The organism is Streptomyces sp. N35 (genome assembly GCF_016464295.1).
In the GTDB taxonomy this organism is placed as follows: domain Bacteria; phylum Actinomycetota; class Actinomycetes; order Streptomycetales; family Streptomycetaceae; genus Streptomyces.
The window spans coordinates 19,793-68,646 of record NZ_JAEIMH010000051.1; the positions used below are offsets into that span (position 1 = coordinate 19,793).

A 48,854-nucleotide genomic window follows, 5' to 3' on the forward strand; every position below is an offset into this window, starting at 1 on the left:
GCGGGCCTGGCCAGGCGAGCCGGCCTCCGCCGGGGTGACCGCAGAACGGCCCGCCCGCAGTGCGTGCGGTCCGTTGGCGGGACGGTTACTTCTTCACCCACAGGGACTGAGCGTCGATCCAGTTCGGGTCGCCGTTGCCCTGGTAGGACTGCACGCACTCGTACACCGAACCGTTGTGGGTCACGCGGTCACCCTTGCTGTAGGCGGCCTTCGCGTCCCAGTTCGGGTGCTCCGGCGCCTCCTCGGCGGGCTTGGTGGTCACGCCGAGGGGCTTCTGGCCGATGGAGTGGTTGCCGGCGGCGTCGTACGCGAGGACCGTGAAGCTGTAGAACGTCTCGGGCTTGAGGCCGGTGACGGTCGTGGACGTTGTGTCGCCCCCGACGGTGGCCATCTCCTTGTCACCGTCGAAGATCTTGTACTCGGTGACGCCCACGTTGTCGGAGGACCTGTTCCACATGAGGCGGACCGTCGTGTCGGTGATGCCCATCTCGTGGAGGCCCGACGGCGCTGTCGGCGCCTCGGTGTCCGGCTCGGTCGAATCGGCGGGCTTGGTGGTCACGCCGAGGGGCTTCTGGCCGATGGAGTGGTTGCCGGCGGCGTCGTAAGCGAGGACCGTGAAGCTGTAGAACGTCTCGGGCTTGAGGCCGGTGACGCTCGCGGATGTCTTGCTGCCGTCGACGGTGGCCATCTCCTTGTCTCCGTCGAAGATCTTGTACTGGGTGACGCCCACGTTGTCGGTGGCCTTGCTCCACGACAGGTCCACGCGATTGTCGGTCACATCAGTCTTGGCCAGGTCGCCGGGCGCGGTGGGGGCTTCGGTGTCCTCGGCGCCTCCGTTGCCGGTGACGTTGACGTCGATCACGTTGTAGAACGCGTTGGCGGTGTCGTCGACCGTCCACACGGCGTAGATGACGTGGTAGCCGGCGCGGTTGTCGGGGATGACGACCTTGTGGTTCGGATTGGTGTCCGCGGCCGAACCGTCGTGCTCGACGGTCTGAATGTGCTCGAAGTCGCCGCGGTCGAGCTTGTCGTTGGGATCCCAGCCCGGCTTCGTCATGAAGTAGTCCCACTTGGTGGTCTTGTGGGGCGCTGTGTACGTCCAGTTGACGGACTGGGGCCCAGTCGTCACGTCCTGCTTGACCCAGCGAGTCGCGGACTGCTCGTCGAGGTTCGTGGCCATGGCCTGGCCGGCGGAAGCCAGCTTGCCGTCGGCCGGGCCGGCCGCAGGGAAGCCCTTGGGGCCCTCGAGCGACTGGGGCTCGTACTGGATGGGACCGAGGTTGGTGTTGGCCTTGAGGGCTGCGCGGGCCTTCAGACCCTCGCCGCCATCGCCCACGTAACCGTGCCCGTGCGCGGCGGTCACGCTCAGGACTGAGGCAGCGACAGAAGCGGCGACAGCCGTCGCGATCGAGATCTGCTTGCGGTTCATGATGAGCCCTTTCCGAGCCGTTGGTGCCAGGAGCGACTGAGCGCCTGGGGCCGGCTCATCCGTCACGTGATGCGGCGGCCGGTGGATTCCTGTACAAGGACCGTAGAAATTCCCTGGAAGGTAAAGGAATGGCCAAGAGGAGATATTGGGGAGGCAATGGGTGAACGTTCGCAGCCGATCGTTGTCGCCCATCAGGGACCACGGGCGTGCGGATGGCCGGCTGCATCGAGCGGGCAAGTTGCTCGTCAGCCGGCAGCGAAGGTGGGTGGACGCCGACGGGCACGCCGTGTGCGGAGACTCCAGCGCGAAGATCGGCCTCTCCGTCGGAAGCCGTTTGCCGGAAGGAATCCGCAGAGAACATGGAGGCTCATGATGCTCAGGCGACGCCCGGCCCTGCGTCGGCCCGGGCCGCCAGCCGCTCCCTCGTCGCCCTGCGTGCGGTGCAGTTGATCAGTAGGGGCCGTTGACGTTATCGATTGAGCCATACCTCGCGGCCGCGTAATTGGCGGCTGCGGTGATGTTGGAGACGGGATGGTAGATGTCATGCGGCGTACCGGGCACGTGATACGCGTCGAACGTCGGCTGGATAACCTGCAGCAGACCGATCGACGGGGTGCCTCGCTGTGCGTTGATGTCCCAATTGTTGATGGCTCGAGGGTCGCCGGACGACTCGCGCTGTATGTTGCGGAGCAGGCCTTCGTAGCTGCCGGGGATGTTCTTTGACGCCATGATGTCGAGCGCCTCCGAGATCCAGCCGTGCAGGTCGTTGCTGTAGCTCTCCGTGACGGAAGCATCTCCAGCGGCGATGGCGGCTGCGGCGGCGGCCGAGCCTGCGGCAGCCATCTTGGCATCGGCCTCGGCCGCGGCGTCCTTGGCCTGCTTCGCCTCCTTGGCCTTTCGTGCATTGCTGTCGGCTTGCTTCTTGGCGTCGGCGTGTCGTTCGGCGTCGGCTTGCTTCTTGGCGTCCGCCATCTTCTTGGCGTCGGCCTGCTCCCTGGCTGCCTTCTCGGCCTTCTGCGCCTGCTCTGCCTGCTCTGCCTTGCGGGAGGCTGCGGCTACCTGCTTGGCGACGGCGTCCTGCTGGTGGGCGATGCCGGCCATGAGGGTCAAGGTGCTCTGCGTGGAGGGGCTCGAGGCGACTGAGGGGCCTGACTGGGACGCTTCGCCACGCTCGGCAACCGAAAGGTAACCAATGGTGGCGGCAGCCAGTGGCCCGATGCTCGCCATGGAAACCTTCTGCGCGCGGGTGAGTCGGCGCTGTCGGGGAATTCCGTGCTTGCCCATGCCTGAGAGACCTCTTCGTGTGGTGTGGGGAAGCGGCCTCACGTTGTAGCTGGGAGGGGGTGCCCATCGGGCCGCTTATTGAATTTCGCATAACGGACCTTTTTGGGCAGTTGCCACTCGATGACCATCTGTGGCCGATAGTCGACAGGGGTTGCGGCACCCGCAGACCTGGTTTGTGGGGCGGGCGGCTCGGTATGTGTGGGCGCGTGTTGCTGAACGCGAGCGATGGAGGGCCGGGGATCGAGGTGCGGGGCGCGCCACGAGACGGGGCCGACGGGCGTTTCTGGCCGTGGGGCCTCGATGTGCGGTGGGAGTAGGCCTTCCCCTGCCGAGAAGAGCGCCTTGTCGAGCGGGGACTCTGATTGTCCGTCGATGACGTTCACGCTCGGCCCGTCGTTGCTGCCCCGTCTACGTGCAGGGCAACACGTACGACTTGGTCGACGGCGTCGGCACTCCGGCTGTGAGGCCTTCGGTGAGCGACTGGGGCGGCGGTACATGCGGCTGGGTCTGCATGGCGGCAGGCTTGTCATATTGCATGGAGCGGGCGATCAACATGCTGTGCCCTGCCCGTACGCCGCGGGACACGAAGGGGACCTTGCCAGTGCTCGTGAGGGAAGTTGACGTCTTGCCACAGGGCGGCACGCGCTGGCGGACTGCGCGATCCGGGGCTTGGCGCGCTCTGTTGGAACCGTCTGGCCCGTAATCGGCGCCGGGGGTCATTTGCGTGTGTGCCCCTTGTTCGAGACGTGCGTGGACCAGGGTTACGCAAAGGAGAAACCTCGCCTTAGAGGTAGAGGATGCATCGCAGTGGTCATGACGAGGTTGCATTGAAAGGAAGTTCACGGCCGTCAGTCAGCTGTGCGCCGACAAAGGGACCAAAGTCCCAAAATTCAAGGACTTTCGGCCGCCAGTTCTGACTCTTGCCTCCTGAGACGATCAAGAATCGATGCGCAAGATCATCGTTTGGATCGTCAATTCCCATCTAGGTGGGCGAGTTGGGCCCTCGGGAATGCGACGGGTCTCTGGGCGATGGAATCGCTCGTGAAGGGATTGGCATGTCATTGCCGGTATTTGAGGAGTTCACTCCTGCCCGCGACTGCTCCTGCCAAGGGTGTGTGCGTCGGCGACGCAGCGTGCTGCGCGGACTGGTCGGCGGTGAGTCGAACCCCATCGCCGCCCGGTGCAACACGCGCGCTGCGCTGATTCTCGTCACCGCAGTGGGCGCCGTCCTGTCGGGCGCCGGAGCAGGGACCGCTACGGCCGCCGTCGAGCAGAACGGGCACCTCGCTCCATCCCGGACGGATGCGCCGTCTCCGACTCCGCAGGGCGCACCCGGATCACTCGAGGGTGCCGCAGGGCGGGGGCGGGCCGGCGTAAAGGCAGTCAGCCGCAACGAGATCATCGACCGGGCCAAGCGATGGGTGACAGCGGGCGTCCCTTACAGCATGTCGAGCTATTGGTCGGACGGATACCGGCAGGACTGCTCCGGATTCATCTCCATGGCCTGGAACCTCGGGAGCAACCAGTGGACGGGCAGTCTCTCCCAGTACGGAACTCGTATATCCAAGAGTGAACTTCAGCCCGGAGACATGCTCTTGTTCCACAACCCGTCGAACCCGTCCAGAGGCTCCCATGTCACCCTCTTCGGTGGCTGGGCGAATGCCTCAAAGACTCAGTACATCGCGTACGAGCAGACCCGCCCGAAGACCATCAAGCGGACCACTCCGTATGCCTACTGGAGCAACTCCAGTCGCTATGTCGCCTATCGGGCCAACAACCTGACGTCCAGTGGTTCCAACAGCCCTGGCGACACTCCGTCGCACGCCGCCTTTCCTGGCGCGAAATCCTTCGGCCCTGGATCCGAAAACCGCTACGTCACTCAGCTTGGCCAGATGCTGATCAGCCGCGGTGCCAAGAACTACTACTCGGTTGGACCCAGTTCTCGCTGGGGTGACGCGGATCGCCGGGCCACGCAAGCGTTTCAGCGGGCGCAGGGCTGGACCGGTCGTATGGCCGACGGCATTCCGGGGGCCGCTACCTGGGACTACCTGGTCAACGGGAAAGGCAGAAACATTGGCGCGGGAACTTCCGGCGGCGGACCGCACGCCGTGACGTTTCCAGGCGCTGCGACGTTCCGGCCGGGAAGGTCGAGCGCGTATGTCGAGCAACTCGGCAAGCAGCTGGTGAAGCGCGGATTCGGCAAGTACTACACCCAGGGCCCCGGGCCGAGATGGTCGGAGTCCGACCGGCGCAATGTGGAGGCGTTCCAGCGCGCCCAGGGCTGGCGAGGTGTTGACGCAGATGGCTATCCCGGCCCCGAGACCTGGCGGCGGTTGTTCGCATGACGGATCCTCAGAACACCGATGAAGAACCTGACATCAGCCGCGCTGACCATCTTGGGAGTCGTCCGCAAGCGCGGATCATCGTGCAAGAGGACGGCATTCCGGTAGACATGCTGTTCCGGGAAGAGGTAACTCCTGAGGACGTTGACTCTGCGGATCAATCTCGTACCGAGAACCGGATATCGGACTTGAAGCTCGCCAACCCTGCCGGCATCCCCATCGTCACGAGCCCTGAGCTCTCCACGCAGCGGAGCGCCGTGGAGACCCCGGTGACAGCCAAGTCCAGTTGGAATGTAACGCCGCCCTCCACGGGAGCCGTTCGTGCTCCCCGCAGGCGTACTGCATCCCGTCCGCCCGTCCGGCATGCCATTCGCGCTGATCCGGCACTCGTCGAGCGGAAGGGCGCGGCCGTATCCGGGTGGCTCGCACTCTTCATCGGTGCGCTCTCCCTCGCCTGTGGTGCATGGCTCCTCTGGCTCACCGGGACCATCCCGGGGGACTGGCTGACCAGGATCGGGCTCTCGCCTCACCAACGCGCCCACACCATGCGGCCCTGGGAGTGGGTCATCGTAGGAGCCTGGGGAGCGATCGCCATCATCGCCTTCGGTGGCCTGACCCGAGGGCGCGCCGGAAGTGCATGGGTCCTGTCCGTATTCGGTCGCTATCGCGGAACCGTGCGGCGCACGGGACTGGTGTGGATCAACCCGTTTCTGCTGCGGCGACGCGCCGACGTAAGACTGCGTCACTGGCGGAGCGAGCCCATGCAGGCCGTCGATGCGCAGGGTGCGTCGCTCCGCGTCATCGTGCTCGTCGTGTGGCAGATCAAGGACACGGCCCGGGCGACCTTCGCTGTCGAGGACCACCTTGCGTATCTGCGCGAGCAAGTCGAGGCCGCGATGGCACGCGTCCTGTCCCAGCTGCCGACGGATGCTTTCCAAGGGGACTCCCCGACCCTGCGCAACGCTGAGGCGGTCGGCGGCTCGTTGACCGCCATGCTGTCCGCCGACTGCCTGCCTGTCGGGATCGAGATCTTCTCCGCACAGCCGACTCGCATCGAGTACGCGCCGGAAGTGGCGGCTGCCATGCAGCGGCGCCAGGTCGCTGCGCTGGACGCGAAATACCGCGACAGCGTGCTGACTTCGGTAGTCGATGCGGTCGACGACACGGTCACTCGTCTGACCACACGTGGGCTCGTCGAGCTTGACGACTACGAACGCAAAGCTCTCATCAAGGACCTGACGGTGGCCTTCTACACAGGGCGCAGCACCGCGACGGAACGACTTTGACAGCAGGAAGGCATCAGATACGTATGCAAACTCCCGTGTTCTTCGACGAGATACCCAGTGACTGCTCCTGCGCGGGATGCACGTCCCCGGCGCGTGACGGACGCATCACCCATGGCGCCTCCTCGCACCGGCGCATCGCGGGCAGTGCTGTGGCCGCAGCCGTCGGGGTTGCTGCCCTGATGGGTGCGGGCGCGGGAACCGCGGCCGCCGAGCCGGCGCCGAATCACGCAGGGTGGGACGGCAGCAAGTACTGGTTCAAGGATTCCAGCGGTGGGTGGCGCTGGACCCGTCACTACGACAAGTATCAACAGCACCTGGCAAGTTCATCGTCCAAGCCGCGCTCCACCAGTTCTTCCTCAGCTCGGCAAAGTGAGCCCGTCTTCCGTGGCAAGCGGGGCTGGGATGCCAAGGACCGCGTCTACTGGTTCACGTCCGGTGGGCACTGGTACTGGACCAGCCACAAGTCCAAGTACCTGAAGCGCACTTCCACCGGCAGCTCTTCCAGTCGCGCAGGAACGTCGGGACAAGGTGGGGGTCAGAACTCCCAAGGCCAGACGGCTTCTCGCGGATGGACCGTCCCTGTGCAGGGCTATGTCCTGACCGGGTACTACGGCCAGCGCGGCGGGTGGGCGAAGGGTTACCACACGGGCACCGATTTTGCTGTCCCCACAGGTACAGCGGTGCGCGCTGTGGGTTCGGGCCGCGTGGTCTCCGCCGGCTACAACGGGGCTTATGGGTACGAGATCGTCATCAGGCACTCCGACGGCCGTTACACCCAGTACGCCCATCTCTCCCGCATCCAGACGTCGGTCGGCCAATTCGTCTCGGCCGGTCAGCAGATTGCTCGCTCGGGTGCTACGGGCAACGTCACGGGACCCCATCTCCATTTCGAGGTGCGGAACACCCCATACTTCGGCTCCGACATGAACCCGCTGTCGTATTTGCGCTCCCACGGAGTACGTATCTAGAGGGGCGATGCCGACAGCGGGTGTCCTCCTCGCGCTGTGCAGGCCCGAACCCAGCACGTGGGAGCTGGGCCTGCACCGACGTTGAGTCCCGCGCTGTTGCGGCGGGAGGTCGCGAGGAGTTCAAGCGTGACGGGTGGTGGGGAGCGCCAGTCGGGCCCATACAGACTTGCCGCCTCTGTCGTGGACGGTCACTCCCCATCGTGTGGCGAGCGCGGAGGCAAGGGCGAGCCCGCGCCCACTCTCGGTCTCGGTCTCGGTCTCGTGTAAGTCGGACCTCTGCACTCGGCTGTGAGGCAGAGTGGAGCTGCCATCACGGACCTCGATCGTCAGGTCGGCAGCCAGCGTGATACGGACGCTGATCGAGGTCGATGCGGTCGCGTGGACCACGGCGTTGGTCGCCAGTTCACTCAGCACGACTGCGGCGGTGTCGCGCGTCTCGTCGTCGACGTGCCAGCAGACGAGCAACTCCCGGACAGCGCGACGTACTTCACCGACCCGCCGCGGCTCCGGCAGGAGGGCGAAGACTGCGATGCGGCTGTTGTGTTCCCAGACGGGCGGAGTGAGGAGAGTCGCTTCGTGACAGCGCGGGTGCGGGGGATCGGTCGCGGCATGGTCGTTGACGTGTACGGACATCGTGCCCACCTCGCAGGCCGGCGTCAGGGCGCCGGATGGTCGATACGTGAACTGCGTCGGACCCGACAGAATCCGAGGGACTTGCCCGATCTCCCACACCTGCACGTCACCGGTGAACCCTGGCGCGTGAGTACTTCACGGTTTCTTCGCCGATTCCGCGACCTGGGCGTCTGACCTGGTCCGCTCTTCGTGTGGCATTCCTACCGTGGTCCGTCGTCACCTGTGTTCATCGCGAGAAGGGAGCGCGGGGTGAACGCGAAGAACCACGGACCGTCTTGCGCGGCGCGACTGCGCAGCCGCGCCGCCGACGCGAGTTGGCCGCGTGCCCGGCTGGTCGATGAGATCGCGAAGTGCTGCACGGTCAGCCGACTCCGGGCCTATCGACTGGCAACGGGCCGAACGCTCGCTGAGACCATCCAGGCTCTGCTGGAGGTGTGCGAGCGCCAGCAACTCGCCTGCCCAAGAGTGGATGTCGACCAGCTACGGGTGTGGGAGACCGGCAGGCGCCGTCCTGTGGCCGCCACGATCGATCTGCTGTGCCGCCTCTACGAGACCAACGCCCGCGACCTCGGACTCGAGCCAGGCACCGACTACACACCCCGCCCCGAACGCGCAGGCGCGCCGGGGGAGGGTGCACTGGACGACGTGCGCCGCCAAGTTGATCGCACTCTGGCCACCGCGACTGTCACCAGCGCCCAGCTCGACCTGTTCGAGGAGCGGCTGCTGCAGCACCGACGCCGCTACGTCATCAGGCCGCCACGGGCGATGCTCCCCGACCTCGTCGACGACCTCCATGAAGTGCGGCTGCTGGCGGAGCAGCGACAACCTGCCTTCGTGCAGCGCAGGTTGTCCCGCATGACAGCGCAGTTGGCCACCCTCATCGCCGACGCGCTGATGCGGCTCGGTCAACTCCGTGCGGCCGCCGCCTGGTACGCCACCGCCCGCACCGCCGCAGACGACTGCGCCGAGCGCGCCGTTCAGGCCAGAGTCCGCGTACAGGCCGCGATACTGCCGTACTACTACGGGCCCCTGGGGTCCGCGATCGATCTGGCCGGCGATGCGCGGCGCCTCCTGCCGGCGCAGCCGACTGACCTGAGCGCCTTCGCCGCCGCTGCCCACGCCCGCGCGCTCGCCCGCTGCGGAGACGTGCGAGGAGCAGACTTCGCGCTCCGGACCGCTCACCAGCACTTCGAAGAAGCCGACCACGCCACGTCGCTCGACGCCCTGACCTTTCCCGCGCGACGCCTCTTGCTCTACAGCAGCGGCACCTTCACCTACCTCGGGCGCGTACATCAGGCCCGCCACGCCCAACGCCAAGCACACGACCTGTACCCGCCGGACTGCGGCGGCATCGACCCAGCCCTGCTCCGGCTGGAAGAGGCGATCTGCCTGATCCACGAGCACTCGCTCACCGAGGCTTGCCAACTCGCCGCAGCCACCGTCCTTGCTCTGCCGTCTGAGCAGCGCACCTCGATCGTCACCATCCGCGCGCGCCACATCATCGACGCCTTGCCCCTCCGCATGCGCCGAAGCCGTCCCGCTCGCGAACTTGGCGAAATCCTGGCCCTCCCCGGACCGCGCAGGTGACATCATCCGTGTACGTCGGTCAGCCTGGTGTCATGACGGTGACGCATCCCGGCGGCTATCCGCCTGCCGAGTTGTGCACCCTTCTCGACCGCTGTTGTGCTACCGCCGGACTCGACGCACGCGGAGCGGTCCTGCTCCGGGGGCAGACCAACGCGGTCTTCCGGCTCGCCTCGGCACCCGTCCTGGTAAAGATCGCGAGCAGCGGAACCCCTGTCGAACGCGTGCGACACACGGTGGACTTCACGACCTGGCTGATGAACCAAGGGTTCCCGACGGCGCCGCTGCACGCGGGCCCTGAACAGCCGGTGGTTCTCGACGGACGAGCCGCGACCCTCTGGACCTATCTGCCCCAGCCTGCCGGGCCGGTTGGCGCACAGGAATTGGCGCTTCCTCTGCGGCGGCTGCATCAACTGCAACCGCTTGCGCCAGAGCTGGCCGCCCTCGATGGGATCACAGCGATCCGTCGCTCCTTGTCGCGCACTCGGCTGCTTCCGTCCGCTGTGGTCGCGGAGCTGCACGCGCAGGCGAGCCGCATCGAGGCGGAACTCGCGGACCTGAGCTACGAGTTGCCCCGAGCCGCAGTGCATGGCGATCCACAGCACGCCAACGCGCTGTACACACCGACAGGTGTCGTTCTCTGCGATTGGGACAGCGCTGCCATCGGCCCGCCGGAATGGGACCTGGTCACGGTCGAAGTGCACTGCCGGCGTTTCGGATACGCCCCCGCCCACTACCGCAGCTTCGCCGAGGCCTACGGCTGGGACGTACGGGACTGGGATGGATATCCCGTGCTGCGTGACCTCCGCGAGCTACGCATGATCACCACCAACGCGCGCAAGGCGAGCCATGCGCCCAGCACGCTGAGTGAAGTGAGGCGGCGCATCGAGGGGCTGCGACAGGGTGATCTGCACGGGCGGTGGAGCATTCTCTAGTCGACTCTCGTCGCCGCTCCATGCCCGCCCCCTGGAGGCGCAACACCGGTGCTCACCACACGTTTGGGTGAAGTGCCGTAACTTCCCTTGGTTGGTTACGCGTGTATCTGCACCGTAAAGAGTGAAAGGGATTTGCTGCTTCCGGATGTGGTTTGTGCACTCGGGGGCGAGGGGCATGTCCGCAGCAGTGAGTGACGGTCTGTAGTCGACTGTGACGCTTGGCTGGTGAGGGCGGGTGGGATGTGTGCGGCGACGCAAGTGGAGATCAAAGGGCTTTCCCCTTCTGATTGTTGTGCTGTCAGGGCTTGGCGTCGGTGGTTGTGACGGCGCCGTGGGTGACTCGGTCGCTACGCCGACGCAGTCGTCGAGAGGGGCAGATGCGGAGCCAGGAGAGGGAGCCGAGGGCTCGGTTCGCTCGCAGGCCGTCGCTGCGTATCGAGCCATGTGGCAGGACTACGCGGTGGCCTCCCATACGGCCGACTTCAAGCACGAGCGTCTGGATGATCACGCGAAGGGCGATGCTCTGGCGCTGATCAAGTACGGCCTGCAAAGGACTCAGGAACAGGGCCTCGTCGCGACGGGTGAGCCGAAACTGGACCCGCGGATCACGGGTGCGGACCCGGTGGACCAACCCACTTCGATCGAGGTCGTCGACTGCGTTGATGACACGGAGTGGTTGAGGCACAAACGCGGCAGTGCGCCCGGCCGTGACACGGTGGGTGGCCACTCGAGGGCGGAGGCCACGGTCGTCCTGATCAAGGGATTCTGGAAGGTCTCGGAGCTCTACACCCACCCGGCGGGGACATGCTGACCGCGGGTGCCTTGGCGGGTTTGGTAGCCGCAGGCGTCACCGCTGTGGCGGGAGCGTCGCCGGCGGGCGGCGACGGTGGTCAGGTGAGCGGTGCGACCGCCGGGGTGACCTGCACCAACGGGCAATGCGGCGTGCATGCCGGCAAGGGGGCACGGGAGCGCCAGGGGCATGCGGGCCGCCCGGGCCGAACTGGCAGCGCCCGGTGGGCTGATGGCGGAGGAGACCGAGGGCCCTCAGGCCCGCCGACCGTCGTTGCGGACGGGTGGGAGTACGACCTCGGTGGCGGCATGGGCGTACTTCCGCGCTTCGAAGGTGAGGTGCCCCAGGACGCTGAGCCGGGGCAGGCGCCGCAGATTCCAGTCGCGGAATTGGCTCAGCAGGCGGTCGAACAATTGGAGTTGCCCAATCCCGTGATCCGTACGAATCCGGATGAGGACTTCGTGCAGGTCGTTCACGTGCCGACGTGGATGTGGGTGGACGGCGACACGTGGGGACCCGTGTCGGAAACGGCGGAGGTGCCGGGAGTGAGTGTCACGGCGACGGCGTACCCGCGTAAGGCCATGTGGTCCATGGGGGACGGAAGGACGGTCACCTGCGAGGGACCCGGGACGCCGTACTCCTCGAGGTTCGCGGCGAGAAGTTCATCTCCGGACTGCGGCTATACGTACGCGACTTCGTCGCTTGCCAGGCCGGGGCGAGCGTTCACGGTGTCGGTCACCGTCACGTGGGATGTGGAGTGGGAAGGCGGTGGGGAGAGCGGCGCGGTACCGGGACTCACCGTCAGCGCGGAGCGGCAGTTGGTGGTGGATGAGGTGCAGGCGATCGCCGTGCGGTGATGGCGCGGCATAGCACAGGTGTGAGCACGCGGCCCGCCCAGGGCGCGGAAATTCTTCTCTTCTTCGTGGGGAGTCAGTTGTGGGTACCTCCTTGTCTTCTTCCGTACGAGGCCGAATTCCCGGCGCACGGCGTGCAGGTCCCGACGGTGCGCCGCTCACGCCCACGGGCGCGGCCAGACGCAGACCGAGATGGATGTGGGCCGGACTGCTGATCGTGGTCCTGTCGGCGGCTGGATTCGCGATGGCGGTCGCGGCGTCGGGCCAACGGGAGCCGGTGCTGGTGGTGGCTCGTGATGTGGCGGCGGGGCATGTGTTCACGGCCGATGACCTGCGCAGTGTGAAGGTGGCGGCCGACGGGATCGACTCGGTTCCGTCGGGGGAAGCGGCGCGCGTGGTCGGGCGACGGGCTGTGCTGCCGCTCCTGGCCGGGGTGTTGCTGACGCGGGATGCGCTGGGGGCCGAGGCGGTGTATCCGCCGAAGGGATTCTCCGAGGCGTCGTTCCCGTTGGCTGCCGGTGCTGCTCCGGGGACGCTCGCGGCGGGCGAGCGTGTGGCGGTGCTGGACAGCGCGCCGCGGTCGGAGAGCGGAGATGCGGGCAAGGGCGGTTCGGAGCGGGACATGGTCTCGGTCGTCGGGACGGTGACCGGGGTGAAGGAGCCTGATACCGCGGGCGGGGTGCGGGTGGTGTCCGTGCTCGTCGAGACGGTGGCAGGGCGTCGGGCTGCGGCCATCGAGGAGCCTCGCGTACTGATCCTGCCCGCGCAGGGACGGGAGGCCCCCTGATGCGGAGGCTGATTGTTCTGGGCTCGGCAAAGGGCGCGCCGGGCGTGACGACGACCGCACTGGCCCTGGCGGCGTCCTGGCCGTCCGGAGTGGACGGAGGGGTCCGGCCAGTGATGGTCGAGGCGGATGCCCAGGGCGGGGCGCTGGCCGTGAGATTCGGCCGCTCCTATACGCCGGGGTTGCTCGATGTCGCTGCGGCTGCACGGCGCCCGCAGCCAGGGTCGCTGCTCGGGGCGGTACAGGAGCTGCCCTTCGGCGTAAGGGTGGTGGTCGCCCCGGTGGGGCCGGTGGCGTGCGCCGAGGCGGTACGGATGCTGGGCAAGGGGACGGCGGCCCTTGTGGGGTGCGGCTCCGACGGGGCGCGCGGCACGGTGCTCGTCGATGTGGGGGACTTCGGTGAGGACACTGAGGACCTGGTGGCGGAAGCCGAGCGGCTGGTGCTGGTGACGCGCGGCGGTGCGGACGAACTGGCCCATGTCTTCGCGCGGTGCGAGCTCTTGGGAGCCGCGGCCTCCAAAGCGCTGCTGGTGGTGGTGGGGCCGTGCTCGTACTCCGAGCAGGACATCGTTGCGGCGGTCGGAGTGGGCGAGGTCTGCTTCTTGCCGTGGGACGTGAGAACGGCCGAGGTCCTGGCCGGCCGCGCGCAAGCGCAGAACCCGTTGCGTACGCACGGACGTTTGGCCCCGAGACTTCTGCGTGCTGCGGGAGGTGCGAGCCGGCGCCTGCTCGGTGAAGGGCAAGTCGACTCACCCCCTGCGGGGCTTGAGCGGGACCTCGCGTCCTCGCGCGCCGCCGTGTTGCCTTCGCTGACACGCGGCGCGCTCGATGTGGGGGAGGGCGGGCGATGAGTACGAGCACTGTGAACGGCGGCGGTGCGGTCGGTGACCCGGAGCGTGCCGTTTCCGACCGCGTGCGGGAGCGGGTCGCGGAGCGGCTCGCGACGGTCACAGCTGAACGCGAACGCGCCGGCCTTCCACCGGAGAGCGATCAGGAACGGCGGACCGTCGTGGACCGTCTGCTCGCCGAGGAGCTTGCGTCCCAGACTCGCAGCGCGCTCGAACGCGGTGGGGCCGCCCTGGACATCGGCGCCGAGATCAGGATCAGCAAAGCCGTCGTCGATGCCCTCTTCGGAGCCGGCCGCCTTGAGGACCTTCTCACCGATTCCCAGGTGGAGAACATCGCGATCAACGGTTGCGATCGTGTCTGGCTCAGATACGCGGACGGTACCAAGCAGCGCGGCAGTCCGGTCGCTTCCTCGGACGCCGAGCTCATCGAGCTGATCCGCACGCTTGCCGCCCGGGCCGGCGAGGAGGAGCGGCGCTTTGACCGTGGGCGGCCGAGCCTGAACCTTCAAATGCCGGACGGATCCCGGCTCTTCGCCGTCATGGCCGTCTGTGGACGCGTATCGCTGAACATCCGCAAGCACCGCTATCCGACGGTGTCCATGAAGCAGCTCGTACGCATGGGCGTCATGGACGAGCCGCTGGCGGGCGTCCTCGCGGCGATGGTCCGCGGCCGCAAGAACATCATCGTCGGCGGCGGTACCAACGTCGGCAAGACAACTCTGCTGCGTGGGCTCGCGGATGAGATCCCACCCCACGAGCGGCTCGTCACGGTCGAGGACACCTTCGAGCTCGGGCTCGATGCCGATGCGAACGCGCATCCCGACGTCGTCGCGATGCAGGCACGCGAGGCGAACGTAGAAGGGGAAGGAGCCATCGAGCAGGCGGAGCTGGTGCGTTGGGGGCTGCGGATGTCTCCGGACCGGGTGATCGTGGGGGAGATCCGCGGGCCCGAGGTCGTACCGATGTGCAACGCGATGAGCCAGGGCAACGACGGCTCGCTGTCCACCATCCACGCCTCCACCTCGCGCGGAGTGTTCACCAAGCTCGCCGCGTATGCCGCCCAGTCCCCGGAGCGCTTGTCCCTGGAGGCCACGAATCTGCTGGTCGCCTCGGCCGTGCACTTCGTGGTCCACCTCGGATGGAGCCGGGACAAGGCGCGTGTGGTCAGTTCGGTGCGCGAGATCGTCGACGCCGACGGGGCACAGATCGTCTCCAACGAGATCTACCGGCCCGGCCCCGACGGACGCGCGGCGCCAGCGACCCCGTTGCGCGCGGAGGTCCTGGACGAGCTGGTGGAGGCGGGACTCGACGCGGATCTCGTACGTGAGCACTGGTGGAGGGCCTCGTGATCGCTGACCTCTCAGGCAACCTCCGCGTCGTCCTCGCGGCACTGTGCGGCGCGGTCTTCGGGCTCGGCCTGTGGCTGATCGCGGCCGGAGCGCAGCGCCGACCCGTTGTCCCCGTGAGCGGCCCTGGAAGGTGGCAGAGGCTCAAACTTCGGCTCCCGGAGCAGTGGAAGGGGACTCGGCTCGCGGCCGCGGTCACGGCGGGTGTGCTTGTCGGTGCGTTGACCGGTTGGCCCGTCGCGGGTGTGCTCACGGTCGTCGCAGTGCTGACGCTGCCGGGGCTGCTCGGCCGCGACAAGGCGACCGCGCGGCGTACCGAACGTATGGAAGCACTTGCGTTGTTCACCGAACTGCTCCGCGACACCCTCTCCGCGGCAGCGGGCCTCGAACAGGCCATCCTCGCCACCGCGGACGTCGCGCCGAAGGCACTCGGCGCCGAGAGCGCGGACCTGGCCGCGGCCATCCGTGCGGGAAGGCCACTGCCGGAAGCACTGCGCACCTTCGCGCGCGAGGTGGACGATCCGCTCGGCGACATGGTCGTCGCCGCACTCGTCATGGCGGCCGAGCGGCAGGCGCGTCAGCTCGCCACGCTGCTGGGCGAGTTGGCGGAGACCGTGCGGGAACAGGTCGCGATGCGGCAGCGCATCGACGCGGGCCGCGCGAGCGTGCGCACCGGAGTGCGGGTCACGGTCAGCGTCATGCTGGGCATGGCGCTCGGCCTGATCACATTCAACCGGCCATTCCTCGAGCCGTACGACACCGCGGCAGGACAGCTCGTACTTGCCATCGTCGGGGCACTCTTCGCTGTCGCGTTCGCGTGGCTTCGGACCATCGCGCACATCAAGGAGCCGGCCCGGCTGCTGCAGGCTGCGGCAGCTGACGACACCCAGGGCGAAGGTCAGGAAGTGAAGACCCCATGACGATCGTCGTTGTACTGCTGGGTGCACTGTTTGGTGCCGGACTCGTCGCCTTCGTATACGGGGTTCGTCCGCCCCAGCCGACGTTGGCGGAAGCGCTGGCCGCGCCTGGTAGGCCGGCGATGCAACCAGACCCGGGCAGCCGGGGGAGCAGCGAGGAGGAGTGGGCGACGCGCCTTGGCCGCCGTGCTGTTCCCCTCGTACGAGCCCTGGGATTTCCGACGAGTTCGTTGCGTGCTGACCTCGCCGTCGTGGAGGCCGACGTAGAGCGGCACCTGGCGGGCAAGGCCACCTGTGCTGTCGCCGGGGCCTTGACGCCCTGGGGAGTGAGCGCGCTCGCCACCTTCGGCGCGGGTGTGCCGACCGGCTGGTGGATGCCGACGCTCGCCTCGCTGGTGCTCGGGGCGGCTCTGTTCTTTGCTCCTGACCTCGCCGTACGCCACCAGGCGGCCGAACGACGCGGTGAGATGCGGCAGGCGTTGGCCCTCGTGCTCGATCTGACAGTGATCGCCTTGGCCGGTGGCGCCGGTATTCAGCAGGCCCTCGCCGACGCGGCAGCAGGGCCCTTCGGATGGGCAGCCTCACGGATCCGGTCCGCACTGACCATCGCCAAGATCACCCGCACAAGTCCGTGGCCGCATCTGGGCGACCTTGGCCGCGAACTCGACGTGCCGGACCTCGCCGAGCTCGCCGCCACCCTGACCCTCGCCGGCACCGAAGGCGCCAAGGTGCGCGCCTCGCTCGCGGCCAAGGCCCGTGCGATGCGCCGCCGGGGCCTTTCGGAAGCCGATGGCGCAGCTCAGGCGGCGACCGAGCAGATGGCCGTGCCGGTGGTGGTGCTGTTCGCCGCGTTTCTGACCTTCATTGGGTATCCCGCGCTGGCCCAGGTGCTCAATGCGACGTAGATCCCTCATGAGTTCGCCGGAACCCCAGCCCAGATAGTGCTTCAACTAGCGGAGGTAGACCTGATGTTCCGTCCCCTGCGACCCCGACTCGATGAAGCGCTACGTGCGCATTGGGCCCGAGTGCGCGAAGGCGTACGCAACGACGCGGGCTACAGCACCGAAGCCATCATCGTCACCGCTTTGCTCGCCATCCTCGGCCTGACCGCTGTCGGCATCATCGCGGCGAAGGTCATCGGTCGGGCCAATGGCATCGATCTGGGCGGCTGAAGTGTCTCCGGACTCCCGGGGACTGCGCGCCGCCTGGCGCGACGATGATCGAGGTGCGGTCACCACCCAGCTCGTCCTCGTGGTGCCGGTGCTCATGCTGATGGTGCTGTTGATCGTGCAGTTCGCCGTCGCCTGGCACGCACAGCACATCGCGCAGAGCGCTGCCGCGCGGGCGCTCGCCGCCGCCCGGGTCGAGAAGGGCGGGGCGGGCGCCGGGCAGGAACGCGCTCGGCAGACGATCGCCGCGCTCGGCGGGCGGATTCTGCTGTCGCCACAGGTGCAGGTACGGCGTACCGCGACCGAGGCGAGTGTGCGGGTCGAGGGCAGGGTCATGGCGGTGGTACCGGGCCTCAATCTGCGGGTGTCGGGGACGGCCCATGGGCCGGTTGAGCGCTTCGTCCTGCCCGGGCAGGCTCGATGAGCGCGGCGGGACTTGGAGTTCGTCGATCGCACCGCCGGGACGAGGGGTCGGCAGCGGTGGAACTGGTCCTGGTCACACCGCTGTTGGTGCTTCTCCTGCTCATCTCCGTGGGCCTGGGCCGCCTTGCCGACGCGCGCCTGCGGGTGGACGACGCGGCACACCAGGCGGCACGGGCCGCCTCGTTGGCGCGGACGGACGCAGCCGCTCAGACGGACGCACGTACGGCGGCGGGTGCCGCTCTGGCAGCCGACGGTGCCTCGTGCACGAGCGCAGAGGTCGACGTGGCGACCGCCGGCCTGCGGCTGGGCGCCGTAGCTCGCGCGCGTGTGATCTGCACGGTCTCGCTGGCCGACCTTGTGGGGCTTCCTGGGCAGGTGCAGGTCACATCCGAGGCGCGCTCTCCCATTGACGTCTACCGGGGTGATGCCGGATGAAACTGCCAGGGGTCCTCACTGCTCGTCTGCGGGCTGCCCGTGACGACGACCGGGGTCAGGTCCTCGCGTTCGTCGTGATCGTCCTGGCGGGGCTGTGGCTCTTCGTCGGCATTGTTGTGGACGGAGGTCTCGCACTGAGTGCAAAGGTGCGGGCGATGGACGTGGCCCAGGAAGCGGCACGTACCGGAGCCCAACAGATCGACCTGGAGGAGCTGCGCCGGCATGAACGCGTCCAACTCGTGGCCGGGCGAGCGAAGTCCGAGGCCGGGGCCTACGTTGCCGCTGCCGGGAGCACAGGGACCGTGGCGGTAAAGAGCAATGAGATCACTGTCCATGTCACTCACCGTCAGCGTACCCAGGTGCTGCAGCTCATCGGCATCCGGAACCTGACGGTCACTGCCGAGGCGACGGCGCAGGCCCAGCAGGCCGAACCCGCCACATGAGGAGTGTGAAGTGCCGTGTGGATCCTTCATACAGGTCGACGACTTGCCGCGCTCCTACGGTTCCTCGCCAGCGCACTCGCGATGGGCGCGCTGCTCGTCGGGATTCCGTACGTGCTGTGGCGGGCCGTGGGCGTCCCTTGGCCGGACCAGGTCCACTCGTGGCAGGACCTTGTCGATCGCCTCATGGTGCCCGTCGGGGACCCCTTGGCGGTCCAGATCATGGCGCTGCTCGGCTGGTTCTGCTGGTTCATGTTCGCCTGCAGTGTGCTGAGTGAGGGTGCTTGGTACGTCCGGCACCTACCTCAGCTTTGCCGGGAGCGGGACGTTCACGCGGAGCATCTGCAGGGACTGTCCGCCGGACGGTCGGTGGCGGCGCTTTGCGTCGGCACGCTTGTTGTTGCGTTGCTGGGCATGTGGCGGCCGGGGGATGTGGTAGGTGTCTCGCACTCTGTGGAGGCTCTTCGGGCTGCGACGATCGCGGCTGCTCCGCTGCGGATCGATCAGCCACCCTCGTCTGATACCCGCCAGAGAGCCGACCGTGAACACCCCGTGCGCGTCGTCGAGTACACCGTGGTGGAGGGCGACACGCTGTGGGACATCGCAGCCGTGCACATGGACGATGCGCTGAAGTGGCCGCGTATCTACGCACTCAGCAAGGACCGCATCCAGGACGACGGGGGTCGGTTGACCGATCCTGACCTGATCAGGCCGGGGTGGCAGCTGACGATCCCGGTCCCGGCACAGGCGGGCACCGAGCGGGTTCGGCCTCCCCTGACCGGCGAAGAGGGAGGAGAATCTGCTGAGATGCCTGCTCCGGAGCATTCCACGCCACCGGACTCATCAACGCGCGAGGATGGCGGGCCTGAATCTCAACGGCCTCGACCCGGATGGTCCCGAGGAGAAGACTCACCGGCCGCGATCGGCATCGCAGGCGCGAGCGTCATCGGGGTGACCACCGCGGCGGGGATCGCGGCCGCGGTCCTGTTCCGCCGGGGCCGCGTTCGACGTCGCGAAACGGAGCGAGTATCCGGGGAGCCGTCTGGGCCCCCTCCGGCTCGGGTGGTGGGTGCGGCCGAGGAGCTGACGTCGAACATCCGCACAGCGCTGTTCACCGCGCAGTCCCCCAGCATGCCCCCGCAGCGGGCAGAGGCGACGTTCGCCGAGCCCGCCGCGCTGAAGGGCCGCATTCACCCCCAGCCTCCACAGCCCAAGGGGCAGGTGACTATCGGCACTTCAGGCGGACGCGAGGTTGGACTGGCCCTGTTGAGCACGAGGGGAGGTTGGGTACTCACCGGACCGGGGAAGGACGCCGCAGCTCGAGCGTTGATCGTCGGGGTACTGACCGCGGCGGAACGGCTGCGGCCCGGGGCGCCGCAGGTACGACTCCTGCTGGAACGGTCCGTGGCGTACGAACTCCTTGGTGTGGCGCCCGAAGGGCTGCCAGCACTGCAACTGGCGGCTGACGGCGGTGAACTGATCCATGTGGCGGAGGCGGGCATGGTCGCTCTTCTGCGGCACGAAGCCGAACTGGAGGACGCCCGGAGCGGGAGCCTCGACAAGGAACTCGGGCACGTGAACGAACCGGACGGTCAACACCTAGTTGTCCTCGCACGCCCTGAACCTGCTACCGCACCGCGCCTGGAAGCGCTCGCCGTCGGCGCAGCACCCGACGCCCTGACCGTCGTGGCCCTGGGAGAGCTGGCCGGGGCCGGCATCGTGCGAGTCGGGGACGACGGATCGGTCACCCTGCGAGGCGGTCACAGTCAACTTCCTGATGATCTGGTGCTGTTCAGCCTCGCGCAGCAGGACGCCGCAGACGTACTCGCGGTCGTGCGCGGAGCGCATGAGCACTCTGCCGTCGAACGGGAGGCGCGCACCTCGAACGCGCCGCGTTCAGCGGACGGACAAGTGAACCACAACGCGGATGACGATGATCGCGACAAGCGCAGCAGGGACGGGGAGTTCGGGAATGCCGACCGACGCCGAGTGCGCATCCAACTCCTCGGCCCGGTCACCGTCTGGATCTCCGGAAACGACGCGCCGCTCGGAATCGGCATGGCGGATGAGACCCGCGAGTTCATTGCCCTCCTCGCCGCCCACCCTGCCGGAATCCGCTCCGAAGAGATCGCCTTGGAACTTCGCCTCAGCGAGGATGCGAAGCAGGTGGTCACCGAGCTGAAGAACCTGCGGCGAGCGGTGCGGCGCATTCTCCGCGCGGGCACTGGACTCGAGGACGAGTTCATCGAAGTCAACGGCGATCGCTACCGCTTGAACCCGGAACTCACCGAGACCGACGTCGCCGAATTCACCCAACTGCTCCGCCAGGCCGCCGCAACCACGGACACCGAACAGCGCATGCACCACATTCGCGCGGCTCTCAGGCACTACGTCGGCCCCTTCGCCGAAGGCTGCAACTATCCGTGGAGCGAGGGGATCCGCCAGGCACTGCGGCGCAAGGCGGGCGACGCAACTGTCCGCCTCGCGGAATACACCGCCGAGCACGGCGACATCGACGGCGCCCTCACCCTCCTCGACGAGGCCATCACCGCGGACCCCACGGACGAATCGATCTACCAGCGAACCATCCGGCTGCAGCGGGCTGCAGGCCGTGACGACGCTGCTCGCCGTACGTACGACCTCTTGGTGCACCAGCTCAGATCTCTCGACTTGGCGCCCACGCCCGAGACACGTGCCCTGCTCAACATGCCGACCACGGGTGGTCGTCGAGCTCGACACCCGGTGCGCTGAGGCCGGAGGCGCGCTCGCGGCCTCTTGCCCTGGGTGTCACCAGAGCAGGGTTCTCCATGTTCTGGGGGACCTATTCGGCGTTTGCTCGGGGGTGTCGTTTCCGGGCACGCAGACCCTGTCGTCTTGGACGTCGTCCTTGGATACGACACCCGGACACACCCCGTTCCGGCAGGCTGGGGGCCTGCATTGGGGGAGCCAGTGAGGGCGACTGTATATCGGTGCGGCAAAGCATCCCGATCTACGTGGAGTCGGCGGCCCGCCGGGCCAAGTCCTTCCCCTCTGCATGGACATCGCCTGCAACGTCAGCAACCTTCAACTGCCTCAATCTTCTTCACTGCCGGCATTCTCGGGTTAGAGGCGGCACACGGCGAAGCCGTAGGTGCCGCGGTGCCGGGCCGCGGTGCCGGGCCGCGGTGCCGGGCCGCGGTGCCGGGCCGGTCATTTCGTGCGGATTATCGAATGGCGTGCGGGTTATCGAATTGGGTACCGGCCCTGGGTGCATCGGTGCTTGGAATCGGTCGGGCTCGTGTGACGGAATCTCGGAAACGGTCGCCAGCGCGGGATTCGGCCGGATAAGACGTCGTGAATTTCGAGATATTCCAGCATTATCAAGCCGGAGAATTGCTTCACCGTGCCCCGTTCGCGAGCTATATTTAAATTGTTCCCGAAAGCGGGGGCGGAAATTCGGAAAGGCTGCCTGTCCGGTGAATTCCGGGGCGGGTCAGAGGCTAGGAACAGGGTGGTTGCCGTGTGGGGTGTGGACGGGCAAGTGAAGAACGCTATCGAGCTCAGGCAGTCTGACGCGCTGAACTGGATCGAGTTCGACACGGTGTGCCTGAGTGAGTGGGAAGAGCTCGGTTTCGGTGAACTCGGCACCCCGGTCAAGATCGCCGGAATGCTGATGACGGTCGAGAGCGGCCACACCATGGGCCGGGCCTACTCTCGCGTGCACGTCAGCGTGACCGCCCCCACTACCGGCAAGACGGTGGAGATCGTCTCGATGCTCGGTTCGCACCGCACGGTCACCCTGACCGACGTCGCCAGCTGACTCAGCCCCAACTCCCCGGCGCCGCCCGGCCCGTGACACCTGTTTGCCGGGTGGCAGCGCCTCCAACATTTCGCCGCCGTGTGTGAGTACCTCCGCCGGCACCCCCATGCCTGATCGCTGGCCGCTTCCGGCTGGGCGGGATGGCACGGCACACCCCCGGATTTCTCCATTGCATACGAGAGGAGGGCGGAGCCATGTCCGCACCCACCCACATCCCCACTCAGGTCACCCGTCGAAAGGCCCGCTCGGGCGAGCTGCGCATCATGATCGCGGGAGTGCTCGCCGCCGAGCCGGAGGAGAGCTTCACGGTGACCGAACTGGCGAAGCGGTTGCGGCACTCGGGTGGGGCGGTCGGGAACGCCTGCGAAACCCTCGTCAGCCGGGGTGAGGCGGACCGAGTCTGCGACAAACCCCGTACCTACCAGGCAACTTCCGCGACCACTGGCGCCGCACCACGCACCGCCGCACAGCCCGGACCACCCCGCAGCGCACCCGGGCCGGGACAGGCCAGCGCTGCGCCATCGATGCCGAGTGTCCCGCAGCCCCCTTCGATCCCGGGTCCGGTACTGCGGCCGAACGGCCAGGCCTACCATCCCCGCGCGTTGGCGAACCTCCCCGATGTCGAGGCGCTGCGCCGACTACGGACGGCCGGTGTTCCGGTGCTGTTGTACGGACCACCGGGCACCGGGAAGACATCGCTGATCGAGGCCGCCTTCGATGACCTGATCACGGTCGCCGGGGACGGGGACACCACGGTCGGAGACCTGATCGGGGAGTACACCCAAGACGAGAACGGCGGTTACGAGTTCATCTACGGCCCGCTCGTCACCGCCATGCAGGAAGGCCGCGCCCTCCTCCTCGACGACGCCACGCTGATCTCCCCGAAGGTCCTGGCCGCGCTGTATCCGGCGATGGACGGCCGCCGTCAGATCCAGGTCAAGGCGCACAGGGGCGAGACGATCACCGCAGCCGACGGGTTCTACGTGATCGCCGGACACAACCCGGGTGTTCATGGCGCCGTACTGACCGAAGCTCTGGCCTCACGCTTCAGCGTGCAGATTCAAGTCGGCTCCGACTACGACCTCGCCACCGCCTTGAAGATCAACCAGGTCGCGGTACGAGTAGCCCGGAACCTCGCCACGCTGCAGCTGGCCGGGGACGTGGGCTGGGCACCACAACTCCGCGAACTGATCGCCTTCCAGAAGATCAGCGACGTCCTCGGGAGCCCGGCCGCCTTCGCGAACCTCGTCGGCGTCGCTCCGCTCGAAGACCGGGAAACCGTCGCCGAGATCGTCACCAAAGCCCTCGGCCGCCCTGTCGCCGCCCTCGCCCTCGGCCGCCAGCTCTGAACCCCGTACCAACACGCTGCGAAGGAACCTGCCATGCCGAAGCTGTCCCACATTCAGTACGCACCCCCACCCCTGACCGAGGACGAGCTGGCGACGGCCCGTTGGGACGACGACGGCGGACCGCCGTACACGCCGACCCCGGCCGCCCACGCGGCGCAGTGGCTGAGGATCTCCGCCGAACTGTCCGACCGCTTGCCGGACCTCGCCGGACGTGACGATGTCATCGTCACGTGCCAGAGAGGCACCCGCTCCGGTGCTCCGGCCGCCTTTTACCCGAACACCGCGTCCATCGAGATCGACGCCGAGATCTTCGCGCCCCACTCGGCTCCCTCGATCCGACCGGCCGCGCTCGGCGACGAGGAACGCTACCCGGCCGCCTGGGGCGCCTTCGTTCACGAGGCCGCGCACGCCGCCCATTCAAAATGGTCCGTTCCACCGCCGTTGCGGGGAACGGCAGTTGACCAGGCAGCCCAGCTCCTTGAGGAATCTCGCGCCGAGCACGCCCACCTCAGCCGCCGCCCTGGCGACCGGGACTTTCTGAGGGCCTGCGTGAACGGCCTGATCATGGAGAACATCACCGCCGACACCCCGGCCGACGCCTGGCATGCCGCGTACGCAGCTGGGCTGATCCTGGCCCGCCGGGACGCTGGGGTCCTTGACGTGGACGAGGTCGAACCGGTGGAGAGGACGGTCACCCACATCCTCGGCGAGGACCTGCTGACCACGCTCACCCAGATCTGGACTGCCGCCCATGCCACCGGTGATGACGATGAGCAGGCGATGCTCACCCATGCCGAGGCCTGGTGCACCGCCCTCGGCGTCAGGAGCAGCAGCCCGCCGCCCATCGGCAGCGGCCAGGGAGCCGGGAAACTGGCCGAGGCGATCGGTGAGACGGTCGGGCAGGTTGCAGCCAACACCAGGGTGCAACAGCAGGCCACCCAGGCTCGCAGGAAGCGTACGCAGGGCAAAGCCGCTCGCGCGGCCCAGGCCCGCACGGCAGCGGCCACCGCGAAGCAGGTGTTCGGACCAGCCGGTCTTCCCAACCCCCGGGCTCGGCAGCGCACTTCGCCGATCACCGGCAGTCGCATGCCCACCGGTGCAGAAAAGACGGCGGCCGGACTCCTCGCTCGTGCGCTGCGCCAGGCCGCCTACCGCGAGCGCGTCACGACGATCACAACGTCGGCGGCACCTCCAGGACGTTTGAACATGCGACAGGCGCTGGCACGCGACGCGCAACGCGCGGCCGGATCCACCCCCACCGCGCTGCCCTGGACCACCGCCCGCCATCAGCAGAACCCCAGTCCACCGCTGCGCGTCGGCATCGCGGTCGACGTGTCTGGCTCCATGCAAGCGGCCACCGCACCGATCGCCTCAGCCGCATGGATCCTCGCCAAGGCCACCGCACTGACCGACCCCCGATCGGCAGCCGCCACCATCGCCTTTGACCAGCAACTGACCGCGATCACCCGCCCCGGCCACACTCCAACCCGCGTCACCACCTTCCGAGCCACCGGCCTGGGGCACCGCCTCGACGCCACCCTTGACGCACTGAGCGCAGGCCTCGATCTCACCCGCCCCGGAGCCGGGCGCCTGCTGGTGATCGCCTCCGACGGCTACTTCGCCCGCGAAGAAGCGCTTAGCGCGGCCGGGCGGATCAAGGACCTGGCGCAGGCCGGATGCGCGGTGCTGTGGCTCGCCTTCGAACCCGACCCGTACCCCCTGCCCCACGCCACTGTCCTCGAACTCACCGACCCCGCCCAGGCGATCAGCGCCGTCGCAACCGCCGCAACCCAAGCCCTGCGAGACCACTGACCTGTCCCAGGCGCCCGTACGAGGAACGAGGAGCACACCGTGAACACCACGACACCCGAGCCGACCGTTTACGTACCGGTGCACTGGCTCGGTACTCGCATGGCCCAGCAGGCCCTCAACGTCAGCGATCCCATCGCCCACCTGACCGACCAGCACCGCAAGGGCACCCCGCTGGCCCCGTACGTCCAGATCACGGCCAGCGCCATCCACGACCTCGACCGCCTGGACGCCGACGCTGAGTCCTTCCTGAACAGGCTCAGCACCACCGCTCACTCCGGCAGGCGGTACACCGACGGGCCGTACTCGGACGCCGACGCCGCCCTGGACACGGCACACCGCCTGGCCCAGGCCACCCACACGCGCGACCAGGCCGCCACCCACCTCAACCGGCTCCTGCACGCATACCGCACGGCCACGGCGCCCCGCCCCACCGACACCCCGGAGGAGACGTTATGACCACTGACGCCAGGCTCTCGTCGCTGACCGAACGTGCCCACCAGGCCGCTGTGTTCATCGCGCGGCAGACCGACATGAGCGCGTACGGTCCCTATCGGGGTGAGGAACAGGCCCGCACCGCGATCCGTCTCGCGTCCACCCTCGGCATCGACCCGGACGAAGTCACCACCTCACCGGACTGGCTGCGCCGCCACCGAGGTCCTGGCGAGCCCGTCCTGGCCACCGTCAGGTGCCCGGTGAGCGGAGAGGACTTCACGTTCCTCAACCGCCAGCCCGTTTACACCGACGAGCCACTCCACCTGCTGCAGCCGTGCCCGGAGTGCGGCAAGCTGGTCCCCGTCGCCGAGATCCGCGACCTCGCCGACCTGGGCACCTTCCTGGCTACCGACCAGACCCCCGACGACGACCTTTTCGACGAGGACCCCGCCCACTCGCCTGAATGCCAGTGGCGCGAGGGGGCCTGAGCATCGACTAGCCCTCCGCCGGCACCTGCGGAATCCGCCTCGGACGTGCGCCTCCCGCACAGCCCCTGCCCGACGGGGGGGGCCCCACCGGGCGGTGGACTCCCCCCCCCCACGCCCCCCGCAAAGGATGAAATGATGGAACGTCGCCCGGTTGTGCACGACCCGCTTCCGGCAGCGCGGCAAGTCCACGTATCGGGGCCTGGAACACGGCTGCTCGTCGAGCACCTTGGCTGGAACGCCCCGCATGCGGAACTGGCTGCTCGGCACCTGCCCGGCGATCGCGCTTACCGTCTTGCCCGGGCTCTGTCGCGCACCGCCGCTGAGCTCGACGACGCCTACTGTCTTGCCCAGCGTGCCGGAGGGCGGCTGCGCGAGGACCGTGCCGTCATCGATGACGCAGCAGGACGATCCGCCGGGGTCGCAATCCAGGAGGCGGCGCACGAGTTGGAGCAGGCTTTGCAGTGCTGCGAGTTGGTCGACACCGCTCTGGTGCGGCTGCTCGCCGCCTATCTCGACCTGGTTTCCGAGTCAGGACAGGGGCACGCAGCCGACGGCGACATCGGTGGCACGTGCGTCTGAGTGAGCTCGGTCGCCGACCGGGGCCACGGGCGCGCACATAGCGAGCATTTCCCACAGTGGCTCACCCGAAGTGCTGAACTCGGTTCACGCGTAGATCATTTTGTGTCAACGCGGGGTAGCTCCAGAACGTCAACGGGCCGACTTCCGTTGGCCCGTCACGCTGCTGGAGAGGGGGCGGGCGCCGTGCCCCGTCGCTCAATTGTCCTGCTGACCACCGCTGCCTGCCTGGCCCTGGCCTCCGTTCCCGTAGCCGCCGAGCCGCAGCATGCTCCCGCTCTCGGCGTGGCCGTACGCGGGGTCACCTGCACCGTCGTTGTGGACTCCGCCGTCGTTCGGAACAAGCCGCGCCAGCGCGCCACAGCCCTGGGAGTTGTCCACCTGGGTGAGACCTGCCGAGTCCACGGAACGGGCACCGGTCGCTGGATCAAGGGCACCTTCTCCGGTCGTGGACTCACCGGCTACATCCGCGCCGACCTGGTTTCCCTCGGCGCGGAGAACCTCACGCCCATCTGATGTCGCCATGAACGACACCACGGTCCACCGGCCTTACCGCGAGGCAGTTCACCGAATCCTGTGTGACACCCATGCGCAGCTGCAGACCGCCGCCGAGACCAGTGAGCACGTTCCGCGTCTGGAGGCGCTGCTGGTCCAGGCGGCTGGACTCGCCGGCGCCTCCTTCCTCAACGCCGAGCCACGGCCGGGGATATGGGCGGTCAAGGAGGCTGCTCGGGCGCTGCTGGCCCGGGCGGACCTGGAGCATCCGCCGCGCCTGACCGACTCTCGGTTGCTCAGTCGGCTACGCGTTCTCGACGAACTCCCACTCGACGAACGGATCGTGCTGGTTGCCGACAGCGCTGCGTGGACCAGGGTGCGCCCGGTGACGACACTTGAACTGCCGCCTCTGCCGCAGCAGCCAGCCGCCTCGCCAGGGGATGTGCGATGCATCGACCCGCACCTGTGATCGATCTCCAAGCCGGGGCGCGAGGAGGGTGACTCACCAATCAGTGAGATCCACCAGATACCGGCAATGGGGATCGTCCGACCAATCGGACCTCCGGTACTCCTCCTCGAGCATGGAGGGCAACACAGCCTAGAGGGCCGTCAGTGCCCACCCGGTCGTACGTCGGCGGCGACCACGCCGGAGAGCTCATCGCTGCCCATGTAGAGGCGCAGCAGGCCCTCTCCGCGGAAGAGGACTCCGCGCAGTTCCGATCCGATCTCGTCGGCGAATGGGCGCGCCAGGCATCGCAGCAGCGTGGCGGACCAGTCGTCGCTGGTGAATGGTGGCGGTTTCACCTGGTGCGGGTTGACCAGGTAAAGATCCATGCCGAGCACGGAACTGACCCTCCTGGGCAGGTAGATGTGTGTTCCCGTGTGCACAACCCGGAGCAGGGCGACAACGTCGTGAGAGATGCGCAGGTCCTCTCCGTCCCTCAGCGGGATCTCGTAGGCGGTCAGCAGGCTTGGTGTGCATTCGCCCCTGCAGTACGCCGTGGTCACGCCGACGACATTTCCAGCCCTGCAGGCGCCACGCGGTGTGCCTGCCGGCAGCGCCACAGGTCGGGGCGCGCGAAGTGCGGCCCAGACCTCTGGCCTGACAGTGGACTACCGCGGCCCGCAGGGCTTGGCGGCCAGCCGATAAGTGCGCGGTCGTTCCGTCCGCTGTTCAGCGACCCCATCCGCAGTGATCTTGACGAGCACGTTGGCAATGGCACCTGAGGATTTGCCGATTGCACGGCTGATCTTCGTTGCGGTGAAGGCCTCGTCGGGGTGCGCGGTCAGATGGTCGATCACCAGTTGCCGCAAGGCGCCGGGAGCAAGGCGGTTCTTCTGGCCAATCAGGGCAGTTGTGCTGGGTGTGGGGGCAGCAGAATGCCCGCTCTCCACGGCCGGTGCGGGTGCGCTGTCTTGGTCGCCGTCCTGGGTGACCGGGGTGCTGGTGCCGCTGTCCGCGATCGGCGCGGCACGCCAGCGGTCGGGGACGCGCCGCGCGCCTTCATGGCCACCGCGAGTGCGTAGGGCCAGGCCGTGCTCCTCCAGCGTCACCAGTGCCTTGCCGGTCGCGGAGCGGCTGACGCCTGCGGCCAGGGCGAGTTCGGCGACGGTGGCCTCGCCGGGCATGGCGGTGAGTTCGGTGTAGATCGCGGCGGGAATTCCGGTGAGTCCGGTCAGGGGCTGCGGGGCGGGTACTGCGCGTAGTGCGCCGACGGGACTGTCCGTGTTGTTGGTGCTGGACATGGGGAACCTCGGTCTCTGGTGGTGGAGCGGGATGTTGAGGTCCCCGGCCGGGGAGCGGCTCTCGCGAGGAGTGCCACTGAGTGTTCGGTCGGGCGCGTGCGCAGCGCGGAGATCCCGGCCGAGCGCGGTCTGCCGGGATGGGTGTTCGCCCGAAGCGTTCCCGTTCCGATCGATCGCTCGTCGACCATGGACCCTCGATCGGCCCGCTCTGTCAAGCGGTGCTCGCAGACCGAACCGATCGGTGACGGGAGCACGATCGAAGCTGGTCAGGAGCTCGTGGACCGATCCGCGCCGTCGTGGGCGGCCAGCTGCGCGTACAGCTGGCGGGCACGGGCCGGGCCAATCCGCAGATCGCGGCGCAGCCGCCAGACACTGGCGGGCCGACCGGTCGCCACACGAACCTGCTCATCCAGGGCCACGGCCCGCTTCCATACTTCGCCGACTGGCGGGCGTTCCGGGTCAGCATCGGCCCCGCGGGCCAGCGGACCCGTGCCGGGCGCGCTGTGGGCGAGTGTGGGGCTGTGGTGGCGCAGGTCCTCCCTGGCAGAGGGCGGCGTGGGGGCGGGGTCGTCGTTTCGACGCGGCAGGTCCCGGAGTGGCGTGCGATCGATCGCGGGAAGCTCGGCGGTGAGTGGATCGGCTTGCGGCGCGCCGCATCCGACGGTCTGTTGACCCAGGCTGGTCAACGAATCGTCGCGATCTGGTTCAGCGATCGGATTCAGAAGCGGGGCGGCCGAGCGCCGATACGAAGCGACGGTCTCCGTCACCAGCACCAACAACACGGTCGGCGCGGCGTGCAGCAAGATCGAGGCCGGATCCGCGCCGGTCGGCCACCCGATACGGCCGTCGGGCCAGACGGACTCCCAGACGTTCATCAGTGTGGCCATGAGCCCGGTGAACCAGCGCAGCAGAGCTGACCAGCCAGATGCCCGAACTCCCCATGCAGCCAGCCGCGCCTCCGCATACAGGACGATGACCAGGCCGAGGGCCAGCATCGGATCCAGCAGGACCGCTATGGGCCACGGCACGCCTCGACGGACCGCGAACAGTGTGACGTTGACAGCCGTGAACACCAGGGCGATGAAGGCCACCACACCCAGCGCCGTCGTCAGCACCCTCAGGAACTGCCGCGCTTCTCCCGGAGTGGGGCCGCTCACCGGGCACTGCCTCGGGGCGCTGCGGGCCGGACGGAACCCTGGAAGTTCATGCGGCCCAGATCGACGGGCCGCTCACGTACGACAGCTCCCGGCCGTGGGGCGTCGATCATCTTCCCGCCCCCGGAGTAGATACCGACGTGCGTGATGTTCCGTGGGCCATTGCCGAAGAACAGCAAGTCGCCCGGGATGAGCGGAGCGTTGCGCGGGTGGCGCGGTCCTGCGTCGTACTGGGCCTGGGCGACTCGAGGGATGCGGATGCCGGCGGCGCGGTAGGCGGCCTGGGTGAGGCCGCTGCAGTCGAAGCCTCCCTCGGACGGACCGTCACCGCCCCACACGTACGGAGTGCCGAGCTGAGCTCGAGCGAAGGCCACTGCCTTACCTGCTGCCCTGGTCGGTGCAGGAGCGATGGCTGCATACCTGTCGGCGACCTTGAGGACCTTGTCGACGTACCAGTCCGCGTGGTTATACGCGAAGATTGCACGGCGTAGATTCTTGCCGTTCTTCGCACCGTTGGCGCACAGCAGCCGTGCTGCCGCGTACACGGCGTCGACCGGGTCCCATGGAGTTGGAGGGCGCTTTCCTCCAGGTGGGACAGGGTGTGCGTACGCTTTGAATGTAGAGGGCAAGAATTGCATCGGCCCTACAGCACCTGCCGAAGACACCATCGTCGGATGCCGTGCATGGTCGGTCTCGACCTTCCCGATTGCCGCCAGGATCGTCCAGGACAGGCCCGGGCACTCGGGTGCGGCGCGCTGATAGAGAGCCAGGTAGTAGCGGGGGATGTCGGCGAGCGCGTGCTTGCTGGGCGAAGCCGAACCGCCGCTGTTTCCGGTGGGGATGAGGGAGCCGAGCAGCGCGGCCACGATCAGTGCGGCAAGCAGTGGGAGCGCGAGGACCGTGCAACCGGCCACGCCGGCGGTCTTGGTGAGCGTGCTCATGGCCCGGGTTCCGGCTGAGGAGGGAGCGGCGGGACGGGCAGGGTCAGGGCGGTGTCGGCGTCGGTCGGCTCCAGGCCTGCTGCCTTGGTGGTGCCGGGCCACAGGACGACGAGGCCGGTCAAGGTGGTGCGGCGGGTTGCCGCGGTCAAGGGAGTCCACCACCCGCCCCACGGCATTTCGGTTGTGAAATCGACGGAACTCGTGGCCACCTGCAGGCCCAAGTCGCGGGCCGGGGCCACGAGTCGGCGGCGCAGCGCGAGGTCGCGGGACTGGGTGCGGGTGAGCAGGAGGAGGACGGGGCGTGTGCCCGTAGTGGTGGTGAAGGCGGAGTAGCCGGCGAGCTTGGCCTCGACTCGAGCGAGGGGCTGGCTGCCGGTGTCGAATTCGAGGAAGAACGGCAGTATGCGGTCGCCGTCGTGCCAGTGCGCGTAGGCGTCGGGGCGGACGATGTCGCCCCAGCGGCGGGCGCAGGAGCGTTCCGACAACCAGAGTTCGAGGCCGGTGCCCGGGGTGGTGCGGCCATGCGCGGCGAGGTGGATGAGGGTGTCGTTGACGCCTAGGTCGTGGCCGAGTGAAGGGGAGTAGGCGATGCGGCCGGTGGAGGTGGGACGCCAGCCGGTGGCCGCGGTGTCCAGGCCGGCGTGGGCTGCGAGGAGGGAGGCGCCGGCGGGGCCGAGGGTGTAGTGCTCGGGCGCGGACCCGGTCTGGAACAACGGGCGGAAAGAGTCGACTACTCCGTACTGATGCAGGGTGCGCAGGCGGCGTTGAGCGGAGCGCAGGCCGGTGAAGGCCAGGCGGGCGATGTGGGTGGCAGTGAGGACGCGGTGCTCGTGGAGCATCGCGGCGAGCCACAGGTCGCGTGCGGTGAGGCGGCGGGTGAGGGCCACGATGTCGAGGCGGTGTCCGGGGCGGGCGCGGGTGGTGGCGGCGCGGGCGGTGTAGCGGGAGCCGGGGCCGTGGTCGGGGCGGGGGAGTGCGGTCATGGCGATCACCACCGAAGGGCGGGCTGTGGTCAGGGGGTCGCGCGGCGGGGGTGGTGGCCGAAGCGGGCGGCGGCTGAGGCGCGCAGGTCGGCGGCGCGGCCGGGTACGGGCGGTGGCAGAGGCCGGGTGGTGAACGTGAACGCGGCCGACTCGGCGCCTGCGGTCAGCAGATGCGCTCCGGCCTGGAACGGCCCGAGGTGCGCGAGGTCGTGCGCTGTGAGGGTGGGGAGCGTGTGGCGCTCCAGCGCATTCGCGTCCTCGGGGGAAGCGTTGAAGAAGACCTTGTTGCGGGCGTTCGCGGAGATGCCTTCGCGCAGGTCGCGGGGGAGCTGGGCGAGGTGTTGGTGGGCCAGGCCCATGGACAGGCGGTAGCCGCGGGCTTCGGCGAGCATGTCCTCCAAGGGGTAGGGCAGCGTGAGGAAGTTGTGGCACTCGTCGATGTAGAGGGAGGCGTCGATGCGGTCGCCTTCGGGGGTGCGGGCGCGGGCTGCAGCTGACTGCCAGGTCTTGGCGACGATGAACGAGCCGAGCAGGCGCGCGGTCTCCTCGCCGAGGGCGCCTTTGGGGAGGCGGGCGAGGAGGATGCCGCCGTCGAGGACCTGGGCGAGGTCGAAGGTGGAGGGGCCGGCGGAGATGGCTCGGCGGGCGAAGTCGCGGAGCAGGAAGGCCCGCAGTTTGTTCATGACCGGGCCGACGACCGCGGCGCGCGAGGGCTCGGACATCGACTCGTACCAGGCCCAAAAGCCGCGCAACACTGGGTCCTTGAGCGCGGGGACGATACGGAGCCGGTAGGCGGGCTCGCCGAGGAGGCGGGGGACGTCGGCCAGCGTGACCAGTTGGTGTGAGAGCGCGGCGTGTTTGAGGAGGGACAGGCAGGCGGCGCGCATCACGTCGTCGGTGCGCGGCCCCCAGAACGCGGAGAAGATCCGACGGAAGATGCCGGTGATGTTGTCCACGACGACGTCGATGTCGTCGCCGTCCAGGACATTCAGGCAGGGCGGGGCGTGGGTGTCGTCGGGGTCGATGAGGACGAGCCGGTCGGCGCAGGTGTCCGGGAGGCGGTCCAGGAGGTCGGTGACGAGGTCGCCCTTCGGGTCGATGACGATGACGCCGCGGTGGTGGCGTACGTCGTCGAGGGCGAGGTTCGCGATCAGAGTGGACTTGCCGCAGCCGGTCGCGCCCATGACGTGCAGATGGTGTCGGCCGTCGGGGACGGAGAAGCCGATCGGGCGGCGAGCGCCGATGTCGGAGCGGCCCAGTGGCTTGACGCCGTTGCCAGGCGCGGGTTCGGGGATCTGTGGAGGTGGTAGGACGGAGCGCGCGCCGGCCCGCCGTACTCCCGGAGCATCGGGATCGATGGGGAGGTGGGCCAGGGCAGCGAGCTCGGGGACGGACAAGACGCTGGCGCGGCGCGGGAAGCGGCGCTGGGTGAGCGGCTCGTGGGGGTGGGGCAGACGAGTGCGGGCGAGCCAGTTGCGGTCGGCGAAGAGACCGAACGCCGAGGCCAGGCCGTGGGCTCGGCCGCGGACAAGTTGTCCGGCACCCTCGTGCTCGGGGCTGCAGGAGGCGGCGTACGTGATCGTCGTCTGCCACTGCGGTCCGGCGAGCTTGCTTGCGGACTGCCGTACGGAGGCGGCGTGTTCGGGATCCTGCTTGCCCGTCGACCCCGGCTGCGGACGATGGGCGAGCAGTGCGGTCAGGCCGGGCAGTCGCCGGGCGGATTGACCGGCTTTGAGGCAGCGGGCGTGGCGGCGTACGCGACGCAGCACATGTCCGGTGGCGGGCCGTGCGAGCACCTGGACGCAGGCGCTCTCGTCCTCGCGCATGCCGGTCGCCGCCTGGAGTAGCGGGCGGATCGGGTCGGTGGGGTGATCGGTGCGCAAAGGGAGCGCGTCAGGACGGGCTGTGCGTACCCGGCCGGCGCTGACTGCGTGGCCGGGCGGGAGTAGGGCGTCGGCTGCGGTGACTCGAGTGTGCGCACCGGGCCAGGCGGCCTCTACAGCCCGCCGTACCAGGGACAGCGGGATCGCTTGGGGGACCCAGAGTTGGATACGCAGGCCGGTATGCGACCAGACATACTCGAGCCCCAGGTGCGGCTGACCGGCGAGCGCGCGCCGCCACCACGGGCGCAGGACCCCCGACAGCTGCGCCCACAGGACCTCCCCTCCCTTGGGGGCGACGACCGGCGGGGACAGCACCTCGATACAGCGGGCCCCGATGCTGAAGCGCTGAGCCCGTCGCGCCTGCAGATGCCGGCGCAAGGCGTACCCGCCGATCGCGACGGAGGCAGACGCGGGGGCGAGAACGTGAGCCTGCCGCGCGCACCAACGTGCGGCCGCTCCAGGGACGTTGGCCCACAGCGACGACGGGTTGGTCAGGAACTCCACCAGCGGACCCGCAGGCTCAGCGGCCGCCAGGAGAAGGGTGGCCGTCACAATTCCCACCCCTCGTCGTCATCGATAGCAGGCTCGATGTATGAGGCATCGAGCTCGGAACCGTGGCCGTCGTCGAGGGGTGCACCGTCGTCGGGGAAGTCGTCGATCACCTGGCGATGCGCGGCAAGCTCGCCTGGATCAGTCGTAATGACGGCATGTTCGCCAGACGACGCGACGTTGATCAACGCGACCTTCCGGCGACGGCTGTCGCCGGTCAGCAGCAGTGCCTCGCCGCGCGCTGCCGACAGCAGGAACTCTCGTTCCCCGTAGGAGAGATGGAAGGTGTCCGCGATCTGGTCGATGGCCTGAGGTGCCTGACGCAGCAGTACCTGGGTGGCGGCGTTGGAGACGATCGCACGGCCGAGTGGGGAGGCGAGGACGTCGTCCGCGTCCTGGGTGATGACCGCGAGCCCGGTCCAGCGTTTGCGTGCGGCTTTGGCCATTCGGAACAAGAATCGGGCTCCTGCTCCTTCGCGCATCAGCCGCCATGCCTCGTCGACGACGACCAGGTGCCGTCCCTCGGTTGCCCGTTGGGCGACCTGGCGCCAGATGGCGTCCAGGGCGAGCAGCATCGCCGGCGCCTGGACCTCGTCCGGGAGTTGGCGCAAGGCGAAGACCACGAGGTGTCCGGACGCATGGGCGGTGCTGGGCCCGTTGAACAGCTGAGCGTGTGAACCGGTCACGTACGGGGCGAGGCGGTCAGCGAGTTCGCGGGCGGCGCCCTTGTCCTCCGCGGCGAGTACATCCGCCAGGTCCGAGAGCTGCGGCGGGGTGCGCCGCCAAGTCCGCGCGTCGCTGGTGATGCCCGCATGGGCGTACGTGGCCAGGATCGCGCGGTCCAGAATCGCCTTGTGAGCCGGCTCGAGCTCGCCGTCGAGCAGCACGGCGAGAAAGGTGTGCAGGAACAGAACCCGGCGGGTCAGCACGTCCCCGCCGCGCTCCGCTGCACGTGGCAGGTCAAAGGGGTTGAGACGCACTCCTTCCGCGCCGAGCGCAACGACCCGCCCGCCGACGGTCTCCGCCAGGCGTACGTATTCGTCCTCGGGGTCGATCACCGAGGCGGTGACGCCGGTGAACAGCAGCCGCAGCAACTCGAGTTTGGCGCCATAGGACTTGCCGGCGCCGGAGCGGGCCAGGGTGATCGAGTTGTAGTTGTCCTGGGCGAAGCGGTCCCACAACACCGGAGCGCCTGAGGCTGCGTTCAGCCCGTACAGCACGCCGGTCGGCTGACCGTCGCTGTCCAGCGGCGGCGGCAAGTCGGGGCTGGTGAACGGGAAACACGACGCGAGCGCGGCGGTGTCGAAGGTGCGGCGGATCTTCAGCGTGTCGATACCGAAGGGCAGGGTCGCCAGCCAGCCGGGCAGCGCGCGGTAGGTCGTCGGTGCCACTGTGAGCAGCAGCGACTCGGCCACCGCCCGGACCGCTGCGACCTGCTCGGCCAACGTGTCCTCGTCCGCGGCGTGCACGGTCAGGTAGAGCGCGACGTGGAACAGCTTTCCTTCGCCGCGGGCGATGCGGTACGCGAGATCGGCGGCGTCCTGCGCGGCCGCTTCAACCTCCGGCTCGTCGAGGCGCCCTTTGTCGTAGCCGGCGCGCCTTCCGGACTCCAGCCGGGCCCGCTGCTTCTTCAACCCGGATGCCGCTACGGGGTTGGGGATCGGGTCGATGTGCAGTGCGATGTCGAGATGGCCGGGGAAGTTGAGCAGCGGGGCGAGCCAGCCGGGCGTGACCTCGGCGGGGTAGCCCGTCACCACCAGAGTGGAGGCGAGATGTGCGCCGACGGCCAGAGCTCGCGCATGGACCTCGATCGCCTCAGGGCCGACGACCGGCATCGCGGAGGTGGAATCAAGCAAGTCCACGGCCAAGTCCGGATGTTGAGCGGCGGCTCGGAAGATTCGTTTCACGGCAGGTCACCGCCCTGCGGCGTGGGGGAGTCGGGGTTGCAGGCGTCGGAGACCAGGGCCGCGCCACCGGCGGCGTCGAGCGGGGAGACGGTGACTTCGGCCGGGGCCAGCGCCCGTACGGCCTCATGCACGCGCTGCACCGCCCGACCGCCTCCGGTGAGGGGGCGCCCTCGACTGAGCGATCGTTCCTCGCGCGCGATGAGAACAGCCTGGCGCCCGAGCAGATCGCCTCCGGCGGCGAGCTCGGACAGGAAGGCGGCATGCGCGCGGGCCGCCTCCTCCAGGGCGGGGTGGGGCAGGGCAGGTGCGTCGTGCTGTAGCCGTTCTGCGAGTGGGGCCAGCTCGATGCGGTGGCACCGTACGAGCAACTGGGTGGGGCCCGTGAGCGAGTTGAGCCACCTGCCAAACGCGGCGATCAGCCCCTGCTGCTCCGCCCCGGACCGCAGATCGAAGTTCACCATCGAGCAGGTCGCCAAGGCCGCATGCCCATCCCCGCGCAGATCCATAACGCCGGGCTCGGCGATCGCCTCGCCAGGGATGCGCATGGCCGTCGGGCTCGGGCCCGCTGCGTGCACGAGACCCTGACCGATCAGTTCCGGGAGCGGCGGTACGCCCTCGGGCGCGTACACGCGTCGCTTCGGTGTACGGGCATGGGCGAGTGCGGCGAACAGGAAACGGTCGAGCCCGATCCCCTCACGCCGCCCCACTGCCAGCGCGGTCACCGCACCCGCAACCGGGATGATCATGACCAGATAGGCGAGCGGCGCCATGAAAGGCCGGGCGGCCCAATAGCCGCCGTAGAGCAACGCCGCGCATACGGAGAGGATCGCGGTCTGCCGCGCGGTCAAGGGCCCCAGCAGTCGATCTTCGCGGCTGATGTCGGACGGAACTCTCACGGCAGTGATCGCGTCGCTGTCGTCGTACCTGCTGGGATTGCTGGTCACCGGGAACCTCCAAGGACCGGGTTTTGCGCGGGCGGCTCGGGAGTCAGGAGCGCGGCGGTTCCATCGGGAGCCGGAGCTGCATCGGCCGCGCGGGGCGCAGGCGGACGCGCGTGGCGGGGATCGGGAGCGCCAGCTGGCGGGCCCGCACCGCCGGGGCAAGGCGAGTGGCCGAGATGCGTGTCGGGGCCGGCGGGGTAGGCGACGCGGCCCCAGACGCGGGTGCCGGCTGCGCGGCACGTGGGCGACGGTCGGCAGGGATTGGCAACCGGGTCTGCACGGCGCGCGGCCGGGCGGCGGGGACGCGGGCCACCTTGATGGGTAGGGCGAGTTGGCGCGCACGACGTGCCGCGGCGGGGTGAGGGACTGAGCGCGGACCGGCGGTCAGGGCCTTCGGCACGGCGGACTTCGTGCCGGAGCCGGGACGGCCTCGGCGTGGAGTCGGGCGTGGCGTGGTCGCCGTCGTACGGGAGGACTTCGTCGCTCGCGTACCGGACGCTGTCGAGGCACCACCTCCCTGCGCCCCTGTGGCCCCACCGGGTCGTGGCGCCTGCGCACTTGAGGCCCCATGCGACCGCCCGCCCCGACCAGTTGCGACCTGCGCTGCCGCTCCAGCAGTGGCACGTCCAGCACGTCCGCCCACCATCCCGGCCAGTAGCCCACCCCACGGGCGGCCACCACCAGGACGCCCGCCGCCCCCTGGGCCGCCTCGCGACGAAGGGCCGCCTGCACCGCCGCTACCACCCGTGCCACCGCCGCGCCCGAGCCCGGGAACGCTGGACACGGCCCGGCTCATCAGCCGCCACTGCACCGCCGACCGCACCATGCCCAGCGGCCCGAACACGCTCGAGCCCGTATGGAAGACATGCCGCAGACACCAGCCAGGAATCTTGAACAGGATCCAGAACAGGGCGAGACCGGCCAGCATCGTGCCGAGCTGACTCGGCTTCGGGAAGCCGAGCAGCGTCGCCCCTGGGGCGTAGAACATCTTCAACGCGACCACGAACGTCATCGACTGGGCGACCTGAATCGTCAGGCACCCGGCCAGCGCCCTCCACCACATCCGCGCGACGCCATCGGTCACAGGATGGGCGTGACAGGCGAGCGCGAGCGGAGCCGCGACGGCAAGCAGCGCGATCACCGCGACCCGGATGATGTAGCCGATCAACACCGCCAGGATCAGCACCACCGTGACCACCGCGAGCAGCAGCAGATACAGCTTCAACCCGGGCGCACCGAACAACGCGAACGGGATGACCCGCTCGACCAACCCCTTTCCCGCATCCGTCATGTCGGTGCCCATCACTGCGTGCGAGAGGGCGTTGGCCAGCTCGATCGCCTTGCCGATCACTGTCAGCGACAGGGCGGCGGCCACCATCCCGATCAACAACCGCGGCAGAATCTGCTTGAGCGCGTACCGCGACTGGACCGTCTCGTATCCCATGACGGTGATCCCGCCGGCGGTCACGAACAGCACGTAGATCCCGGCGGCGATGGCCATGGACCCGGTCCACATCGCCTTGATCGGACCCTGTTCGGTCACGTCAGGGGTGGACAGCAAGGTGTCCGCGAGCAACTCCCGAATCGGCTTCATGAGCTGCTCAAGGAGCATCCCGAGGAACGCCGTGACCGCATTTACGATCATGCCGGGGACATCAAGGAGCGGGCCGAAGTTGAAGCCCCCGCTGTGGTCGCAGTCGCTCGGATCGCCGTCCGCCTCACACGCGTGCGGCGTGGGGCCGGGCGTCGGCTCGCGCTCGCCGGACCCGCCGGCGTCCTCGTCATCGTCTCCCGGATCGGCGGGACGCGGGGTGGGGCCGGGTGTCGGCTTGGGCTCCGGATCGTCGTCCGGTGTGGGTGCAGCGGGGCCGGGCTGCGGATTGGGAGGCTCGGGATCCGCGGGTACGGCAGTCGCGGCCGCAGCGTACGGAGCCTGCAGGAGTGTCACTGTGACAGTCGCTCCGGTCAGCACGAGCAGGATGCTGGCCAGCAGGCGAGCGGCACACCTGAACCGGGCCATCACTCGCCACCGCCCTCACCGACGATGCCCTGGAGCACGGTGACGAGTACCGGCGCCAGGATGGCGAGGCCGTAGCCGATCGCCGCGGCCTTCAACGCCCGTTTGGACGACTCGACTTCGCCTGGATCACCGCCGGCCATCAGATAGCGCAGCCCGCCGAAGGTCAGAAAGAGGGTGGCGAGTCCGGCGAGGATGCCGACGATCCAGTTCCGCAGATTGTTGATCACGGTTGGGATGTCTGCCGCCGCCCATGAGACGGGCGACTCGGCCAGCAACACGAAAACGGTGAGGCCTGCGACCAACACCAGGCGGCCACCCCACCGCAGCGGACGGGGCAGACGCCGACGACGCTGCGGCGTCCGGTCAGGCCGGTGGAGCATGACTGGCATGGCACACACACCTCCATCGGGCTCACGTCGACGGGCGAAACGGGAGATAGAAATAGGAGGAGGCGGGTGCGGGTGGGCGGGCCCTCCCAGGCGCCGTCCTCCTTCACGAGGCGGGCAAGGGTTTCCGGGGTGTCAGCACCAGACGGCAAACCCACCCGCACCAGCCGGCCCGGGATCGGGCCCGCACACTCGCGGGCCCCGTCCCGGTCCGGTCCGGCCCGCGCTGCCGTTGGCCACGGGAGCGCGGAGCCGTTCCTGCCTCGTATGGAGAAACCCGGCGCCGGTTTTCTCGCCTACTCGCTGGCGCTACTGCGTATCGCCCTGCGCTCGCAGATACTCCGCCAGCCGCTGCTCGGCGGCACCGCGGCGCCGGTACAACTGGGCCAGACTGATGCTGCGTTCAGCGGCAAGTTGACGCATGTGCACCCCGTGCAGCCGACTGCGCGCGATCAGCTGTGCCTCGCTGATGTCGACCACGCGAGCCCGCACTGCCCGCGCGAGGGCCTCGTGCTCGCTGCCGGGATGGTCGGTGTCTCGTCGGCCGTGCAGCCGACCCAGCCGGACGCCGGCATCACCCACCTCGTGAGTGGCCCTTCGCTGAGCCGCGTACACGAGCCGGTGCACCGCCCGGTCGGCGGCCCTTAGGAGGGCCCAGTCCAGCTCCGGGTGATCCACCGGCAGCGTCGCCAGTGCGGCGACGAGCCCGGCCAGCGCCTCCTGCTCGGCTTCGGCCCGCTCGATCGGCAACGGACGTGGCAGCCGCGCGAGTTGCCTTCGAAGTGCCGGAACGGCCATCGCCAGCGTGACGGTCGTCCACGGATCGCCGAGCGTGTGCGAGCGGCGGACCACCTCCCGCCACACCTCAAGACGCTTCTCGGGAGGCGTGCTGGGGTGCACGAGGCGGGCGCGAACCTGGTCCACGGGAAGTGCTTCGACGACCGGCTGCGTACAGACGAGTTGGGCGGGCAGAGTCAGCGGCTGAGGCGCGCGGGCCAACGCGAGGAACGCGTCGTCCAGCAGCTCCAGCGGGGAGTGAGTCGCCTGCGGGTGATGGGCGTTGTAGTGACGGGGGTGCATGTCGGCTCCCTGAGCGAGCGGTCGACTGGAACACCGCCATCACCTCAATTCCCCGTGCCACCGCCGCGCCACAACAGAACCGTCACTGGGCCATTGGCGAACCGCCACCGAGCAACTGTGGGAACGACGCCCCTCCCGCCCGGGCAGAAGTCGCCCTGACCAGCGACGGCCTGAACCTCGACGGCAGCAGCGTCGCCCCGGCGAAGATTTTCCAAGAGAACTCTGGCGAGCTGCTCCCCGCACCACTTATTGATCTTGATGGCTCGGTGGTGGTTCGTTAACGGCTCGGGGGTGGCGCCAGCTTTCGTTCTACATCCGGAAGACGGTGGGATCGGGCCGCACCGGCTCACACAGCATCGAAGATCCGGAGGCGGCTGGCCGCCTCGTCAGCTAACGACCTTGATCAGAGCAGAGTTTGGTGAGTTCGGGCTGGTGTGGAAGGGGCGTGCTGTCTTCGCGATTGCAGTGCTACTCGCGGCATGCGGTTCTTCCGGCGGCAACGCGGGAATGCCGGCCGCCCGGACGGCAATGGCGGCAATCAGACGGAGGAGTCCCGCACTGCTACCTCGAATGTCCGTGAGGTCAAGGCGCCGACGCGGCTATCGCCCGACCAGGCGTCGCACTGCCGACCCCAGCCGGGGAGGCGAAGTCGTCGCTCGGCGGGCCGCAGTATCCGCCGCCGCGGTCTTCGCTCGAGGTGAGGTCTTCGGCGCGGACCTCGTGAGCCGCCGCACGGCCCGGACGGCGAAGGGCGCCTGCGCCACAGCCTTGGCCGTCGTACGGGGCACCCTCGTGGGCATTGTTGACGAAGGCGCGGGGGGCGCTGGGAATGATCTGTGATGTCGGGCATGACGGGTTCACTGCCACTCGGAGCGCTACGGCGACGGTTGCGGGGCCAAGTGGCAGTAGTGCCAGTCCGCGTGCTCGTGCGGCTCGGCGCCGGACATGTGGAGCACCTGGATCGCGCCGCCGAGTTCGAGCATTCCCGCGGGCTGGCCGTCCTCGATCACCGGCAACGTGATCGCTTGCCCGTCACAAGGCCCGCCCTCAATCCGCAGAGTCAGCATGTAGGGATCGGCGGCGGGCCGGATGATTGGGCTACCTCCAGCCGCTGCACTGGATTTGTCTGTGGGGTGTGTAGCGCCACTGTTCAGTGCAGACTTGCACCCACACGTTCTCGATGGCGGCAGGCTTGGCCTCGCGCGGGCCCGCACGCTGCCGTCCCCGCCACGCTGGATGGCACCACTCATGCCGCCGCGATTCCGTCGGCCGAAGCAAGGTGCCTGACCTGTCGTAGACGAATTGGGCGTCAGTGCCCTAGCCGGCGGTTTGCATCAAACCGCATCAGCACCCGCACGACGCGCCAGATACCCGCCGCCGCCCCCAGTACTGCCCCCACCACCAGCAGTGCCTTCCCGGCGGGTGCTGTCACACCGATGGCCAGCGCCGGTACGAGCAACGCAGCGAAAATCAGAACCGCGAGCGCAACAGCCGTCACCAGGGCAAACATGATCTCAACCGTCATCGCGTCCTTCTCCCAACGCGACTCACGCCCCGTATCCATGCCGCAAGTCTCACATAACGGCGAAGGGGAACGTGGCCTCGGCCTGTACGGGAAGGCGGTGAGCTTCGGCTACTTCGTTGGTCAGTCCGCCCTGCATGAACGGCCTCCGATGACGCCTCAGTGAATGCAGTGCCTATCGGGACTTGACGGAACTTCCTGTCAGGCACCAGTGGAGGTTTGCCCCACCACCGGTAGTTGTTCCTGACGTGGGAGATGGTGTCGCCGGCCCCTTACCGCGCCCGCGCGGCGAGCAGGAGCAGGCCCCGGCGAATACCACTGGGACCCCGCCAATGGGGCCGGACACAAACGCTGAGGCGCCGATGAGGACTTCCAGCCGCCCTACAGCAGCGCCCCGCCGCCGACGCCCGCGCCGAAGTAGCGCTGAGCCTTCACGTCGAAGACCGGTTGCGGCGTCAAGTCCCGGGGCTGAGGACGCTCGTATCCGGGGAGCTGGGGGCGCCGCAACTGGACCGGCTGGCCGTGCCAATGATGACGTCTGACTCAGGCGCACGAGGAGGACGGCGTCACCATGTGGGAGTACGCCTACCGCCAGGCCCTGCATGCCCGCGGCGCCCCTGGGCTGCGCGCCGAGCGCTGGCAACCCGGCGGGCTGGTGAGAATCATGACCACCTGCCTTCTCCATCACAGTCGTCAGCACCAGACGACAGGTCCTTCGTAAGCGCCTCGCACTGGCATGAACCATCGAGCTCCGTACTCCGCATCGTCTCCCGGCTCGAATCCCTTGCCATCCACGATCTGGCTCCCTGGACCGAACGATGCTGAGACCCACCCTGCGCCCGGGTGTGTGCTGCCGCGTTGGGCTCTCGACAAGATCCGTAACGAGTTCACGTCCGGTGTCGGTGGCCCGTCGGGACCCATGGCCAAGATCGCGGTGCGCGACGTCGAACCCGGCATGGATGCCCGAATGCCGTGCGAGACCTTCGACGGGCAGCCTCTGGACGCACGCACCAGCCGCGCGATGTCGCTGCTGCTGGCCGAGCTGCACCCCGACACCCTCCAGTACGCGCCACGCCACGTGTCTGCTGCGGTAGGGATGGCTGATGCGGTGGGAGGCGGCTGGTCCGACTTCTTCTGCCGTGCCCACCGCGTATTGCCTGCAGGCGGCCTGCTGCTCCTGGCCACTCGCCAGCGCCGTGACAGCGGACGGCTGATCGATCCGCTCGGGACCTTGATCACCTGCGCCCGTACCGCAGGCTTCCGCTATCTGCAGCACATCGTGGTCGTCCACGCGCAGCCCGTCGGCGAACGGCTCGTCCCGGCCCCGCCCGCGGACGCCCCGCCGGGCCTGGTGCATTCCGATCTGCTCGCGTTTACGGCCATCCACGCCCAGGCATAGGGAAGTTCGCCATGCACAGCCCCGTCTCGGTGTGGAACACCGCACCCACCTCCGCCCCGGCCCAGCGTGCCGGCCGCTACGTGCCCGGCTCCTCCGACCACCCGGCCAAGATGCTCCCCGCCCTGGCCGCCCACGCGATCCGCACCTACACCCGCCCCGGTGATCTGGTCCTGGACCCGATGTGCGGGATCGGCACCACCCTCGTCGAGGCCCTTCACCTCGGCCGGAATGCGATCGGTGTCGAGTACGAACCCAAGTGGGCCCGCTTGGCCCGGCTGAACGCGTTCTCCGCGATGCACAAGGACGGCACCGGCCATGGAACGGTGCACTGCGGAGACGCCCGCGACCTACGCAACCTCATCCCCGCAGAACAGCACGGCAGGATCGCGCTGGTGGTGACTTCGCCGCCATATGGCAACTCGGTGCACGGACAAGTCAGTTCCAGCCGCGATAGCGGCAAGTCGGGCGTCGCGAAGAAGCACTACCGCTATAGCCGCGATCCGAACAACCTGGCACACGTCGGCGTCGGCCGGCTCCTCGTCGCCTTCACGGAAATCCTCACCCAGTGCCGGCATGTGCTGCGACCGGGCGGCACCGTGGTCATCACCACGCGTCCTTGGCGGGAGCGCGGCGAGCTCATCGATTTGCCCTCGGCCGCGCTTGCCGCAGGAACGGCGGCCGGGTTCGTTCCGACCGAGCGCAACGTCGCACTGCTCGCGGGCATCCGGGACGGCCAACTCGTCCCTCGCCCTTCGTTCTTCCAGATGAAGAACGTCCGCGACGCCCGCCGACGCGGCATCCCTCAGCACTTGATCGTGCATGAGGATGTGTTGTGCCTGGTCAAGGCGTCGGACGCGAGCAGGGGAGTGCCCGAGAGCGATCCGAGTGCGCCACGAGCCGCGTCCTGCCGAACCCGAAAGCCTCGTACCACCGCTACTTTCCACTCGCGTACCTGTCGCGTGGAGGGCGGCCATGCCATGCGGTGAGGTGGCGATCGGGTCGCTGTTCTCCGGCGTGGGCGGACTGGACCTCGGTGTACGGAGCGTCCTCGGCGGCCGCGTTGCATGGCACTGCGAGAACGACTCGCGGGCAGTACGCGTGCTCTCGCGGCACTGGCCGGACACGCCGAACCTGGGTGACGTGAGGGAAGTCGACTTCCGTCGAGTGGAGCCGGTGGACGTCCTTACCGCTGGCTTTCCATGCCAAGATCTCTCGCTGGCCGGGCCCCGTACGGGCCTCGTCGGCCCTCGCTCCGGCCTGTGGCAGCACACGGTCGAGGCTGTCCGCGTTATGAGGCCCTCCTTGGTGGTGATGGAGAATGTGCCGGGTCTGCTGTCCGTCCGAGCCGGAGCCGCCGGGACACTCGGAAGCCGACCGCATGCAGGAGACTCGGGAAGATCTGGTGCCGTTCGCGCGCTGGAATCCTGCCCGAGATGCCTGGGAGACCGAGCCAGTTCAACCGGTGTGCGGGCACTGGGCGTTGTTCTGTCGGAGCTGGCCGCCTGCGGGTACGACACGGCGTGGTGTCGCGTACGCGCCAGCGACGTCGGGGCGCCGCACAGACGGGCGAGAATCTTCCTCGCTGCATCGCCTGCGAGGCAGTGCCCCGAGGAACCGGCAGTTGAAGCCACGTACGGCACATTTGGCGAGCGACAGCAGCCCTCCACGCCCGGAAAAGCACAAGGCGGGCGCGGGCGGTCCGATTCCAGCAGCCGTGGTCGAGCACCTGCTGCCCACCCCCAGGGCCAGCGACGGGGCGAAGGGGTCCCCGAATCAGAAGCACGGCGATGGGAGCCGCACGCTTGCCTCCACGGCGGCCCTGCTCGCAAGCGCTGCGGACTTCAGCGAAGTCCGCGTCAGGGATGCCGAATTGCTGCTGCCCACCCCGACCTCGGCGGACGCCCACGGCGGTCCGGGCACCACACCGAAACGCAAGGGCGGCATCAACCTGCGCACAGCGATCACTCGCCTGCCGGCTGGTGGGGCGAATACCTGCCCGCCATCCGGCGTTGGGAGCACGTAACCCATAGGGCGGCGCCCGCCCCGACCGTGCCCGGCTCCAGCAGGCTGTCCGCCGAGTTCGTCGAGTGGATGATGGGCTTTGAGACCGGCTGGGTAACCGGAGCCGTCGATCTACCGAGGGCTGGTCATCTGCACCTTCTGGGTAACAGCGTCGTCCCCCTTCAGGCCGCCCATGCGGTGGACTTCTTGGTGGGATGCGCGACACCAAAAGAGGCCCGGTGTGAACGGCTCCGGTGATGAATGCAACAAGGGGGAAGGGCAGGGGTACCGGATGCATTCGCCGTCCTGCACTCAGCACCTACGACCCGGCATGCTGCCTTCCCAGCGGCCGGATCATGCTCGTCAAGAGCACACCGAGCATGAGGAACCTGCGGCCACTCCGGGAAAGGCCTCCCCATCCTTGCCAACAGACGGGCGAGTTGGGGGAGCGCCGAGTCAGGCGCAGTCAGAGAAACGATGCAGCCCGTACCCAAGGGTCGTGCGGTGCTGGAGACACCGAGAATTTGACCGCGAGGAGCGCTTGCAGCTGGCCAGAATTCTCTTCGAAGGCCTGATTCCCGACAAGGAAGATGGCCTTGAAGGACCTTCGGTAGGCGAGCAACAGCAGTTCCAAAGGCGTCGTATGGTCCGTGGTGCCATGAATTCACCTCGGTGACAAGAGGGTTGGGATGACCTCTGTCCGGATAGGGGATAAGGAATGCGTCGTTCCTCGCTTCCCCGGGCGCGCAACCCGCGTCAAGGGAATCTGAGAGTTGCGGTCTACCTTCGGGTGTCCACGGTAAAGCAGCTGAAAGGCTACGGCCTCAGCGTGCAGCATGACGAGTGTCATGCGTGGCTCGATTACCGGATCGGAAAGGGGAAATACACCGTCGAGATCTACACCGACGGTGGTGTCTCCGGGAAGCTGGCGAAGCGCCCGGACCTGGATCAACTGAACAAGGACGTCGCTGCCGGCCGCGTCGACCTTGTGATCTTCGGCAAGCTCGACCGTATCGGCCGCACCATGAAGGACATCCATCGCTGGGTCTACGACACCACGGACCTCGGCGTGCGCGTCGCAACGGCCGATGGCCGTATCGACAGCGAGGACGAGATGTTCGGCATCCAGCTCAGCCTCCTCGCTTACATGGCAGAGCTTGAGCACGCCATGATCCTCGACCGCACGGTGGGCGGGCGCGAGAAGAAACTGGCGGCCGGAGGCTGGCCCGGGGGAGTGGCGCCGTTCTGGCTGAAGCTCCCCGCGCAAGGTGTCATCGCGGATCCCACCCTGCGCGAGGACAAGGTGCGCCTGCTTGAGACTGCTGCCTGCTTCATCGCCGACGAGAACAAGAACGCGGATGAGGCGGGCCGAATGCTGAACGCCATGGGGCTGTTCACCAGACGGGGAAAGCCGTGGAGCGGTGCGAACCTCATCCGGACGTTCCGGCAGACCGCGCTCGACGGCTACATCATTTACCGGAACACGGAGCGGATTCACGGATCGACTCTTCGACGTGATGAGGAAGGGAATCCGCTCTACGGGGAGACGGTGCACATCCCGGTGCCTTTGGCGCTCCCTCCCGAGCGAGTGGCGCAGGTGCGAAAGGCTCTCGCATCGCGATCGTTTACCAAGGTTTCGGAAATGCAGTACCTCCTGTCCCAGCGGATCTTCTCGCCCTGCGGGAGCGGCTACACCGGAAGCTACCGCAGCGAACGGAACCGGAGGACGTACCGCTGCACAGGGAAGAAGTCCACGACGCCATGTGACTGCAAGGAGATCCTCGCTCAGCCGATGGAAGAGGCCACATGGAACGAGATCGCGCGGCTGGTAGGGGACGGGGAACACCTGAGGGGCATCGCAGCGGAATGGCTGGGCGGCATCCCCGAGCGCGCGGAGTCCTACCGGGAGCGGATCGCGGAGCTTGACGAACAGATCGTGCGAAGCCGCGCCACCCGCAAACGCAAGCTGGTCGGGCTCGCCGCGGCCTTCGCCGCGACGGAGAGCGACGCCGACGGCGACCTCACAGAGGACATCCAGCACACCATTGAGGAGATGAAGACCGAGCTTCGCGAGAAGGAGAAGAAGCTCCTCGCCATGCGGGACGAGACAGAGGAGTGGCTGCTCGACGCCGAAGCACAAGAACGCCACACCCAGGAGGTGTTGGACCTCATCGCCACGGCGCTGCCCGGACTCGACAACCTGACGTTCGAGCGCAAGCGAGAACTCCTGGCCCTGCTCGACGTACGCATCGACGTCTCGAGCGGGCACGTCGGTCAGATCAGGCCTGGTGGCTGCCCGTTCGAGAACTGGTTCACCGAGCAGGGCAAGTTGGTCCCACCTCCATTGACCGACGAACAGTGGAGCCGAGCGGCACTGGAAATCCCTGCCCCCAAAGCGCAGACGCGGCGCACCACTCAACCGCGCACCGCCTTCGAGGCATCCCTGATGAAGGTCCGCGACGGCATGCAATGGAAGGATCTGCCCGCATCGTTCGGTCGCCCCCACAGCGTGTATCAGAGAGCCCTGGACTACTTCGAACAGGGCGTGTGGCAGAAGGCTGTGCTCGCGCTCGGGGACTATGACGGCACCCCGGTCCCACCGCTCTACCATCTGCCCGACTTCAAGATCACAGGCTCGTTCGACGCCAGGCTCATGTGCCACGACACGAACACACAGGGGTGTACCTGCGACCAAATTTCAAGCTGTTCACGGCGTACCCCGGGGTCTTCTTCAGCGACGACGGGCAGATCCTGCGGGCGATGCAGCGGGCCGCGTCCAACGGCGGCATGATCATGATGCACGCCGAGAACGGTCTTGCCATCGATGTCCTCGTCGAACAGGCCCTGCAGCGCGGGGAGACGGACCCGCGCTACCACGGCGAAGTCCGCAAGGCGCTGCTCGAAGCCGAGGCGACGCATCGGGT

The 48,854-nt window shown here is 68.2% G+C and carries 46 protein-coding genes and 1 pseudogene; 29 read left to right on the forward strand and 18 right to left on the reverse strand.

Features of this window, described 5'->3' with window-relative positions; genetic code table 11:
• Positions 1-85: 85 nt before the first annotated feature.
• Both JAO81_RS25900 and JAO81_RS25905 read right to left on the reverse strand, forming a co-directional pair.
• Entirely contained in the window at positions 86-1,429 is a 1,344-nt protein-coding gene (locus JAO81_RS25900; protein WP_199550340.1) for a lytic polysaccharide monooxygenase, read from the reverse strand.
• A gap of 450 nt (positions 1,430-1,879) precedes the next feature.
• Complete coding sequence (locus JAO81_RS25905) at positions 1,880-2,530, reverse strand: transglycosylase SLT domain-containing protein (protein ID WP_307813697.1); 651 nt, start codon at positions 2,528-2,530, stop codon at positions 1,880-1,882.
• A 1,238-nt stretch (positions 2,531-3,768) separates the two neighbouring features.
• Here JAO81_RS25905 and JAO81_RS25910 point away from each other — a divergent pair.
• Genes JAO81_RS25910 through JAO81_RS43745 form a run of 3 tightly spaced genes read left to right on the forward strand, consistent with a single transcriptional unit; the run spans position 3,769 to position 7,309 of the window.
• Positions 3,769-5,058: a peptidoglycan-binding protein gene (locus JAO81_RS25910; RefSeq protein WP_199550342.1), complete on the forward strand. Its 1,290-nt coding sequence runs from the start codon at positions 3,769-3,771 to the stop codon at positions 5,056-5,058.
• On the forward strand, positions 5,055-6,341 hold the full coding sequence (locus tag JAO81_RS25915; RefSeq protein ID WP_233415914.1) for an SPFH domain-containing protein: 1,287 nt from the start codon (positions 5,055-5,057) through the stop codon (positions 6,339-6,341). The genes JAO81_RS25910 and JAO81_RS25915 overlap by 4 nt, the downstream gene beginning before the upstream one ends.
• Before the next feature lie 35 nt (positions 6,342-6,376).
• Positions 6,377-7,309: a M23 family metallopeptidase gene (locus JAO81_RS43745; RefSeq protein WP_307813699.1), complete on the forward strand. Its 933-nt coding sequence runs from the start codon at positions 6,377-6,379 to the stop codon at positions 7,307-7,309.
• Between the two features lie 120 nt (positions 7,310-7,429).
• Here JAO81_RS43745 and JAO81_RS25925 read toward each other — a convergent pair whose 3' ends face one another.
• Entirely contained in the window at positions 7,430-7,942 is a 513-nt protein-coding gene (locus JAO81_RS25925; RefSeq protein WP_199550344.1) for an ATP-binding protein, read from the reverse strand.
• Between the two features lie 249 nt (positions 7,943-8,191).
• On the opposite strand from JAO81_RS25925, the gene JAO81_RS25930 reads away from it, so the two are divergent.
• The 3 genes from JAO81_RS25930 to JAO81_RS25940 all read left to right on the forward strand — a co-directional run bounded on the left by JAO81_RS25930 (position 8,192) and on the right by JAO81_RS25940 (position 11,272).
• On the forward strand, positions 8,192-9,529 hold the full coding sequence (locus JAO81_RS25930) for a hypothetical protein (RefSeq protein WP_307813700.1): 1,338 nt from the start codon (positions 8,192-8,194) through the stop codon (positions 9,527-9,529).
• 32 nt (positions 9,530-9,561) lie between these two features.
• Positions 9,562-10,461, forward strand: a complete 900-nt coding sequence (locus tag JAO81_RS25935; RefSeq protein ID WP_199550345.1) for a phosphotransferase family protein — start codon at positions 9,562-9,564, stop codon at positions 10,459-10,461.
• Positions 10,462-10,903: 442 nt separating this feature from the next.
• Positions 10,904-11,272, forward strand: coding sequence for a hypothetical protein (locus JAO81_RS25940; RefSeq protein ID WP_199550346.1), 369 nt, complete (start codon positions 10,904-10,906; stop codon positions 11,270-11,272).
• Between the two features lie 233 nt (positions 11,273-11,505).
• Here JAO81_RS25940 and JAO81_RS25945 read toward each other — a convergent pair whose 3' ends face one another.
• Complete coding sequence (locus JAO81_RS25945) at positions 11,506-11,727, reverse strand: hypothetical protein (protein WP_199550387.1); 222 nt, start codon at positions 11,725-11,727, stop codon at positions 11,506-11,508.
• Positions 11,728-11,979: 252 nt separating this feature from the next.
• Here JAO81_RS25945 and JAO81_RS43445 point away from each other — a divergent pair, with 252 nt between their 5' ends.
• From JAO81_RS43445 to JAO81_RS26030, 17 genes are all read left to right on the forward strand, one after another.
• On the forward strand, positions 11,980-12,108 hold the full coding sequence (locus JAO81_RS43445; protein WP_267913064.1) for a hypothetical protein: 129 nt from the start codon (positions 11,980-11,982) through the stop codon (positions 12,106-12,108).
• 193 nt (positions 12,109-12,301) lie between these two features.
• Entirely contained in the window at positions 12,302-12,892 is a 591-nt protein-coding gene (locus JAO81_RS25955; RefSeq protein ID WP_199550347.1) for an SAF domain-containing protein, read from the forward strand.
• Positions 12,892-13,740 carry a hypothetical protein gene (locus tag JAO81_RS25960; RefSeq protein ID WP_199550348.1) on the forward strand — a complete coding sequence of 283 codons (849 nt, stop codon included), beginning with the start codon at positions 12,892-12,894 and terminating at the stop codon, positions 13,738-13,740. The genes JAO81_RS25955 and JAO81_RS25960 overlap by 1 nt, the downstream gene beginning before the upstream one ends.
• Complete coding sequence (locus tag JAO81_RS25965; protein WP_199550349.1) at positions 13,737-15,086, forward strand: CpaF family protein; 1,350 nt, start codon at positions 13,737-13,739, stop codon at positions 15,084-15,086. Before JAO81_RS25960 ends, JAO81_RS25965 begins: the two co-directional genes overlap by 4 nt.
• Positions 15,083-16,003 carry a type II secretion system F family protein gene (locus JAO81_RS25970; RefSeq protein WP_307813703.1) on the forward strand — a complete coding sequence of 307 codons (921 nt, stop codon included), beginning with the start codon at positions 15,083-15,085 and terminating at the stop codon, positions 16,001-16,003. The genes JAO81_RS25965 and JAO81_RS25970 overlap by 4 nt, the downstream gene beginning before the upstream one ends.
• Positions 16,000-16,905, forward strand: a complete 906-nt coding sequence (locus JAO81_RS25975) for a type II secretion system F family protein (protein ID WP_233415915.1) — start codon at positions 16,000-16,002, stop codon at positions 16,903-16,905. The genes JAO81_RS25970 and JAO81_RS25975 overlap by 4 nt, the downstream gene beginning before the upstream one ends.
• Before the next feature lie 63 nt (positions 16,906-16,968).
• Positions 16,969-17,172 carry a hypothetical protein gene (locus JAO81_RS25980; protein WP_199550351.1) on the forward strand — a complete coding sequence of 68 codons (204 nt, stop codon included), beginning with the start codon at positions 16,969-16,971 and terminating at the stop codon, positions 17,170-17,172.
• A gap of 1 nt (position 17,173) precedes the next feature.
• Positions 17,174-17,593, forward strand: coding sequence for a TadE/TadG family type IV pilus assembly protein (locus JAO81_RS25985; RefSeq protein WP_307813704.1), 420 nt, complete (start codon positions 17,174-17,176; stop codon positions 17,591-17,593).
• Between the two features lie 56 nt (positions 17,594-17,649).
• On the forward strand, positions 17,650-18,027 hold the full coding sequence (locus JAO81_RS25990; RefSeq protein WP_199550353.1) for a TadE/TadG family type IV pilus assembly protein: 378 nt from the start codon (positions 17,650-17,652) through the stop codon (positions 18,025-18,027).
• Positions 18,024-18,470: a TadE/TadG family type IV pilus assembly protein gene (locus tag JAO81_RS25995; protein WP_199550354.1), complete on the forward strand. Its 447-nt coding sequence runs from the start codon at positions 18,024-18,026 to the stop codon at positions 18,468-18,470. Before JAO81_RS25990 ends, JAO81_RS25995 begins: the two co-directional genes overlap by 4 nt.
• A gap of 81 nt (positions 18,471-18,551) precedes the next feature.
• Complete coding sequence (locus tag JAO81_RS26000) at positions 18,552-21,218, forward strand: BTAD domain-containing putative transcriptional regulator (protein ID WP_199550355.1); 2,667 nt, start codon at positions 18,552-18,554, stop codon at positions 21,216-21,218.
• Between the two features lie 748 nt (positions 21,219-21,966).
• Positions 21,967-22,266, forward strand: a complete 300-nt coding sequence (locus tag JAO81_RS26005) for a hypothetical protein (RefSeq protein ID WP_199550356.1) — start codon at positions 21,967-21,969, stop codon at positions 22,264-22,266.
• Positions 22,267-22,532: 266 nt separating this feature from the next.
• Positions 22,533-23,615: an AAA family ATPase gene (locus JAO81_RS26010; RefSeq protein ID WP_374194351.1), complete on the forward strand. Its 1,083-nt coding sequence runs from the start codon at positions 22,533-22,535 to the stop codon at positions 23,613-23,615.
• Between the two features lie 33 nt (positions 23,616-23,648).
• Positions 23,649-25,427, forward strand: coding sequence for a VWA domain-containing protein (locus JAO81_RS26015; RefSeq protein ID WP_199550358.1), 1,779 nt, complete (start codon positions 23,649-23,651; stop codon positions 25,425-25,427).
• A 39-nt stretch (positions 25,428-25,466) separates the two neighbouring features.
• Entirely contained in the window at positions 25,467-25,883 is a 417-nt protein-coding gene (locus JAO81_RS26020) for a hypothetical protein (RefSeq protein ID WP_199550359.1), read from the forward strand.
• On the forward strand, positions 25,880-26,347 hold the full coding sequence (locus JAO81_RS26025; protein WP_199550360.1) for a hypothetical protein: 468 nt from the start codon (positions 25,880-25,882) through the stop codon (positions 26,345-26,347). Before JAO81_RS26020 ends, JAO81_RS26025 begins: the two co-directional genes overlap by 4 nt.
• Before the next feature lie 135 nt (positions 26,348-26,482).
• Positions 26,483-26,926 (forward strand): hypothetical protein, encoded by a 444-nt coding sequence (locus JAO81_RS26030; protein ID WP_199550361.1) that lies wholly within the window; start codon positions 26,483-26,485, stop codon positions 26,924-26,926.
• A 195-nt stretch (positions 26,927-27,121) separates the two neighbouring features.
• Here JAO81_RS26030 and JAO81_RS26035 read toward each other — a convergent pair whose 3' ends face one another.
• Positions 27,122-27,328 carry a hypothetical protein gene (locus JAO81_RS26035; RefSeq protein WP_199550362.1) on the reverse strand — a complete coding sequence of 69 codons (207 nt, stop codon included), beginning with the start codon at positions 27,326-27,328 and terminating at the stop codon, positions 27,122-27,124.
• Between the two features lie 118 nt (positions 27,329-27,446).
• On the opposite strand from JAO81_RS26035, the gene JAO81_RS26040 reads away from it, so the two are divergent.
• Positions 27,447-27,887, forward strand: a complete 441-nt coding sequence (locus JAO81_RS26040; protein WP_199550363.1) for a hypothetical protein — start codon at positions 27,447-27,449, stop codon at positions 27,885-27,887.
• Between the two features lie 140 nt (positions 27,888-28,027).
• On the opposite strand, the gene JAO81_RS26045 is transcribed toward JAO81_RS26040, so the two are convergent.
• The 13 genes from JAO81_RS26045 to JAO81_RS26105 form a co-directional block, all read right to left on the reverse strand.
• Positions 28,028-28,252: a hypothetical protein gene (locus tag JAO81_RS26045; RefSeq protein ID WP_199550364.1), complete on the reverse strand. Its 225-nt coding sequence runs from the start codon at positions 28,250-28,252 to the stop codon at positions 28,028-28,030.
• A gap of 279 nt (positions 28,253-28,531) precedes the next feature.
• Positions 28,532-29,164 carry a helix-turn-helix domain-containing protein gene (locus JAO81_RS26050; protein ID WP_199550365.1) on the reverse strand — a complete coding sequence of 211 codons (633 nt, stop codon included), beginning with the start codon at positions 29,162-29,164 and terminating at the stop codon, positions 28,532-28,534.
• A gap of 266 nt (positions 29,165-29,430) precedes the next feature.
• Positions 29,431-30,321, reverse strand: coding sequence for an extensin (locus JAO81_RS26055; protein ID WP_199550366.1), 891 nt, complete (start codon positions 30,319-30,321; stop codon positions 29,431-29,433).
• The gene (locus tag JAO81_RS26060) at positions 30,318-31,259 is read right to left on the reverse strand and encodes a bifunctional lytic transglycosylase/C40 family peptidase (protein WP_199550367.1); all 942 of its coding nucleotides are present in this window, start codon (positions 31,257-31,259) and stop codon (positions 30,318-30,320) included. Before JAO81_RS26060 ends, JAO81_RS26055 begins: the two co-directional genes overlap by 4 nt.
• Entirely contained in the window at positions 31,256-32,242 is a 987-nt protein-coding gene (locus JAO81_RS26065; protein ID WP_199550368.1) for a replication-relaxation family protein, read from the reverse strand. Before JAO81_RS26065 ends, JAO81_RS26060 begins: the two co-directional genes overlap by 4 nt.
• A gap of 29 nt (positions 32,243-32,271) precedes the next feature.
• Positions 32,272-34,686 carry a helicase HerA domain-containing protein gene (locus JAO81_RS26070; protein WP_199550369.1) on the reverse strand — a complete coding sequence of 805 codons (2,415 nt, stop codon included), beginning with the start codon at positions 34,684-34,686 and terminating at the stop codon, positions 32,272-32,274.
• Positions 34,674-36,509 (reverse strand): VirB4 family type IV secretion system protein, encoded by a 1,836-nt coding sequence (locus JAO81_RS26075; protein ID WP_199550384.1) that lies wholly within the window; start codon positions 36,507-36,509, stop codon positions 34,674-34,676. The genes JAO81_RS26070 and JAO81_RS26075 overlap by 13 nt, the downstream gene beginning before the upstream one ends.
• Before the next feature lie 68 nt (positions 36,510-36,577).
• Positions 36,578-37,525 carry a PrgI family protein gene (locus JAO81_RS26080; RefSeq protein WP_199550370.1) on the reverse strand — a complete coding sequence of 316 codons (948 nt, stop codon included), beginning with the start codon at positions 37,523-37,525 and terminating at the stop codon, positions 36,578-36,580.
• Between the two features lie 43 nt (positions 37,526-37,568).
• A complete protein-coding gene (locus tag JAO81_RS43450; RefSeq protein WP_307813710.1) occupies positions 37,569-39,470 on the reverse strand; it encodes a hypothetical protein in 1,902 nt (633 codons plus the stop codon).
• A 71-nt stretch (positions 39,471-39,541) separates the two neighbouring features.
• Positions 39,542-39,922 carry a pilin gene (locus JAO81_RS26090; RefSeq protein ID WP_374194349.1) on the reverse strand — a complete coding sequence of 127 codons (381 nt, stop codon included), beginning with the start codon at positions 39,920-39,922 and terminating at the stop codon, positions 39,542-39,544.
• 315 nt (positions 39,923-40,237) lie between these two features.
• Positions 40,238-41,008 (reverse strand): hypothetical protein, encoded by a 771-nt coding sequence (locus JAO81_RS26095; protein ID WP_199550371.1) that lies wholly within the window; start codon positions 41,006-41,008, stop codon positions 40,238-40,240.
• A gap of 875 nt (positions 41,009-41,883) precedes the next feature.
• The gene (locus tag JAO81_RS26100) at positions 41,884-42,075 is read right to left on the reverse strand and encodes a hypothetical protein (RefSeq protein ID WP_199550372.1); all 192 of its coding nucleotides are present in this window, start codon (positions 42,073-42,075) and stop codon (positions 41,884-41,886) included.
• 242 nt (positions 42,076-42,317) lie between these two features.
• The gene (locus JAO81_RS26105; RefSeq protein WP_199550373.1) at positions 42,318-42,572 is read right to left on the reverse strand and encodes a DUF6332 family protein; all 255 of its coding nucleotides are present in this window, start codon (positions 42,570-42,572) and stop codon (positions 42,318-42,320) included.
• A gap of 877 nt (positions 42,573-43,449) precedes the next feature.
• On the opposite strand from JAO81_RS26105, the gene JAO81_RS26110 reads away from it, so the two are divergent.
• From JAO81_RS26110 to JAO81_RS26130, 5 genes and pseudogenes are all read left to right on the forward strand, one after another.
• Entirely contained in the window at positions 43,450-43,929 is a 480-nt protein-coding gene (locus tag JAO81_RS26110; protein WP_233415917.1) for a hypothetical protein, read from the forward strand.
• 11 nt (positions 43,930-43,940) lie between these two features.
• Positions 43,941-44,915, forward strand: a complete 975-nt coding sequence (locus JAO81_RS26115) for a TRM11 family methyltransferase (RefSeq protein WP_199550375.1) — start codon at positions 43,941-43,943, stop codon at positions 44,913-44,915.
• Entirely contained in the window at positions 44,902-46,188 is a 1,287-nt protein-coding gene (locus tag JAO81_RS44080; RefSeq protein WP_374194350.1) for a DNA cytosine methyltransferase, read from the forward strand. Before JAO81_RS26115 ends, JAO81_RS44080 begins: the two co-directional genes overlap by 14 nt.
• Positions 46,189-46,648: 460 nt before the next feature.
• Positions 46,649-48,721: a recombinase family protein gene (locus JAO81_RS26125; protein ID WP_233415918.1), complete on the forward strand. Its 2,073-nt coding sequence runs from the start codon at positions 46,649-46,651 to the stop codon at positions 48,719-48,721.
• A pseudogene (locus tag JAO81_RS26130) lies at positions 48,625-48,854 on the forward strand (dihydropyrimidinase); the annotation flags it as partial. The gene JAO81_RS26125 and the pseudogene JAO81_RS26130, both read left to right, overlap by 97 nt.

What these genes read in the sequence shown, in the direction of transcription:
- JAO81_RS26090 (WP_374194349.1), bottom strand. Translation starts at nt 39,922, where the DNA reads ATGCTCCACCGGCCTGACCGGACGCCGCAGCGTCGTCGGCGTCTGCCC.
- JAO81_RS44080 (WP_374194350.1), top strand. Translation starts at nt 44,902, where the DNA reads ATGCCATGCGGTGAGGTGGCGATCGGGTCGCTGTTCTCCGGCGTGGGC.
- JAO81_RS26050 (WP_199550365.1), bottom strand. Translation starts at nt 29,164, where the DNA reads ATGTCCAGCACCAACAACACGGACAGTCCCGTCGGCGCACTACGCGCA.
- JAO81_RS26000 (WP_199550355.1), top strand. Translation starts at nt 18,552, where the DNA reads ATGGGCGCGCTGCTCGTCGGGATTCCGTACGTGCTGTGGCGGGCCGTG.
- JAO81_RS26015 (WP_199550358.1), top strand. Translation starts at nt 23,649, where the DNA reads ATGCCGAAGCTGTCCCACATTCAGTACGCACCCCCACCCCTGACCGAG.
- JAO81_RS26115 (WP_199550375.1), top strand. Translation starts at nt 43,941, where the DNA reads ATGCACAGCCCCGTCTCGGTGTGGAACACCGCACCCACCTCCGCCCCG.
- JAO81_RS25925 (WP_199550344.1), bottom strand. Translation starts at nt 7,942, where the DNA reads ATGTCCGTACACGTCAACGACCATGCCGCGACCGATCCCCCGCACCCG.
- JAO81_RS26110 (WP_233415917.1), top strand. Translation starts at nt 43,450, where the DNA reads ATGGCCAAGATCGCGGTGCGCGACGTCGAACCCGGCATGGATGCCCGA.
- JAO81_RS25910 (WP_199550342.1), top strand. Translation starts at nt 3,769, where the DNA reads ATGTCATTGCCGGTATTTGAGGAGTTCACTCCTGCCCGCGACTGCTCC.
- JAO81_RS26040 (WP_199550363.1), top strand. Translation starts at nt 27,447, where the DNA reads ATGAACGACACCACGGTCCACCGGCCTTACCGCGAGGCAGTTCACCGA.
- JAO81_RS25975 (WP_233415915.1), top strand. Translation starts at nt 16,000, where the DNA reads ATGACGATCGTCGTTGTACTGCTGGGTGCACTGTTTGGTGCCGGACTC.
- JAO81_RS26105 (WP_199550373.1), bottom strand. Translation starts at nt 42,572, where the DNA reads ATGGATACGGGGCGTGAGTCGCGTTGGGAGAAGGACGCGATGACGGTT.
- JAO81_RS25980 (WP_199550351.1), top strand. Translation starts at nt 16,969, where the DNA reads ATGTTCCGTCCCCTGCGACCCCGACTCGATGAAGCGCTACGTGCGCAT.
- JAO81_RS25940 (WP_199550346.1), top strand. Translation starts at nt 10,904, where the DNA reads ATGTGGCAGGACTACGCGGTGGCCTCCCATACGGCCGACTTCAAGCAC.
- JAO81_RS25900 (WP_199550340.1), bottom strand. Translation starts at nt 1,429, where the DNA reads ATGAACCGCAAGCAGATCTCGATCGCGACGGCTGTCGCCGCTTCTGTC.
- JAO81_RS25915 (WP_233415914.1), top strand. Translation starts at nt 5,055, where the DNA reads ATGACGGATCCTCAGAACACCGATGAAGAACCTGACATCAGCCGCGCT.
- JAO81_RS25965 (WP_199550349.1), top strand. Translation starts at nt 13,737, where the DNA reads ATGAGTACGAGCACTGTGAACGGCGGCGGTGCGGTCGGTGACCCGGAG.
- JAO81_RS26125 (WP_233415918.1), top strand. Translation starts at nt 46,649, where the DNA reads ATGCGTCGTTCCTCGCTTCCCCGGGCGCGCAACCCGCGTCAAGGGAAT.
- JAO81_RS25935 (WP_199550345.1), top strand. Translation starts at nt 9,562, where the DNA reads ATGACGGTGACGCATCCCGGCGGCTATCCGCCTGCCGAGTTGTGCACC.
- JAO81_RS25960 (WP_199550348.1), top strand. Translation starts at nt 12,892, where the DNA reads ATGCGGAGGCTGATTGTTCTGGGCTCGGCAAAGGGCGCGCCGGGCGTG.
- JAO81_RS26065 (WP_199550368.1), bottom strand. Translation starts at nt 32,242, where the DNA reads ATGACCGCACTCCCCCGCCCCGACCACGGCCCCGGCTCCCGCTACACC.
- JAO81_RS25955 (WP_199550347.1), top strand. Translation starts at nt 12,302, where the DNA reads ATGTGGGCCGGACTGCTGATCGTGGTCCTGTCGGCGGCTGGATTCGCG.
- JAO81_RS26045 (WP_199550364.1), bottom strand. Translation starts at nt 28,252, where the DNA reads ATGGATCTTTACCTGGTCAACCCGCACCAGGTGAAACCGCCACCATTC.
- JAO81_RS25995 (WP_199550354.1), top strand. Translation starts at nt 18,024, where the DNA reads ATGAAACTGCCAGGGGTCCTCACTGCTCGTCTGCGGGCTGCCCGTGAC.
- JAO81_RS26100 (WP_199550372.1), bottom strand. Translation starts at nt 42,075, where the DNA reads ATGCTGACTCTGCGGATTGAGGGCGGGCCTTGTGACGGGCAAGCGATC.
- JAO81_RS26095 (WP_199550371.1), bottom strand. Translation starts at nt 41,008, where the DNA reads ATGCACCCCCGTCACTACAACGCCCATCACCCGCAGGCGACTCACTCC.
- JAO81_RS26025 (WP_199550360.1), top strand. Translation starts at nt 25,880, where the DNA reads ATGACCACTGACGCCAGGCTCTCGTCGCTGACCGAACGTGCCCACCAG.
- JAO81_RS26075 (WP_199550384.1), bottom strand. Translation starts at nt 36,509, where the DNA reads ATGCCGGTCGTCGGCCCTGAGGCGATCGAGGTCCATGCGCGAGCTCTG.
- JAO81_RS25905 (WP_307813697.1), bottom strand. Translation starts at nt 2,530, where the DNA reads ATGGCCGGCATCGCCCACCAGCAGGACGCCGTCGCCAAGCAGGTAGCC.
- JAO81_RS26030 (WP_199550361.1), top strand. Translation starts at nt 26,483, where the DNA reads ATGGAACGTCGCCCGGTTGTGCACGACCCGCTTCCGGCAGCGCGGCAA.
- JAO81_RS26060 (WP_199550367.1), bottom strand. Translation starts at nt 31,259, where the DNA reads ATGAGCACGCTCACCAAGACCGCCGGCGTGGCCGGTTGCACGGTCCTC.